This window comes from Aquabacter sp. DMC10 (assembly GCF_056314145.1).
The window spans coordinates 227355-283245 of sequence record NZ_JBQUYX010000005.1; the positions used below are offsets into that span (position 1 = coordinate 227355).

The following is a 55891-nucleotide window of genomic DNA, read 5'->3' on the forward strand; positions in this document are numbered from 1 at the left end:
CGCGATCAGGAACAGGGAGTTGTGCAGCACGAAGTCGGCCGGGGGCACCGCGAGCAGAACGCCCGTCATGCCGCCGATGACGAAGGTGAGCATGAAGGCCACCGTGTACATCATGGGCACCTCGAACCGGATGCGCCCGCGATACATGGTGAACAGCCAGTTGAACATCTTCGCACCCGTCGGGATGGAGATGATCATGGTCGTGATTCCGAAGAAGGAATTCACGCTGGCGCCGGAGCCCATGGTGAAGAAGTGGTGCAGCCACACCAGGTAGGACAGGATGGTGATGACCACCGTGGCGTACACCATCGACGTATAGCCGAACAGGCGCTTGCCGCAGAAGGTGGAGGTGACTTCCGAGAAGATGCCGAAGGCCGGCAGGATCAGGATGTAGACCTCCGGGTGGCCCCAGATCCAGATCAGGTTCACGTACAACATCGGGCTGCCGCCGAAGTCGTTCGTGAAGAAGTTCATGCCGAAATAGCGGTCAAGGGACAGCAGCGCCAGGACGGCGGTCAGGACCGGGAAGGTCGCCACGATGAGCACGTTGGTGCACAGCGAGGTCCAGGTGAAGACCGGCATCTTCATCAGCGTCATGCCGGGGGCGCGCATCTTGATGATGGTACATATGAGATTGATGCCGGACAGGGTGGTTCCCACGCCCGCCACCTGCAGCGCCCAGATGTAATAGTCGACGCCCACATCCGGGCTGTAGGCGATGCCCGACAGCGGCGGATAGGCGAGCCAGCCGGTCTTGGCGAACTCGCCGATGAACAGCGACATCATCACCAGGATCGCGCCACCCGCCGTCATCCAGAAGCTGAAATTGTTCAGGAACGGGAAGGACACGTCGCGGGCGCCGATCTGCAGCGGCACCACATAGTTCATGAAGCCCGTCACCAGAGGCATGGCGACGAAGAAGATCATGATGACGCCGTGGGCGGTGAAGACCTGGTCGTAATGGTGGGCCGGCAGATAGCCGTCATACCCACCAAAGGCCAGAGCCTGCTGGAGGCGCATCATGATTGCGTCGGCGAAGCCGCGCAGCAGCATGATGACGCCGAGCACGATGTACATCACGCCGATCTTCTTATGATCGACGCTGGTGAACCACTCCCGCCACAGGTAGCCCCAGAGGCGGAAATAAGTGAGTGCACCGAGCACGGCGATGCCCCCGAGCGCCACCACGGCGAAGGTGGCGACCAGGATCGGCTCGTGGAACGGCAGGCTCTCCAACGTGAGCCGCCCGAAGATCGGGCTCGTTTCGATGTGGGACACAGACATGGAGGCGCGGTCTCAGGAGTTGGACGGCTTGCGCAGCATCGGAAGGATGTCATCCGACGATGCGTTGAAGGGCGTGAAGCTCTGCTTGGCACCGGCGGCAAGTCCGGCGGCGGTGGACACGGTGGCGGACGGGCCGGTCAGGTCCTCGGGGGCGCAGATGCCCACGACGAAGCTGTTCTTCTCGCCGCCGAGCACGGTGCCGCGGCGGGCATATTTGTCGTAGGTGACCGGCACCACATTGTTGATGCCGGCCATGCCGAGGCCACCCTTGGCGTCGATGGCCATCATGTCGGCCATGCACATCTTGCCCGCTTCGACGCACAGATTGACGATGGCGTTGAAGAGGCCGGGGTCCACCTTGGCGAAGTGCTGGACCGGGACATTCTCGCTCGGCCGCTCCAGCGCCAGATAGGCCTCGCGGGTCAAGTCACCGCCGCCAGCCTTGGCAGCCGCCACCCAGGTATCGAAATCGGCCTGGGGCAGGCCCTTGAAGGCGAAATGCATGCCGGAGAAGCCGGCGCCGGAATAATTGGCCGAGAAGCCGCGATAGGTGCCGGCCTCGTTGATGACCGCGTGCAGCTTCGATTCCATCGCCGGCATGGCGTAGATCTGGCCGGCGAGCGCGGGCACGTAGAAGGAGTTCATCACCGAGGAGGCGCTGATGCGGAAGGTGATGGGCCGGTCCACCGGCGCCACCAGCTCATTGACCGAGGCGACCCCCTGCTCGGGATAGATGAACAGCCACTTCCAATCGAGCGCCACCACCTGCACCTCCAGCGGCTTGGTGCCGGCCGGAATGGGCTTGTCCGGGGCGATGCGCGCCAGCGGGCGATAGGGGTCGAGCAGATGGGTGGCGAGCCAGGTCAGAGAGCCCAGGCAGATGATGATGAGGAGCGGCGCGCCCCAGATCACCAGTTCCAGCTTGGTGGAGTGGTTCCAGTCCGGGTCATAGGGAGCGCTGGTGTTCTGCTGGCGGTAGCGCCAGGCGAACAGCACGGTCAGCACCATCACCGGTATGATGATGAGGAGCATCAGCACCGTCGACACGATGATGAGGTCACGCTGCTGAATGGCGATGTCGCCCGACGGATCGAGCACGACAAAGTTGCACCCGCACAGAAGCGCAACAATCGGGAGCAAAGCGATAAATCGGAAGCGTCTCACCATTTCACCTGTCTTCGGACCATCAGGCAGGAACGTTGCCGTTTCGCAGCACCGCTAGATGCACCGCAACAAACAGGACATTGGACAATTTGTCCAATCCCGTTAAGGGAGCGGGCCTTTCCGCGGCGGTAATATGTTGCAACAATGTTGCATTGCAGTATTGACCAAGATGAAAAAACGTTTCTAAGGCTTTGCCGTAAGGGTCGTTCCTGCCGGCTATGATCTAGATCAAAATTAAACGGGACTATGGAACCGACTCTGATCTAGACTGTTGGCCATCGGCTCTAGACAGCGAGGCGGAAAAAATGGCTCACTCCGCAGGCACCTTGGGAAGAGAAGGCTTTCCCGCTCAGACCAGTGGGCATGGCCGTGTTGATCCCGGCGAGATTGCCATTGGCGTCGTTATCGGACGCACGTCGGAGTTCTTTGACTTCTTCGTGTTCGGCATCGCTTCAGTCATCGTGTTCCCGCGCCTGGTCTTCTCCAATGTGGACCCCCTCACCGGGACACTCTATTCCTTCGCCATATTCGCCCTCGCCTTCATTGCGCGGCCCTTCGGCACCACGTTGTTCATGGCGGTGGACCGCAAATACGGGCGCGGTGCCAAGCTGACATCCGCGATGTTCTTGCTCGGCGTGTCCACGGTGGCCATCGCCTTCCTTCCCAGCCGGGATCAGGTGGGCGCTTTGTCCGTGTGGCTGTTGGCTGCGTTCCGCATCGGCCAGGGCCTCGCCTGGGGCGGCGCTTGGGATGGCCTTGCCTCGCTTCTCGCCGTGAACGCGCCGGAGGATCGCAAGGGCTGGTATGCCATGCTGCCGCAGCTTGGTGCGCCCATCGGCCTTATCGTTGCCGCGGGCCTGTTCGCCTATTTCACCGGCAATCTGCAGGCCGAGGATTTCTACACCTGGGGCTGGCGCTTCCCCTTCTTCGTGGCCTTCGCCATCAATGTGGTGGCGCTGTTCGCCCGCCTGCGCATGGTGGTGACGCCGGAATATCAGGAGCTGTTCGCCCGCGGCGATCTCAGTGCCGCGCCGGTGGCGGAGACCATCAGGTCGGAAGGCCGCAAGATCGCGGTGGGGGCGTTTGCCCCGCTCGCCACCTTCGCCCTGTTCCACATGGTGACGGTGTTCCCGCTCTCCTGGGTCTATCTGTTCGCAGCCGAGCGCCCCACCCGCTTCCTGCTCATCGAATGCGTGGCGGCGGGCTTTGGCCTCCTGGCGGTGATCGCGTCCGGCCGAATCGCCGACCAGGTGGGCCGGCGCACCCTGCTGGGTGGCTCTGCGGTGGCCATCGCAGTGTTCAGCGGGTTCGCGCCCCATCTCCTGGACGCCGGTTTTGCCGGCGAGGCCCTGTTCATGGTGACCGGCTTCATCCTGCTGGGCATTTCGTTCGGCCAGTCGTCTGGCGTGGTGGCGTCCAATTTCACGCGCACCTATCGCTACACGGCCTCGGCCATCACCAATGACCTGGCCTGGCTGTTCGGCGCCGGCTTCGCGCCGCTGGCGGCGCTGCTGCTGTCGTCCAATTTCGGCATCATGGCGTCCGGCGCCTACCTGCTGTCCGGCGCGGTCTGCACCTTGCTGGCGCTGCGCTCCAACAAGCAGTTGCGTCTGGCGGCGGGCGAATAGGCCGCGACGCCTCCCAAAGGAAACGCCCGGGCCGCAAGCCCGGGCGTTTTGATTCGGCTGGGCGTTTCAGCCCACCGGGTCGAGCCCCGGCAGATCCGGGCCCACCGGCACAATGCCGCCGGGGTTGAGCGCCTTGATGGAATAATAGCCGCGCTTGATGTGGTCGATGTTCACCGTCTCGCGCACACCGGGAACGTCCAGGACAGCAAGGAGATAGGCGGAAAGCGCGGGGTAGTCCTTCAGGCGCCGCAGGTTGCACTTGAAGAGACCGTGATAGGCCGCATCGAAGCGCACCAAAGTCACGAACAGGCGAATGTCGGTCTCGGTGAAACGCGTTCCGAAAAGGAAGGGCCCCTGGCCGGTAAGCCGCGCTTCCAGGCGGTCCAGCATGCCGAAGACCTCCCAGAAGGCCTCCGCATAGGCGCCTTGCGTGGTGGCGAAGCCGGCGCGGTAGACGCCATTGTTGAGGGCCGGATAGATGGCCCCGTTGAGGGCGTCGATCTCGCCCTGAAGATCGGCGAGGTAAAGATCGAGATCGGACCGGGCGAGCGCACCGAACCCCGCATTGAGCATGCGGACGATGTCCTCGGATTCGTTGTTGACGATGGTGCCCCGCGCCTTGTCCCAGAGCACGGGAACCGTGGCGCGGCCGGTGTAATGGGGATCGGCCCGGCTATAGAGCTCGTGCATGTAGGTGGCGCCGTTCAGCGTGTCGCGATCGGCGCCGGGATAATCGCCGAAGCGCCAGCCCTGGTCGGTGAGCGCCGGCTCCACCACCGACACCGAGACCACCTCCTCCAGGCCTTTCAGCTTGCGGGCCATGAGCGTGCGGGACGCCCAGGGGCAGATATAGGCCACATAGAGGTGGTAGCGCCCGGCTTCGGCGGCAAAGCCCCCATCCCCGGTTGGCCCCGGAGCGCCATCGGGCGTGACCCAATGGCGGAAGCCGGAGACCTGGCGGACGAAACCGCCTTTCTCGTCGGTGGCCTGAACCGGCTGCCAATCGGTGGTCCATTTGCCATCCACCAACATGCGGGCGCCCTCCTTTTTACGTGCGCGCAGTCGCGCCTTACGCCTGCGCTGCCAACAGCCGCACCGGCGTGCCCCAGGGATCGGTGAGGTCCAGCGTGCCAGACGCCCCCTGCCCCACCCGTTCTGCAATGGCCGCCAGAGGCTGCGGCGCCAGGCGCATCTCGAACCCTGCCAGTCCCGTCACGGGAAAATCGCGCCCCCCCGCCCCCCGGCTGTTCCACACATTGGTGGCCAGGTGGTGGTGATAGCCATCGCGGGCATAGAAGGTTCCGCCGGGATAGTGGCAGGTGACATCAAAGCCCAGGGTGGTGGCGTAGAAATCCTCGGCCGGCGGGAGCGCACCCACCTTCAGATGCACATGGCCGACCTTGGCGCCCTGCGGTGCGCCCCGCCACGCCGCCGTGCCGGCCACGCTGACGAGGTCTTCCAGGTCCAGCGGCTCGGTCGCCATGCGCACTGTGGCGCCGTCCCAGTGCCAGGCGTCGCGCGGACGGTCCGCATAGATTTCGACGCCATTGCCTTCCGGGTCGGAGAGATAGATGGCCTCGCTCACCAGATGGTCGGACGCCCCCACCACCGGGGCGCGGGTGGCGGCCGCATGCTTCACCCAGCGGGCGAGATCGCCCCGTGTGGGCAGGAGGAAGGCGGTGTGAAAAAGCCCCGCCTCCCGCGGCCCGGCCCGTCGGGCAGCGCGGTCCTGACGCAGTTCCAGTAGCACGTCGGAGCCAGCGCCCAGTTCCGCCACCGTGCCGTCGGACCGCAGAAGCTCAAGGCCGAGCACGCTGCGGTAGAAACCGGCCACGGCATCCTGATCATTCACGGTGAGGATGACGCGGCCCATGGACAGGGAGGGCGCCTTGGACAGGGACGGCGCCGTGGACAGGGTGTCAGAGGCGTTGGGCATGGACAGGTCCTCCTGGCCGGCGCCGATCACAGGGATCATCATGGCTGCGGCCTTTCCCGGTCTTCCGGCCGGACCCTAGCATGGTTCGGCCGGAAGGCGCGGGCGGGTGAAAGGGATCAGCGGGCGCGCGATCCGAACGGGGTGGGCTTCAGCGCCAGGGCGCCATCGCCCACCAAGGCCAGGGCGAGGAGGCCGGCGATCCACAGCGCCAGGAATTCCCACCCCCCCTTGGGATTGGTGAAAAAGAAGCCGGCATAAATGTGCACGGTGAAGAGGGCGCCCAGCAGGACCGGGATCACCGCAAGGGCCACAAGGCGCGGCCAGATGCCGAGAATGAGCGCGAGGCCGCCCAGCACTTCCCAGGCGATGGTGACGTAAGCCAGCCAGCCGGGAAGCCCCAGCGAGCCGAAGAAGGCGGCGGTGCCGGCGGGGGTGAAGACGAAGATCTTCAGACCCGCATGGGCCAGAAACAGGAGGCCCAGAATGAGGCGAAGCAGAAGGGCGGCATAGGGAGCGGTGCGGGGATCGGTCATCGGTGCGTCCTGAGGAGAGAAAGCGATGGCCGGAACATGCCCTCCCGCTGGTCCAATGATTATCCGCGCAGCTTGGGTGGGTTTCCTTCCGATCTGGAAGGAATAACGGCATCGGACCTCCAACGGGACCAGAGGCGCCGGCCCTTCATGTTCAATGGAAAACAGCCCTCGGCGGACGTGGGACCCCTCACCAGCCTTGATCCCAAGCCGGCTTTCCCCGGAAGCAATTGGCCAGGAAATCCACCAGGACGCGCACTTTCAGGGCGAGATGGCGGCCGGGCGGATAGAGCGCATAAAGGCCATGGGCGTCCCGCTCGAAGGGCGCGAGGAGGCGCTGCACACGCCCCGCCCGAAGGCTGGGGCCGGCGATGAAGCTTGGCACATTGGCGATGCCGAATCCCCCTTCCGCGGCGGCAAGGCAAGCTTCCCCATTGGAGAACCGCAGCCGCCCGGCGACCCCGATGGTGGTGAGACCGCCGTCCCGCCCCTTGAAGAGCCAGGTGAACGGGTCGGCGAAATTGGTATCGATGAGGCATTCGTGGGCCGCAAGCTGAGACGGCTCCTCCGGCGTGCCATGGGCGGCGAGATAGGCGGGCGCAGCCACCAGCACCACGCGGGCATCGCACAGCTTGCGGGCGATGAGGCTGCTGTCGCCGGGCGAGCCGATGCGGATGGCGGCATCGAACCCCTCGTCCACCAGGTTCACCACCCGGTCGGAGAAGGACACGTCCAGCTGGATGGCGGGAAAGGCGCGGGCGAAATCCAGCAGCACGGGGGCAAGCTGGATGGTGCCGAACGACATGGGCGCGGTGATCCGCAAGCGGCCCGAGGGCGTGCCCGAGGCCTGCCGCACCGAGGCATCGAGCGCGTCGAACTCCTCCAGCAGGGCCTTGACGCGCTCATAATAGGCCTGCCCCACCTCCGTGGGCGACAAGGCGCGTGTGGTGCGCTTGATGAGCTGCACGTTGAGGTCGGCTTCCAGCTTCGACACCAGCTTCGAGGCCTGCCCGCTGCTGGTGCCCAGGCGCCGCGCGCCGCCGGCAAAGCTGCCGGCGTCCAGCACCGCCACGAACATGCGGTCACACTCCAGACGCTCCATACCTTTAGTTCCAATTCGCTACGAAACGGGGCGAATAGGAACGCATTGCATCCGCAATGGAAGTGACATTCCCGTCATTCCCCCCTCAGCCTTCAGGGGGATGGGCCGCCATATCGCTCCAGAATTCCTGGCAGGTCCGCGCCATCCGCAGGCCCAGGTCCAGGGGCGCCATGCGCCGGGTGCCCTGGCGTTCCACATTCTGGGCGGCGATCGCCTCCAACACCGCGAGCCGCTCGCCATATAAGCGCATCTGATCGGTGGCGAGGCGCACCAGTTGCTCGCGGCTCATGAATTCGGAGAAGAAGAGTTGCAGGACGGCCATGTCCCGCATCTCGAAGACTTCGCCAGGGGGCGACAGGAACCAGTCGTCCAGCGCTTTCCGACCGGTCTCGGTGAGGGAATACATCTTGCGATGCCGCCCCCCCTCCTCCTGTTCCTGCGCCAGCAAGCCGAATGCCGCGAGGCGCTCCGGCTCGCCATAGAGCTGGGAATGGGGGAAGGGCCAGAAATAGTTTACGGACCGGCCCGCCGCCCGCTTCAGCTCATAGGGGGTGGAGGGACCGCGCAGGCCGATCAGGCCCATCACCAGATAGGAAACGGGGCTCAGGCGGATGGCGGCGGCATCGCCGGGGGCAGCATGCTTTGACATAGTCCGATTCATACCATACTATTTGGACCATAGAAACGAGACCATCCAGAGAGGATGGCACGGGGGAGGGTATGGCATGAGCGGCGAAAATCGCACGCCCGAAACGGCGCTGTCCTACCGGCCGGCGGATTGCGGCGTCCCGGTGCTTGAGCGCAGCATCGGCGATGCGCTACGGGCGGCGGCGGCCAGCCACGGCGCCCGCGCGGCCTTGATCGAAGGCGTGGAGGGCCCCCGCCGGCGCTGGACCTACGCCCAGCTCCTGGCCGATGCCGAACAGGTGGCGCGCGCGCTCCTGCGACGCTTTCGGCCGGGCGAGCATGTGGCGGTCTTTGCCGCCAACAGCCCGGAATGGGTGCTGCTGGAAATGGGCGCCGCCCTGGCAGGCCTGACCCTCGTGACCGTCAACCCCGCCTTCCTGGCGCAGGAAGTGGCCTATGTGCTCGGCCAATCCCGGGCCAGCGGCGTGGTGGTCCAGCCCGAATATCGCGGCCGCGACCTCCTGGCTGTCGTGGCCGAGGCGAGGTCCGGCCTGCCGCACCTGCGGGAGGTGATTTCCCTCGACGGCTGGTCCGCTTTCCTCGCCTCCGGCGCACCGGACACGGTGCTGCCAGATGTGGCGCCGCTGGATATTGCGCAGATCCAATACACGTCGGGCACCACGGGGTTTCCCAAGGGGGCGTGCCTCACCCATCGCGGGCTCGCCAATAATGGCGCCCTGTTCGCCCGGGCCATCGGGGCGGGGCCAGAGGACGTGTGGGTCAATCCCATGCCCATGTTCCACACCGCCGGGTGCGGGCTCGTGACCCTCGGCGCGCTCCAAACCGGCGGTGTGCACGTCCTCCCTCCGGCTTTCGACCCCGCCCTTCTGCTCGCCCTCTTCGAGGCCGAGCGGGGCACGGTGATGCTGTCCGTGCCCACCATGCTCATCCGCCTGCTGGACCATCCCGATGCCCGCACCCGCGACCTGACCTCCTGGCGTCTCTCCGCGCTGGGCGGGGCACCCGTGCCGCCGGAACTGGCCCGCCGCGCGGCCGACGAGGTGGGCCTCAAGGTCACCATCGGCTTCGGCCAGACCGAGGCGTCCCCCTACATCACCCACACCGTGCCGGACGACCCCAATCCCGACTGGATCGAAACGGTCGGGCGCCCCCTGCCCCAGACCGAGGTGAAGGTGATCGACCCGGCGTCCGGCGAGACCGTGCCGCTCGGCGTGGTCGGGGAAATCTGCGCCCGGGGCTGCGGGGTGATGGCGGGCTATTTCGACAACCCCGGCGCCACCGCTCAGGCGCTGGATGCCGAGGGCTGGCTGCACACGGGCGATCTCGGCAGCCTGGATGCGCAGGGCTACTGCCGCATCCAGGGGCGCCTGAAGGACATGATCATTCGCGGCGGCGAGAACATCTATCCGCGCGAGATCGAGGACGTCCTCTTTACCCATCCCGGCATCGCCAATGTGAGCGTGGTGGGGGTGCCGGATGCCGAATGGGGCGAGCAGGTGGCCGCCTTCATCCAGCCCCGCGCGGGGGTGCCGATCGCCACGGACGAACTGGCCGCCTTCTGCCGCGCGCACCTCGCCCCCTTCAAGGTGCCCCGCATCTGGCGGGTGGTGGCGGCCTTTCCCCAGACCGCTTCGGGGAAGATCCAGAAATTCGCGCTGCGCGAGCAAGTGCTGAAGGAAAAGGAAACGGTTCAGTGACCAGATCGCTCAAGGGACAGACGCTGTTCATCACCGGGGCGAGCCGCGGCATCGGCCGGGCCATCGCCCTGCGGGCCGCCCGCGACGGCGCCAACGTCGCCATCGCCTCCAAGACCGCTGATCCCCATCCCCGCCTTCCCGGCACCATCTTCTCCGTGGCCGAGGAGATCGAGGCGGCTGGCGGCCGGGCCTTGCCGCTGGAAATGGATGTGCGCAACGAGGAGGAGATCGCCAGCGCCGTGAAGCGCGCGGCGGACCATTTCGGCGGCATCGACATTCTCGTCAACAATGCCAGCGCCCTTTATCTGGCCCGCACGCCGGACACGCCCATGAAGCGCTTCGACCTGATGCATCAGGTCAATGTGCGCGGCACCTTCGCCACCACCCAGGCGTGCCACCCCTATCTCAGCCAAGCGCGCAACCCGCACGTCCTGGTGCTCTCCCCGCCGCTCAATCTCATCCCCGCCTGGTTCGCGGACCATTGCGCCTACACCATGTCCAAGTATGGCATGAGCATGTGCGTGCTGGGCATGGCGGAGGAGTTCCGGGCGGCGGGCATCGCCGTCAACGCCTTGTGGCCGGCCACCATGATCGATACCGCCGCCACCAAGATGATCGGCGTCTCCGGCGGCGGATGTCGGACGCCGGACATCATGGCGGACGCCGCCCACGCCATCCTGACCCGCGACGCCCGCATCGCGACCGGACGTTTCTTCCTGGATGAGGAAGCGTTGGCGGATGACGGGATTACGGACTTCACCCCCTATGCGGTGGTGCCCGGCGAGGCGCTGACCAAGGACCTGTTCGTCGCCTGACGGCAAAGCGCGCCGCGCCTGCCAGCGCGCCCCGGAACTTCAGTTTCGACGCCAAGATCCAAACACGAAGAACCAAACACCAAGAACCAAACACCAAGAACCAGAAGCCCACCGGGAGGAAAACATGGACGTCACAGGGAGGCGCGGCCTGGCCGCCGCGCTGAAAGGTCTCTTCATGGCCGGCGCGCTGACCGGCCTCACGGTCGCGCCCGCCGGGGCGCAAATGTCGGACAATGTGGTCCGCATCGGCGTCCTGAACGACCAGTCCGGCCCCCTGTCGGGCTATTCAGGGCCGGGATCGGTCATCGCCGCGCGCATGGCGGTGGAGGATTTCGGCGGCACCGTGAACGGCGTTCCCATTGAGGTGGTGGTGGCGGACCACCGCAATTCCCCCGACATCGCGGTGACCACGGCGCGGGAATGGTTCGACGCCAAGGGGGTCGACGTCATCACCGACCTGACCTCCTCCACCATCGCGCTTGCCGTGCAGGGGCTCGGCCGGGAGCGGGGCAAGGTGATCCTGCATGTGGGCGGGGGCACTGACCGCCTCTATGGCGCGGACTGCTCGCCCACCGGTTTTTTATGGGTCTATGACACCTATTCCTTCGCCCGCGGCATGGGCCTCGCGCTGTCGGGGGGACCCGCGGGAACCTGGTTCTTCATCGCCTCGGACACAGCCTTCGCCAAGGCCATGGAGGCGCAGCTGGGGCCGGTCATCCAGGCCAGCGGCGGACGCATTCTCGGCGCGGTGAAGCATCCGGTCGGCGCCCCCGACTTCTCCTCCTATTTGCTCCAGGCCCAGGCCTCAGGCGCGCGGAACATCGCCCTCCTCAATACCGGCGACGACACCGCCAATGCCATCAAGCAAGCCCGGGAGTTCGGGCTCGACAAAAGCGGCCAGTCGCTGGTGGGCACGGTGATCTATCTTCAAACCATCCAGGCCCTGGGCCTGGAGGCCGCGCAGGGCCTGAAGTTCGTCACCACCTTCTATTGGGACCGCACCGACGCCTCCCGCGCCTTCGCCAAGCGCTTTGGCGAACGCAGCGGCGGGCGCATGCCCTCCCAGGTCCAGGCCGGCATGTATTCGGCGACGCTGGCCTATCTCAAGGCTGTGGCGGCGGCAGGCACCGACGAGGGCAAGGCAGTGGCCGATAAGATCCGCGCCTTGCCGGTGGACGATTTCTTCGCCGAGGGCGCGCGGGTGCGGGCCGATGGGCGGCTGATGAACGATCTGTTCCTGGCGGAGGTGAAGACGCCGGCCCAGTCCAAGGGCCCCTGGGACTTCTACAAGATCAGCACACGCCTGAAGGCGGATGACGTCATTCGTCCGCTCAATGCCGGCGGCTGTCCCTTCGTGGCGAAATGACCGGGAGGGGGGCGAGCCAAGCGGCCCGCCCCCACCCACTTCTAGTCATCACGGCATCAGGGCGATCTGTTCCAGGCCCAGCGTCTCGGGATAGCCGAGCACCAGGTTCATATTCTGGATTGCCTGGCCCGAGGCGCCCTTCACCAGATTGTCGGTGGTGGAGAGCACCACGGCCCGGCCATTGGCCCGATCCGCCACCACGCCGATAAAGGCCATGTTGGAGCCGCGCACGTGGCGCGACTGCGGCACCTGGCCGAAGGGGAGCACATGGACGAAGGGCTCGCCCTTGTAATAGTCCGCCAGCAGAGCATGCAGGTCGGCGGGCTTGGCGCCGGTGGTGCGCACATAGAGCGTGGCATAGATGCCCCGGTTCATGGGCACCAGATGCGGCACGAACATGGGCGCCACCGGGCGGCCGGCGGCCTTGGAATATTCCTGGTCCAGCTCGCCCATATGCCGGTGCGCGCCCACCGAATAGGCATGGATGCCCTCGGAGACTTCAGAGAACAGCATGTTCTCCTTGGCGGCGCGGCCGGCGCCGGACATGCCGGTCTTGCTGTCGATCACGATGGTGTCGGGATCGATGGCGGAGGCCTCCAGCAGCGGCACCGCCGGCAGGATGGCCGTGGTGGTGTGGCAGCCGGGATTGGCCACCAGCCGCGCCTTGCGGATGTCGTCGCGATAGATCTCCACGAGGCCGAACACCGCCTCCTTCTGGAGGTCGAGGGCGGAATGGGGGTGGCCATACCACTTCTCGTACATGCCCGGGTCCTGGAGCCGGAAGTCGGCGGACAGGTCCACCACCTTCACGCCCGGCGCCTGGTCGAACACCTTCTTGATGACTTCTTGCGTGGTGGCGTGCGGCAGCGCGCAGAAGACCAGGTCGACGGAGGAGAAATCCACCTCGTCAATGGTCACGAGCTTGGGCAGGGCGAAGGGCGCGAATTGCGGGAAGACATCGGCCATGGACTGGCCGGCTTTGCGGTCCGCCGTTAGGGCAACGATCTCGACGCGGGGATGGCGCAGCAGCAGTCGGACCAGCTCGGAGCCCGTATAGCCCGAGGCGCCCAGTACTGCGATCCTTGCCTTGCCAGCGTCCGACATGATCTTCTCCCGTCGAGAAAAGGTGTGCTGCGGGAAGGGCTTCCCCTCCCGGCACCGCATCCCCGGCCGGCGCGGCTTCGATAGTGCGCCGGCACGAATGCGGGGAAGGTCTGTACACCGAAGCCGTTACAGGCGAAAGACAGGAGACGACAGCCGGCCCGTTTCCGGTCTGTTCCCCCTTGCCCGCGTATCGTTCATGATGGACGGGGCGATTCGCCTGTAATCAAAGAGTGCCATGTCCGACAGCGACGATCTCTTCGCCTCCCGTCCCGCCGGCGCCGCCAAGGCGCCCGCCTCCGGCCGCGCCAAGACCACCGTGGTCCCGGCCATGGCGAGCGATTATACCGCCGCCCATATCGAGGTGCTGGAAGGCCTGGAGCCGGTCCGGCGCCGGCCCGGCATGTATATCGGCGGCACCGATGCCAAGGCGCTGCACCACCTGTTCGCCGAGGTGATCGACAATTCCATGGATGAGGCGGTGGCCGGGCATGCCACCTTCATCGAGGTGCAGCTGTCCGCCGACGGCACGCTGACCGTCTCCGACAATGGCCGCGGCATTCCCGTGGAGCCGCACCCGAAATTCCCCAAGAAGTCCACCGTCGAGGTCATCATGACCACGCTCCATGCGGGCGGAAAGTTCGACAGCAAGGTCTATGAGACCTCCGGCGGCCTCCATGGCGTCGGCGTTTCCGTGGTCAACGCCCTGTCCGACCTCCTGGAAGTGGAGGTGGCGCGCAACCAGGTGCTCTATCGCCAGACATTTTCGCGCGGCCTGCCGCAGGGCCCGCTGAAGGAAGTGGGCCGCGCGCCCAACCGGCGCGGCACGCGGGTGAAATTCCACCCGGACCCGGAGATTTTCGGCGCCGGCGCCACCTTCGAGCCCGCCCGCGTGTTCCGCATGGCCCGGTCCAAGGCCTATCTCTTCGGCGGCGTGGAAATCCGCTGGTCGTGCGATGCCGCACTTCTCGTGGGCGTCACCGGCGTGCCGGAGAAGACCAGCTTCCGCTTCCCGGGCGGCCTTCGGGACTATCTGGCGGCCGACCTTGAAGGCCAGACGCTGGTCCATTCCGACATCTTCTCGGGCCGCACCCAGAAGACCGGCGGCCATGGGGCCGTGGAATGGGCGGTGGCCTGGGTAGCCGATGCCGACGGCGGCTTCTCCTCTTATTGCAACACCATCCCGACGCCTGATGGCGGCACCCATGAGAATGGTCTCAAGGTCACGCTCCTAAAGGGCCTGAAGGACCATGCGGAGCGCACCGGCCAGGGCAAGCGCGCCGCCATCCTGATCGCGGACGACGTCACCTCCGGCTGCGCCGCCATGCTCTCGGTCTTCGTGCGCGAGCCCGAATTCCAGGGCCAGACCAAGGACCGCCTCGCCACAGCCGAGGCCGCCCGCATCGTCGAGCAGGCGATCCGCGACCCCTTCGACCATTGGCTGGCCGCCAATCCGGTGCAGGCCACCCGCCTCCTCGACCATGTGATCGAGCGGGGCGAGGAGCGGCTGCGGCGCAAGCAGGAGAAGGAAATCTCCCGCAAGACCGCCGTGCGCAAGCTGCGCCTGCCGGGCAAGCTGGCGGATTGCTCCAATACCGAGGCGGCGGGCTCGGAACTCTTCATCGTGGAGGGCGACTCGGCCGGCGGCTCCGCCAAGCAGGCCCGCGACCGCCGCACCCAGGCGGTGCTGCCCTTGCGCGGCAAGATCCTGAACGTGGCGAGCGCGGGCCGCGACAAGCTGGCCCAGAACCAGCAATTGGCCGACCTGCTCCAGGCGCTCGGCTGCGGCACGCTCTCCCATTATCGCGAGGCGGACCTGCGCTACGAGAAGGTCATCATCATGACCGACGCGGACGTGGACGGCGCCCATATCGCCTCGCTCCTGGTCACCTTCTTCTTCCGCCAGATCCCCAAGCTCGTCGAGCAGGGCCATCTCTTCCTGGCAGTGCCGCCGCTCTATCGCATCACGCAGGGCGCCAAGACGCTCTATGCGCGGGATGACGGCCACAAGGACCAGTTGCTCAAGAAGGAATTCTCAAGCCGCGGCAAGGTGGAGATCGGCCGCTTCAAGGGCCTCGGCGAGATGATGCCGGCGCAGTTGAAGGAAACCACCATGGACCCGCGCACCCGCACGCTGCTGCAGGTGAATATCGAGGAAGCCGCCGCCGCCGCCACCGCCGACTTGGTGGAGCGCCTCATGGGCAACAAGCCCGAGGCGCGCTTCGCCTTCATTTCCGAGCATGCCGCCTTCGCCGGCGAGGAATTGCTGGACATCTGAGCCCGCGCGCCGCGCGCCCTCACGGCGCGGGGCGCACCCGCAAGGGCAGCCGGGAGGCGGGCCAGGCCAGCAGGATCAGGCCGATGCCCGATCCCACAAACAGGCCCACCGATCCCACGATGCCGATCACCTGCGCGGCGATGAAAGCACCCGTGGCCTGCCCGGCGAAAAAGCAGGTGGCGTAAAGCGCCACCCCCGCCCCGCGCGCGGTGGGCACCAGCTCGGTCGCCATGATCTGGATGGTGTTGTGCAGCATGTAGAAGCCGAAGCCCAGCAGCAGGAACACCGCGATCACCAAGGGCAGGTTCGGCACCAGCACCGCGGCCATGAGGCACAACCCGGCCACAACCGCCCCGGTGCCCGCCATGCCCGACAGGCCGAGCCGGTTCACCAGCACCCGCACCACCAGCGTGTAGAGCACGCCGCCGAGCCCGAAGGCGCCGATGGCAAAGCCCGCCTCCACCGCATGGCCGAGATCATAGGCGATGAGGTGCGCGGCCACGAAGGGGAAGCAGCCGAAGATGAACCCGCCCTCGATGGCCGCCACGGCAAACAGGCGGATGGACAGGGGATTGGAGAACACCACCAGATAGCCCTTGAGGGCGCCCATGAAGGACAAGGGCTCGCGCGCCTTGGCCTCGGCCAGGAACAAGGTGGCGCCCAGCGCGGCCGTGCCGGTGACCGCGGCGCACGACCAGAACACCGCCCGCCAGCCCAAGGCGCTGGCAATCATGCCGGAGACCACGGCGCCGGCCAATTGGCCGAGCACGATGGCGGACAGGAGACGGCCGAGCGCGATGGGGCGCTCCGCATAGCTCACCCGGTCCCCCACCGTGGCGAGCGCCACCGGGATCACGCCACCGGCCCAGCCGCCCGCCACGATGCGCCCCACCAGAAGCACCTCATGGCTAGGGGCGAGGGCGCACAGCATCAGCGACAGCGTCAGCATGGCCAAGGTGATGCGGATGAGGCGCACCCGCCCGAAGGCGTCGCCGGCCGGACCGAACACCAGTTGCGTCGCCGCATAGGGCAAGGTGAAGGCCGTGGCGAGCAGGGCGGCGCGCTGCAACGTCACCTGCAGATCGGCGGCCACCAGCGTCAGCATGGGGTCCATGGCCCGCATGGAGACCGCGCTGGAAAAGCCCGCAAGGCCGAGAATAAGCAGGAAAGGCATGGGGATGCGCCGGGGATCGCGCCGGGGGAAGACCCCGTTTCCGATGCCCGCCGCCAGGGGTCAAGGCAGCCAGGCACATGGCCGAACCGCGGCGTCAGCGCCCACCGCATGGCTCGGCGCGCGGTAATCATTGACACAGCGCACAAAATTCATACTTTGCAAGCTGTCGTCCGAGCTTTTTCGAGTCCAAGCGCGCCGAACGACGACCCCTCGCCCAGCCCGTACGGCACGGGACGCGCGATTACCGGCGTGCCGCCGCATCCTAGAGATGCAATGTCATTTACCGAACTCGGCCTGAGCGAAAAGGTCCTCGCGGCCGTAAAGGAAACCGGCTACACGCAACCGACGCCCATCCAGGCGCAGGCCATTCCCCATGTGCTCGCGCGCCGCGATGTCCTGGGCCTTGCGCAGACCGGCACCGGCAAGACGGCCGCCTTCACGCTGCCCATGCTCACCCTGCTGGAGCAGGGTCGTGCGCGTGCCCGCATGCCGCGCACCCTCATCCTCGAACCGACGCGCGAACTCGCGGCGCAGGTGGAGGAAAATTTCGTCCGCTACGGTTCCAACCACAAGCTGAACGTGGCCCTGCTGATCGGCGGCGTCTCGTTCGGTGACCAGGACACCAAGCTGGTTCGCGGCGTGGATGTGCTGATTGCCACCCCCGGCCGCCTGCTGGACCATGTGGAGCGGGGGCGCCTGCTGCTCTCGGGCATCGAGATCCTGGTGATCGACGAAGCCGACCGCATGCTCGACATGGGCTTCATCCCGGACATCGAGCGCATCTGCAAGCTGGTGCCCTTCACCCGGCAGACGCTGTTCTTCTCCGCCACCATGCCGCCGGAAATCCAGCGTCTGGTGTCGCAATTCCTGTCCAACCCGGTGCGGGTCGAGGTGTCCAAGCCCGCCTCCACCGCCACCACGGTGACCCAGCTCCTGGTCGCCTCGGGCAGCGAGGATTACGAGAAGCGCGAGACGCTGCGCGAGCTCATCCGCAACGCGGAAGGACTCCAGAACGGCATCGTCTTCTGCAACCGCAAGCGCGACGTGGCGGTGGTGCACCGTTCGCTGCAAAAGCACGGCTTCAACGTGGTCTGCCTCCATGGCGACATGGACCAGCATGCCCGCACCCAGGCCCTCGACCAGTTCCGCAGCGGCGAGGCGACGCTCCTGGTGGCCTCCGACGTGGCCGCTCGCGGCCTCGACATTCCGGCGGTGAGCCACGTCTTCAATTATGACGTGCCCCACCATTCGGAAGACTATGTGCACCGCATCGGCCGCACCGGCCGCGCCGGCCGCACCGGCACGACCATCGCCATCGTCACCCACGACGACGCCAAATCATTGGCGGCCATCGAGAAGCTGATCGGCAATCCCATCCCCTGGCAGGGCGAGCCGCTCGGCGAGGCGCCCCCGCGCGAGCGTCGCGGCGACAAGCGCGGCCGGGACAAGGACCGCCGCAAGGACGGGGAACGGGGTGAACGGACCGAGCGCACCAAGCGCAGCAGCCGTGACAAGCCCCGGGACGAGGCCCGTCCGCCCCGCCGCGAGGAAGCGGAAGTTGCGGCCTCACCCACCCCCGCCCGCGAGCGGACCCGCGAGCGTCCGGTTCGCGAAGCGGACGAGCGGGAAGCCCCGCGCCCCCGCAGCGAGCCCCGTGAGCGCAACGAGACCCGCGAGCGTCCCGAGCCGCGCGAGCGCGCGGAAACCCGGGATCGCAACGAGACCCGCGACCGCTCCGAGGGCAACAAGCGCCCCCGCCGCGAGAACCGGCAGGACAACGAGCCCGCCGACATGTCCCACCTCCCCGCCTTCCTCCTGCGCCCGGTGCGGGTGAAGGCGAGCTGAGCCACACGTCGATTCCGCAGACGAACGAAAGCCAAAGGTCGGGCATTGCCCGGCCTTTTTGATTCAAAGGTGTAGCCGCCAGTTGGTGAGTGGGTGAGGCGCCACCCCGACGTCTGCGGCAATGGCCGCAAAGCCCGACTGCAAATGAGGCTGATTTTTCCTTAAAAACAGAGACTTACCACCAATTCTTAAACGACTTTCTTCACAATAGAACCAACATCTCCCCTTGCCCCCCCGCCAGCCGGTCACCGACGAGGCGCCGGGCGCGGCCACTGAGCGGTCCGCCGAAAAGGTCCGCCACCTCCGGCATCCGGCGGGCGAGGAGGGCCAGGAAAACCAGGTCGTGCTCCCCGGCATCCCCGAAGCCGGCGGAAAGAAGCTCCGGCGGCTGCTCAAGTATGAGCGTGCCGCGCTTCATGCCCACGCCCGCCTCCGGGCCAAGCGCGCCTTTGACCGCCAGCGTGCCGGCGATCATGCGCTGGGCGGCGCCCGCACCGGCCGACCCGGCGATGAGCACCAGCCCGCCCCGCATGCGTTCGCAGGCCTGAGGGCCCACATGCCCCGTCACCCGCACCGTCCCACCGGTCATGCCCCGTCGCTCGCCGGGCAGGGCACCGGCGAGGCGCGCACCCGCGCTCCCGCCGAGATCGATACGCCCACCGGCAAGGCCGGCTCCGAGATCATCGCCCGCATCGCCCAGGATCTTGAGGTGCCCCGCGCTCATGCCGGCCCCGGCCAGCGCGCCAACGGGGCCCTCCACCACCAGATGGCCTCCGGCCATGCCGGCGCCCACATTGTCGAGGCGGGCATTGCCCTCCAGGGTCAAGGTGCCGCCCGGTCCGGCGGAGAGGGCGAAGACGTCCCCCAGCGCCACCGCGCTGGCACCCACGAACACCGCGAGCCGCGCCACCGCCCCGGCATCGAGGCCGGCGAGGCGATCGGGCGTGATGCCGGTCATGTCCACCCGCGCGGGCGGGGCCGCCTTAAGGGCGAGGCGAAAGCCGGCGCCGCTCATGCCAGAAGCTCCCGCAGGTGGAAGTGGAACGGCCCGAGGTTGCCGCCATAATTGCCCGCATCGATGGCAAGGATGCCCGCCTCCTCGCCCAGCGCGCAGACCGCCGCGATGCCCGCCTTCATGCTGGCCGCCACATCGGCCGCGCTGAGCCCGTCAATGACGATCTCCAGCACGCTGCCCACATCCGGCGGCAGGGCCGATGGCACCTGCGCCCGCAAGGTCGGGCAATAGGCGCCATTGGTGGAGGCGATGAGGCCGGGATATTTGGACCCGACCTTGGAGCCCGACCGCACCACACCACCGGGGAAGGGCAGGATGGCGCCGCGCACCTGTCCCATGGCCTCCACCGCATATTCGGCCGCATGGAGCGCCGCCGCGCGGGAGCGGGCGAGGATCAGGAAATTGCCCCCGCCGACGCCATCCGTCACCGATCCCGTGACATCGTCGCACACGAACTCGCCTTCCATCACCGGAATGCGCCAGATGCGCTCGTCCCCCAGGCGCTTCGACACCTGGTGCCCGTCGCCGAAATAGCGCAGCGCCCGGCCCACCGGCACCGATGCGCCACCGGTGAGCCCGGCATAGCAGGCGGTGGTCGGGCAGGTGAGCACGCATTGACCGACCCGACTGGGCACGATCTTCTTCAAATCCTTCAGCGACATGGAGAAGATGAGCACGGAGACGCCCGGCCGCCCGTCCGGCGTCTCGTCGGGGGGCAAGTCCGCCTCGATCCCTGCCTCGCAGCCGCAGCCGATGACGGAGGTGGCAAAGCCGGTCATGGTGTGCGCCGCGATGCGCGCCCAGCGGGCCGTATCAGCGGTGATGATGAGCCGCGTGCCCGCCATGGGGAAGGCCTCGGCGAAGCCGTCGCGGATTTCCACGCCGTTGCGGAACACCGAGCCGCCATTGCTCATGGCGCGCACTCCACGCAGCTTGGCCCCTGCCCGTCCCGGATCTCACCGTCGGCAATGCGGAAATGCTTGGCCTTCAGCCCGATGGCCTCGTCGAACCAGCGGTCCATGCGCTTGTCCATGAGCGGATCATAATCGGGCTTCACCGCAAAGGTGCGCCCTTCCACCAGCGCCACCACCTCGCCATTGCGCACAATCTCCCGCCCATCCTTGAGCACGAGGCGGGGCGCGGTGAACATGGCCTCGCGGTCGGCGCCATCCGCATAGAGCACCACGTCGCCCACCGCGCCGGGCGCCAGGTGGCCGCGATCCTTGAGGCCGAGCGTGCGGGCCGGCGCGGCGCGGGTGACGATGGCGATCTCCTCCAGCGTGTATTCGCGCGTGAGGCTGTCCAGGTTGGTATGAGCGCGCGCCGCCTTGTGCAGGCGGGCGAGCTGGGCGTTGCGGAAATCCCGGTCCATCAAAAGCCGGATGAGGTGGGGATAGGAGGTGAACGGCCCGCCATTGGGATGGTCGGTGGTCAGGAACACCCGCCAGGGGTCCTCGATGAGCAGGAACAGTTCCAGCCCGATGGCCCATTGCAGGGCATTGACGAAGGACTTGTCCCGATAGGCGAAGGGCACCACGCCGCAGGCCGCGTCGCACTCAATATCCATGCCGATCCACTTCTTCGGATCGGCGATGCCATGATTGCGATATTGCGCCATCAGGTCGGCGGAGGCCGTCACCGTCTGGCCAAACATCACCTGCCCCACATCCACGGAAATGTGCGGATTGGCATTCACCGCCGCCGCCAGCTCCGCCGCGCCGGAGGAGAATTTGCGATCCCCCGCCGTGCCATAGGAATGGAACTGCACATGGGTGAGGTGGAGCGGGAAGCCGTCGGTGGCGCCGATGGTGGCAAGGGTGGTGGCGATGTTGCCGGGAATGCCCAGGTTGCAGCCGTGCAGATGGATGGGATGGGGCACGCCCAGTTCCGTCACCGCCCGCTGGAGGGTGGTGAGGATGCGCCGGGGGGTGAGGCCATAGAAGGGGCCCTGCTCGTCCAGGTCCAGCGACCGGCCATTGAACTTGAAGGCCGAGATGCCGCCGGGATTGACGATCTTGATGGCGCAGCACTGGGTGGCCCGCAGCATCCAGGCCACATAATCGTTCACCGCCCCCTGCCCTTCGCCCTGCGCGATCAGGCGCAGCAGGGCGTCGTCATTGCCCAGCACAAGGAAGCCGCCGGTGTCGATATTGGGAATATCCGCCATTTCCAGATGGGCATGGCGCGCATTGGCGCCCACCACCGCCGGCTCGAATACGGCGGTATAGCCCATCTGCGAGTAGCGGCATCCGGTCAGGTGGGTGGTGGGTGCCGCCTGCCCGCCGCCGCAGCCGCAGAAATCGCCGAAGGGCTCGGGAAAAGCGGCGCGGTCATTGGTCATGAGCAGGCGGGCGAGGTTCACCTTGCCGCCGGCAATGTGGCTGTGCAGGTCGATGCCGCCAGCCATGACCACGCAGCCACGGGCGTCATGGACCTGATGGGACGGCAAGGTGGGATCATCGGCCACCACGCGGCCGTCCTCGATCACCACGTCGCGCACCACGTCCACGACCCCGCTGGTGGGATCGAACACGCGCCCGCCAGAGACACGCACCCTCATGGCGCCCTCCCCGCCTGGAGAATGGCCGCCGCCGCTCCGGCCACCGAGGCAAGGCCCGCCGCGCGCAGGCCTTCCAGGGGCAGGCAGACGACGCCATCCATGCGGAACACCTGGCCGCCATGGTCGACGCCGGGCGTGCCCACGGGGATGAAGACCTCCGGCTCGCGGGCAAACTCGGTTTCGGGATGGGCGAGCGCGATCACCGGTCCCCGGTCGAAGGCGGGCGGGGGATCAGGGCGGAAGGCGCTGGTGTGCAGGAGCAGGTCGGCATCCTCCAGCGCGGCGGCGGTGGCATAAAGGCTGGGCGCGTGGCGCGCCTCCCCGCTGCCCACCAGGGTGCGCAGCGGATAGCCGAAGCGCCACAGCATCACCTGGTGTGCCCCCATACAATTGTCCCGCCCGCCCAAGGGGAAGACGGCGGCGCGGGTGGTGGCGTTGAGGGTGGCGACAATGTCCGCCGCCCGGCTCACCACCAGCCCGGCCTCGCCAGACTGGAGGGTGGCCGCATTCCAGGTGAGGACGCCATAGCGGGCCGCCTTGAGAAGCTCCGCCACCTCCAGAAGCGCCGCGCCCAGCGCGCCGGTGAAGGCGCCGCCCAGATCAGTGAGCGAACGGCCGGCCACGAAGGCGCCGAGCGCCGCCAGCGCCTCGGCCAGAAGCCCGTCCGGCACCGCCACCTCGCGCACGTCCTGCCCCGCCAGGAGGTTGCGGGTCGCCGCCTCCGGCCCGTGGCCCAGGAACACGATGGTGCGCCCCTGCGGCAGGAAGAGCGGGCCGGTGCCATCGCTCCGCGGCGCGGGAACCGCCCGCTCGAAGAAGCGGGAAAAAAGGCCCGTGGGATCGGCGCCCACAACCACCAGCACGTCGCAGCGATTGCGCAGTTCAGCGAGGGTGCACGCCACCCACCCCACCCGCTGGAGGGTATCGAGATTGCGGAACAGGCCCTCGGAGGCCGAATGGTCGAGGCTGGCGCCGAAGGCCACGGCGAGATCGCCCAGGCCCCGCAGCCCCGCCACATCCGCGCCAAGGCCGGAAAAGGCGGCGGCGCGGCTGGCTTTCAGATGGGCGGCGGCGGCGGCGGCGGCCTCGGCCAGCGACACCTCCCGCCCGCCGACGCGCGGACCGCCCGGCAGGCCGGGGCCGCGCCGCAGCAGACGCACTGCCTCGGGACAAGCGCGGCGGGCGCGCACCTCGCGGCCCATGACCGCCACTTCCAGATCATCGCAGCCGAGCCCGCAAAAGCCGCAGGCGAGATCGCTGACGATGCGCGGTGCCTGCGCCGGCATGGCCTTGCCCGCCTCAGTCATATTTCACATAGGAAAAGCGCAGGTCGCTCTGCGGCGTGCCTTCCAGCGGAGCGTCCGCCACCAGGCCCGGCTGCCATTGCACGACCTCCTCGATCTTGGCGGCGAGCGCGAAGTCGCGGACGGTGATGCCCTTGGCGTCGTGGGACATGAGGCGCACCTCCACCCAGGCATAGGAGGCAGTGAGATCGGGATGGTGCCAGGCGGCCTCGGCCAGGTGGCCGACCGCATTGATGACCATCAGCGTGCCCTTCCAGCTGTTGGTGCGATAGGTGCGGCGGATCCAGCCGTCCTCATAGCGCCAATGGGGCAGGTGCGCGGACAGGTGCGCTTCGATCTCTTCCGACGAAAATGTGGCTTTGCGGTCCACGGCCATGCGACGTGCCTCCGGTGGTGGAAGTCCGATCAAGACGCCGCGGCGGTTGCCCGCTTGTCGTTGCAGTGCTCCGGCGCCCTGAAGGCCGCCGGGCCATGCGTCTGTTGTTTCAACAAGAGCTAACACGCCCGAGGGCGTGCGAAAAGTGTCAGGCCTTACAGGCCCTTCTGCCGCTTGAAGGCGGTCAGCGTGTTCTGCAGCAGGCAGGCGATGGTCATTGGGCCGACGCCGCCGGGCACGGGGGTGATGAGGCCGGCAATGCCTTGCGCTTCCTCATAGGCCACGTCGCCCACGAGGCGGGTCTTGCCGTCGCCCTTGGGCACGCGGTTGATGCCCACGTCGATGACGGTCGCGCCGGGCTTGATCCAGTCGCCGCGCACCATTTCCGGCCGGCCCACCGCCGCCACCAGGATGTCGGCGGTGCGGCACTCGCCCGGCAGGTCGCGGGTGCGGGAATGGGCGATGGTGACGGTGCAATCCTCCCGCAGCAGAAGCTGGGCGGCGGGCTTGCCGACAATGTTGGAGCGGCCCACCACCACGGCCTTCAGGCCGGCCAGATTGCCCAGATGATGCTTCAGCAGCATCACGCAGCCGAGCGGCGTACAGGGCACGAGGGCATCAAGGCCCACCGCCAGGCGGCCGGCATTGACCACATGGAAGCCGTCCACATCCTTGGCGGGGTCGATGGCGGCGAGCACCTTGTTGGTGTCGATATGGCCGGGCAGCGGCAACTGCACCAGGATGCCATTGACCTCCGGATCGGCGTTCAGACGCTCGACCAAAGCCAGCAGGTCCGCCTCGGCGGTCTCGGCGGGAAGGCGATGCTCGAAGGAGCGCATGCCCACTTCCACGGTCTGCGCCGCCTTGTTGCGGACATAGACGTGGCTCGCGGGGTCCTCGCCCACCAGCACCACGGCGAGGCCGGGCTTCTGGCCGGTCTGGGAGACGAGGCCTTCCACTTCCACCGCGATGCGGCCGCGCAGGCCGGCCGCGAATGCCTTGCCGTCGATGGCTTTGGTCTCGATCACGACTGTCCCCGCAAGAATGAAACGCACATGAGGTTCACGGCGGACTTCTGGCCTGCGGCGCCTGCCCTGGCAAGCCCCGCCGCCGCGTCCCTGACCTGTTGGAAGCGCATTCTTAGAGCGAAGATTGTTTTCGTAAAGAGAAAACTTTTATCCGCGGGGTGGAATATCACCGGCCGCCCAGCCCGCCTTCACCTGCGCCTTGTAGTCCCCGTACCGCCCTTCCGCGATGGCCTGCCGGGCGCCGCGCATAAGATCCTGGTAATAATGGAGATTGGCCCAGGAGAGCAGCATGCCGCCCAGCATCTCCCCGCACCGCACGAGGTGATGGAGATAGGCGCGCGAATAGTCCCTGAGCGCCGGGCAATCGCTTTCCTCGTCCAGCGGGCGCGGATCGGAGGCGTGGCGGGCATTCTTGAGATTGATGCGACCGAAGCGCGTGAAAGCCAAGGCATGGCGGCCTGAACGGGTCGGCATCACGCAATCGAACATGTCGATGCCCCGCGCCACCGCCTCCAGGAGGTCGTCCGGCGTGCCGACCCCCATGAGATAGCGCGGCTTGTGGGTGGGCAGATGGGGCTCCACCGTCTCGATCATGTCCAGCATGATCTCCTGCGGCTCGCCCACGGCAAGGCCGCCGATGGAATAGCCGGGAAAGTCCATGCCGGCCAGCGCCTGCGCCGATTCCACCCGCAGCGCCTTGACCGCCCCGCCCTGGACGATGCCGAACAATGCCCGCCCCTTGGGCTGGCTCTCGAAGGCGCGCTTGCTGCGCTCCGCCCAGCGCAGCGACAGCCGCATGGCGCGGGCGGCCTCCTCGTCGGTGCAGGGCAGGCGCACGCATTCATCCAGCTGCATCTGGATGTCGGCGCACAGGAGCCCCTGGATCTCCACCGCCCGCTCGGGGGTGAGCTGGTGGACCGCGCCATCCACATGGGAGCGGAAGGTGACGCCGCTCTCGTCCAATTTGCGCAGGGCGGACAGGGACATGACCTGGAAGCCACCGGAATCGGTGAGGATCGGCCGGTCCCAGCGCATGAAGCGATGCAGCCCCCCCAATTCCGCCACCCGCTCGGCGCCGGGGCGCAGCATCAAATGGTAGGTGTTGCCCAACAGGATGTCGGCCCCGGTCGCCCGCACCTGCTCGGGATAGAGGCCCTTGACGGTGGCGACCGTCCCCACCGGCATGAAGGCCGGGGTCGCGATCTCGCCGCGCGGCGTGGAAATGACGCCGGTGCGCGCGGTGCCGTCGGTGGCGTTCAGAGTGAAGGCGAAGCGGCCCTCGGCGGGAGTCTGGGTCTGGATCTCGGTCATGGCCACTCAGCGCGCCGGCGCGCGATCGGGAAAGAGCAGGCTAGCATCGCCATAGGAATAGAAGCGATAGCCGGTTTCGATGGCATGGGCATAGGCACGCTTCTGCGTCTCGTGGCCCACGAAGGCCGCCACCAGCATGACGAGGGTGGAGCGCGGCAAATGAAAGTTGGTCATCATCATGTCCACGGCGCGGAAGCCATAGCCGGGGGTGATGAAAATGTCGGTCTCGCCCCTATAGGGATGAAGCGTGCCGTCCGGCGCCGCCGCGCTTTCCAGGAGCCGGGTCGCCGTGGACCCCACCGCCAGGATGCGTCCGCCCGCCGCCCGAACGCCGTTCAGCGTTTCGGCGACCTCAGCGCTCACCTCGCCCCATTCCGAATGCATGTGATGGGCGGACGTGTCTTCCGCCTTCACCGGCAGGAAGGTACCGGGGCCCACATGCAGCGTCACATGATGAAAGGCCGCGCCCGCCGCCCGGATCTGGTCCATGAGCGCAGGGGTGAAATGGAGGCTTGCGGTGGGCGCGGCCACCGAGCCCTCATTGCGGGCGAAGACCGGCTGATAGTCCGTGCGGTCGCGGGCATCCTCCGCCCGCTTGGCGGCGATATAAGGCGGCAGCGGCATGTGCCCGACCTCTTGGAGCGCGGCGTCGAGGTCGGCGCCCGCCACATCGAAGGCCAGCAGCACCTCCCCTTCCGTGCCGCGGCCTGTGACCTCGGCGACCAGCTCCCGCGACGCATCGGGATGGGTGAAGATGATGCGGTCGCCTGCCACAAGGCGCTTGGCGGGGCGCGCGAAAGCGGCCCAGCGGGCTTCGTCGAGGCGCTTCACCAGGGTCGCCTCGATGTGGACGGTGGAGCCGCCCGCCCGCGTGCGGGTGCCGTCGAGGCGGGCGGGAATGACCTTGGTGTCGTTCACCACCACGGCATCGCCGGGACGCAGGAGGGAAGGCAGGTCGGCGATGTGCGCGTCCGTCAGCTCGGCCTCCGCGCCGGGACGCACCACCAGAAGCCGCGCGCTCTCGCGCGGCGTGGCGGGGCGCAAGGCGATCAGCTCGGGAGGCAAATCGAAATCGAAGGCGTCGACGCGCATCAGGCTTTCATCCAGGACGCGCGGCAGTCGGGCCGGCGCAACGGAGCGCCTTCCTAGAGCACGGGCCGAGGGGCTGGCAACGCAAACCCCGTCGATCGTGGTGCCTGTGGTCCGGTTGCGGGCGCCCGGTGCGTCTCAGATCAGCCTCACCCGCCCCGTGCCCAGCTCATAGATGCCCGTCGCCAGCTTCACCTTGCCGGAGGCAATGGCCGCTCCGATGATCTGGCTCTTGCCTGCCACCTGCCTGGCGGTCTGGAGGGCATTGGTGACCACCGCGGCTTCCACCAGGTCGCCCCCTTGCCCCTGGGCGGCGGCCACGGCGGGCAGGATATTGTCGATGAGGCCGGGCAAGTGGCCGGGAAACAGCGCCTTCTGGGTGGCGGCCTTCACCGCTGCGGCCACCGCCCCACAGCCGGTGTGGCCGAGCACCAGCAAAAGCGGCACGCCCAGATAGGCAACCGCATATTCAAGGCTCGCGAGCCCGTCATTATCCACCACGTTCCCGGCCAGGCGCACGACGAAGAGCTCGCCCGGCTCCTGGTCGAAGCACAGTTCAGGCGAGACCCGCGAATCGGAGCAGCCGAGCACGGCCGCAATGGGATACTGGCCCTTGGCGAGCATCTGCCGGCGGGCGGAGAAGTCCCTGTTTTCGGTGGTGTCGGCGACATAGCGGGCATTCCCGGCCATCAGCCGGTCCAGCGCCTCGCCGCCGGGAATGTCGTTGGGCGCCTTCTGCCCGGCGGGCAGGTCCTCGGCCGCCAGGGCCGGGCGCAGCAGACCCGCTCCCGCCAGGGCGGCCGCCCCGAACATGAGGCCGCGCCGCGAAATGCTCCCCGCACAGTCCTGGCACATGTCCGCCCCTCCGCGTTCCGCCCTTGATGGCCAAGGGCTGAGGCTCTTCATAGCCCAGACGCGCGACAGATGGGGCCACCGGTCAGAAAATGGCGACGGCGCCCTGCCAGATGGCCCAGCTCATGGCGGCGGTAATTAGTAGGCCGAGCAAGGTCGCGAAGAAACCAGCGAGGATCACGCCGCCATCCCGCTCCACCAGGCCAAGGCCGAACACGCAGACCGCGAAGCCCGGCGGCAGGTTGCCGAGGAAGGGAATCGGCAGCAGCAGGATGAAGCCCAGCAGCACCACTGTGGCGCCCACGATGCGGCGGGCGGTGGGACCGGCAAAGGTTTCCATGCGCGGCCGTGACCAACGCTCGAACCACATGATGTAGGGGCGCGAACGGGTGACAATGGCTTCCAGCATGGAGCGCGAGAAGGTCTGCCGCGACACCCGTTCAGGCAGCCACAACTCCTGCCGGCCCATGGCCATCTGGAGGCCGATGAGGCCGAGCACGATGCCGCAGATGACGGGGATGCCAGGCGGCATGGGAATGCAGTTGGGAATGCCGAACAGCAGGAAGATGATGCCGAAGGCGCGGTTGCGCAGCGCATTCACCAGATCGCCAATCGCCACCTTCTCGCCCTCCTGGGAAGCCAGGACGGCGGCGAGCAGTTCGGAAGTCCGCGGCGTACGGTGATCCACAGGTGCCTCGATCGATTGAGGCCCACTCATAGCACCTTGAAAGCGGCGGTGTCAGGGCGGGAGGCGATAAGAGGCCCCCTCGCCCTGCCCCAGGGTCAATTCAGGAGGTATAATCCCCCCACTGCCCGCAGCTCGGCTGGCTTGATGAGCTCACAATGGGCGACTTTCACCGAATGCAGCGGCCCGTCCAATTCGCGGCGCCAGAAGGCAAGGAACTTGTTGAGTTCCGGGAATTTGGGGGAGAGGTCGTAATCCTGCCAGATATAGGATTGAAGGAACGCGGGATGGTCAGGCAGGTGGTAGAGGATCTCGGCCGTCACGAGCCCATAGCCGGAAATCTGCTTCACGAAGTCGCCGCAAACCATGTTCGACACCTCCATGCACGCCGGAAACCCCGCCGCCTCAGCAATGCCATGTGGCGGGAACGGATCCATTGTCGGCTGACAATCTTGCGCGAGCCAGACCAAAAAATGGTTTACGCGTGCAAAAACAAGGCGTTAGCAGCGATTGATCGAGACTGCTGACAACAGCTTCGTAGCGTCCTGCGCCGGTGCGCGAGGCCGGACGGACAGCGGGGGCAAGGCCCTGCTAGCACTCCCATCCCCCGAGTGCCAAAAAATCTCCCCGCCCCCCTTGAACCCTCCCGCCGGCCCACTTAGATGGCGGCCAGGCTGCGCTCGAACGTTGGCGCGGCCGGAATGAAGTGCAATCAACGTGTCCAAGCCAATTGGAGGTTCCCCGATGGGTTTCCGTCCTCTGCACGACCGCGTGGTCGTGAAGCGCATCGAAGCTGAGCAGAAGACTGCCGGCGGCATCATCATCCCCGACACCGCCAAGGAAAAGCCCCAGGAGGGCGAGGTGGTCGCCGTGGGTCCGGGCGTGCGCAACGAGAAGGGCGAACTGGTCGCGCTCGACGTGAAGGCTGGCGACCGCGTCCTGTTCGGCAAGTGGTCCGGCACCGAGGTCAAGATCGACGGTCAGGACCTGCTCATCATGAAGGAAAGCGACATCCTCGGCGTCGTCGAGGTCTCCGCTTCCGCCAAGAAGGCGGCGTGAGCCGCTTTTTCACCCTTTCCATCGTCCCAAGCTGAAGGAGCAGGCACATGGCTGCCAAGGACGTGAAATTTTCCGGCGATGCCCGTGAGAAGCTGCTGCGCGGCGTCGACATCCTCGCCAATGCGGTGAAGGTCACGCTGGGCCCCAAGGGCCGCAACGTGGTGATCGAGAAGTCGTTCGGCGCCCCGCGCATCACCAAGGACGGCGTATCCGTCGCCAAGGAGATCGAGCTCGAGGATCGCTTCGAGAATCTCGGCGCCCAGCTGGTTCGCGAAGTCGCTTCCAAGACCAATGACCTGGCCGGCGACGGCACCACCACCGCCACCGTGCTCGCCCAGGCGATCGTGAAGGAAGGCGCCAAGGCGGTTGCCGCCGGCATGAACCCGATGGACCTGAAGCGCGGCATCGACCTCGCGGTGGAAGCCATCGTCAAGGACCTGGCCGCCAAGTCCAAGAAGGTGACCTCCAACGAGGAGATCGCCCAGGTCGGCACCATCTCCGCCAATGGCGATAGCGAGGTGGGCAAGTTCCTCGCCGAGGCCATGCAGAAGGTCGGCAACGAGGGTGTCATCACCGTCGAGGAAGCCAAGACCGCCGTCACCGAGCTGGACGTCGTCGAGGGCATGCAGTTCGACCGCGGCTACCTCTCCCCCTATTTCGTGACCAACGCCGAGAAGATGCGCGTTGAGTTCGAGGACCCCTACATCCTCATCCACGAGAAGAAGCTCGGCGCCCTCCAGGAGCTGCTGCCCGTTCTCGAGGCCGTGGTGCAGTCCGGCAAGGCGCTGGTCATCATCGCCGAGGACGTGGAAGGCGAGGCTCTGGCCACCCTCGTGGTCAACAAGCTGCGCGGTGGCCTGAAGGTCGCGGCCGTGAAGGCTCCCGGCTTCGGCGATCGCCGCAAGGCCATGCTGCAGGACATCGCGATCCTGACCGGCGGCCAGGCCATCTCCGAGGACCTCGGCATCAAGCTCGAGAACGTGAACCTCACCATGCTCGGCCGCGCCCGCAAGGTCGTGATCGAGAAGGAGAACACCACGATCGTCGACGGTGCCGGCGAGAAGGCCGACATCGAGGCCCGCGTCGCCCAGATCAAGGCCCAGATCGAAGAGACCACCTCCGACTACGACCGTGAGAAGCTCCAGGAGCGTCTCGCCAAGCTCGCGGGCGGCGTCGCGGTGATCCGCGTCGGCGGCGCGACCGAGGTCGAGGTCAAGGAGAAGAAGGACCGCGTGGACGACGCCCTGCACGCCACCCGCGCTGCGGTGGAAGAAGGCGTGCTGCCCGGCGGCGGCGTGGCCCTGCTGCGCTCCATCAAGGCGCTGGAAGGCCTCACCGGCACCAACTCGGACCAGAAGACCGGCATCGAGATCGTCCGCCGCGCCATCCAGTCCCCCGCCCGCCAGATCGCCAGCAATGCCGGCGATGACGGCTCGGTGGTGGTCGGCAAGATCCTCGAGAACGCCGACTACGCGTTCGGCTACGACGCCCAGTCCGGCACGTATGTGGACATGGTGAAGGCCGGCATCATCGACCCCACCAAGGTGGTGCGCACCGCGCTCCAGGATGCGGCCTCCATCGCGGCCCTCATCGTGACCACCGAAGCCCTCGTCGCCGACCTGCCCAAGAAGGGCGGCGCAGCGGCCCCCGCCATGCCCGGCGGCGGCATGGGCGGCATGGATTTCTGAGGAAATCCAAGCCGACCAAGGCTTTGAGTACCCAGCCGGCAGCGCCGGCTGGGTGGCGGCATGGACTTCTGAGGAAGTCCATGCCAACCAAGGCTTTGAGTGCCCAGCCGGCAGCGCTGGCTGGGTCATTGCAGGGTCTGAATTCGGAAAGGGCGTCGCGCGAGCGGCGCCCTTTTTGTTTGGGCGGCACAAACGAAAACGGCGGCCCGAAGGCCGCCGCAGAACATGCGAAGCGGGAAAAGGCTCAGCCCTGGTCGACGGGCACCGCCGTGCGCCGGTTCTTCAGATAAGGTGGGCGAGGGATGGACGAATGGGCCGCCCGCAACGCCGCCGACCAGCGCTCGCGCAGATCGTGGAAATAGGGCTCGCCCGGCTCGATGCGGTAGCGCAGCTCGGCTTCCAGCGCGTCGGGGCACAGCACCAGCACGTCGATGGGCAGCCCGACGCCCAGATTCGAGCGCATGGTAGAATCCATGGAGATCAGGCTCGACTTCAAGGCGTCGGCGATGTCCATGTCATAGGTCACGGCGCGGTCGAGCACGGGCTTGCCGTATTTGTGCTCGCCGATCTGGAGGAAAGGCGTGTCGGTGGTGCATTCGATGAAATTGCCCGCCGAATAGACCATGAAAAGCCGCAGCGGCCCGCCGGCGATCTGTCCGCCCAGGAGGAAGGACACATCGAAGCTCACATTGCTCTGTTCCAGCGCCCCGCCATCCAGCGAATGCACCTGGCGGATGGCCCGGCCCACCAATTGGGCCGCCTGGAACATGGTGCGGGCATCACGCAGCATCTGCCGCTCGCCGGCCTCGTGATCCTCAACCCCTTCATGGAGCAGGCTCAGCACCGACTGGGACACCGACAGATTGCCGGCGGAGGCGAGCGCCATCACATAGTGCCCCGCCTCCTCGAAGACATGGAGCTTGCGGAAGGTGGAGATGTTGTCGAGGCCCGCATTGGTGCGGGTATCCGCGACCATGACCAGACCTTCCCGAACCAGAACCCCGCAACAATATGTCATTGTCTTCCCTCGCCTCGACGGACTTATAGCCAGCCTTGGCGGGCCCCCGCAATGCGCCGGAGCCCGTGAGGGGAATATGATTTTCGTGCCCGGCGAAGTGTCGCGCCGCGGCAACGCTCCCGCTGGCGTAGGCTCAATCGCCCTCTGGCACCGCGCCGCGCCGGAAGGGACCCAGCTCCGTAAGATCGGCGCCCGCCTCCTCCACATAGGCGCGCTCGCGCTCCAGATACTGCGCGACGCCCCGCCGCAAGGCGGGATCGGCAATATAGTGCGCCGAATAGGTGGGGGTGGGCAGATAGCCGCGCGCCAGCTTGTGTTCCCCCTGCGCGCCCGCTTCCACCACCGCGAGGCGGTGGGCGATGGCATAGTCCACCGCCTGGTGGTAGCAGACCTCGAAATGGAGGAAGGGATGCTCCTCCACCGCACCCCAATAGCGCCCATAAAGGGTGCTGGCGCCGATGAGATTGAGCGCGCCGGCGATGTAGCGGCCCTCCCGCTTCGCCATCACCAGCAGCACCTGGTGCGCCATGCGCTCCCCCAAGAGCGAGAAGAAGCGGCGGTTGAGATAGGGGCGCCCCCATTTGCGGGAGCCGGTGTCCATGTAGAAGGCGAAGAAGGCGTCCCAAGCGGCTTCTGTGATGTCGCGCCCGGTCAGCCATTCGATGGTGATGCCGGCCGAAAGCGCCTCCCGCCGCTCCCGACGCAGCGCCTTGCGCTTGCGGGAGGCCAGCTCACCCAAGAAATCCTCGTAGGAGCCGTAACCCTTGTTGGTCCAGTGGAATTGCTGGTCCATGCGCTGGAGGAAGCCGAGGCGCGCCAGGTGCTCCCATTCCCCCTTGGTGGCGAAGGTCACATGGGCGGACGAGGCGCGGTGCTGGCGGGTCAGTTCCACCAGGCCGGCGGCGAGCAGCGTGCCCGCCTCCTCTGCGTCCGCCGCATCCCGGACCAGCAGGCGGCGGCCGGTGACGGGCGTGAAGGGGACGGCCACCTGGAGCTTGGGATAATAGCGCCCGCCCGCCTGCTCATAGGCCTCGGCCCACCCCTGGTCGAAGACATATTCCCCGCGCGAATGGGACTTCAAATAGGCCGGCGCCACCGCCCGCACGCCTTGCGGGCCATCCAGAACCAGATGCTGCGGCGCCCAGCCCGTGCGCGCGGAGGCGCTGCCGGACTCCTCCAGTGCCTGAAGGAAGGCGTAGGAGATAAAGGGCTCCGGCGCGGCGGCCCCGCCGGCGGCGCAGGCGTCCCAGGCGTCGGGGGCGATCTGGGCCAGCGAGGAAAGGATGCGCAAGCGGGTCTCGGACATGCGGTCTCGGACGTGCGGGCTTGAACGTGCAGGTTTTGGGCCGGGAGGTCTTGGATCTGGCGCCCCGTGAGCGGAGCCCCATCCTTAGCGTGCAGTGCAGCGTTCGGAAACGGGGCGCCCGCTCACTTCTTCGGGTAGGGCTTCAGGATCAGGATCTCCAGGTCGCTCTGGGGCCAGAAATCCTTGGCCTTCACCTGGAAGGTGGTGGGCCCGATCTTCTTGGCCCCGGTGGCGCAGAAGCTCACGAGGTTCTCCGGCGCGCCCTTGTCGATGGTCAGGGTGAAGTCCTGGATGGGGCCGTACCAATTGGCGCCGGTCTTCAGCACATAGCCGATGAAGGCCTCCGAATAGGCCATGGCGTCGCGCTTCTGCGCCTCGCGGGCGGCCTTCTGGAGAAGGGCGGTCAGCTGCGGTTCGACGCAATACTTCTCCCGCTGGGCCTTGATGAGGTTCACGAAGTCCGGCTCGCCCTTGATCTCGGAGCCCAGGATGGTGCCCACCGACATGCCAACGCTCGGCTTGTAGCGGTGCTCCACCTTCAGGTCCTTCTGGGCTGGAAAGGTCTGCATCCAGTAGAAAGTGGTGCGGAGCGTCCAGAGCGGCGCCAGGTGGCGCTCCATGCCCTTGCCCACGTCATAGTCGTCCCGCCGTACCAGGCCCAGCTCCAGCAATTGCTGCTGCTTGTCCTGCGGCAGGGCGTCGAGCGCCTTTTGGGTTTCCGGCCCGAGCGGATTGAGCGGCACATTCAGCTCGGTGAGCAATTGCGTGCGATCGAGGCCAAAGGCGGTGGCGCGCAATTCCACCTTGGTGTCCACCGGCTTGCCGTCCACCGTGGTGACGAAATCGAGAAAATTGGGCGAAGCGGGGTTGGGCACCGCCACGTCCTGTTCGACCTGGGTGATGTCCGGCATGGGAAAGGCCACGAGGACGGTCGTGTCCTTGTCCGCATTGGAATGGAAGACGTAGGAGACGCGCACCTCCTTTTCGGAGATGAACAGGTCCTCGGAGCGCATCTCCACCTGGTCGTTGGGCACGAAGACAAGCCCGCCCGCCTCCAGGGCTGCGGTGGTGTCGTTGGCGCGGGCGGCGCCGGACAGTGCCAGCAGGAAAGCAAAGCCGGAGGACAGGAGGGCGCGGCGCATGGAGGTCTCGCGTCAGGTGAGGAGGCCGCCCATCGCCCCGGGGGGACGAGCGGCCAACCGAAGGCCTGACCGCGTTTTAGCACATATCGCTGGGGCAATGCGCGCGCCCTGCCCCTCCCGCCTAGGGCCGGAAACCCTCGAAAATCATCTGGTCCGCATGCTTGCCGGCCACCGTGCGCTCGGCGGGGGTGCGGACCGTCCAGGCCAGCACGGGCACGGACAAGGCGCGGGCGAGGCGCACCGGCAAGGCCGGCAGGTCCCCCACCCGATAGGCCACGAACTGAAAACGGGAGGCGCGCCAGTGCAGAAGCAGCGCCTGGGCGAGGCGGTCCTTCAAGGCGGTGGGCGCGCCCTCTTCCTTGAGCGCGGCGCGCTGGGCGACGATGCCGCGGGGCACGCCGGGGGCGAACTCCGCCAGCGCCGCCACCACCTTGGGGTCGAACGACATGAGCGCGCAGGCGCCACGATAGGTGGACGCCAGGCGCGCCGCCCGCCGAGCCAGCCGCAGGTCGCCGGAAAAGTCGCTCTTGATCTCGATGATGACGGGCGTGCGCCCGTTCACCCGGCCGAGCAATTCCGGCAGGGACATCATCCGGTCGGTGGTATCCTTGAACGGAATGCGGCGGAGCGCGTTGCTGTTGAACTGGTCAAGCGCCCCCTCCGCCACCGTCAGCCGCTCAAGGGTAGGGTCATGGAAGACCATCGCCTCCGAGTCGCGGCTGAGCTGGACATCCACCTCCACCGCATAATCGGCATCGATGGCGGCATCGATGGCCGAGGCCGTGTTCTCGATCAGACCCGCCGAACGGTCGTGAAGCCCGCGATGGGCCACCGGGCGGCGGGTCAGGAAGGTCAGGTCGACCATGGGACTGCCTTTGGGGCTCAGGCCACTTCGATGATGGCTTCGACCTCGACCGCCGCATCGAACGGCAGCGCGGCAATGCCGACCGCCGAGCGGGCGTGGCGCCCCTTGTCGCCGAACACTTCGACGAAAAAGTCCGAGCAGCCGTTCACCACCTTGGGCTGGTCGACGAAGTCGGGTGTGGAATTCACAAAGCCCACCAGCTTCACCACCCGCGCCACCTTGTCGAGGTCGCCGATGACGGCCTTCACCTGGGCGAGAATGTTGATGGCGCACAGGCGCGCGGCGGCCCGTCCGGTCTCGATATCGACGCCGCCGCCGAGCTTGCCGGTCATCAGCTTGCCGCTGCCGTCGATGGAGACCTGGCCGGACACCATGAGCAGGTTGCCGGTGCGCACCACCGGCACGTAATTGGCAAGCGGCGCCACCGGGGTGGGCAAGGTGATCCCGAGTTCAGCCAGCTTCTGCTCGACGGTTTGCGACATTCTCGCCTCCAGCCACACCTGAGCGTAGGATACGCCCTCAAATTGCCGCCCTCTCTTGGCCGAAGGGCGGTGGCCGCGCAAGCGGCCTGGGTCACATTGCCAAGTCGCCGCCCGCCCCTCGGGGCGGGAGGCATCCGTGGGTAGGCCGCGCAAGCGGCAAGATTGGGGCTGGCCGGCGCGCCTGTGCGGGCGCCGCGCCCCGCAGAAGGACGGTCCGGCATGACGTTTTTTGCCCGCTTGACCCCAGCCGGCGCCGGTATGGCGGCGGTGATCGCACTCGCGCATCCCGCCTTTGCGGACGCTGGAGCCTTGCTGCCCCATCGGGTGGGCTATGCCCTCTCCCTCGATGCCTCCCGCTCCTCCCAGCAATTGGAGAGCGCCAACGGCCGCTTGGACTATGAGATCAAGGGCAATGCGTGCGAGGGCTACAGCGTCAATATGCGCCAGTCCAATCTGCTGGAGCCGGGCGAAGGCAGCCCGGTGCGCTCCGACATGGCCTCCACCACCTGGGAAGACGGCAAGGGCGAGGCCTATCGCTTCAAGACCGTGAACCGGGTGGGCGGCGAGGTGAAGTCGGACGTGGACGGCATCGTCAACCGCACCGCCACCGGGGCCACCGTGCAATTGACCAAGCCCAAGGCCGAGACGGTGGACCTGAAGGGCGCCATCCTCATGCCCACCGAGCATGTGGAAAAGGTGATCGCCGCCGCGCAGGCCGGGGAAGCCCTCTATGAGGCCCGGGTGTTTGACGGCTCGGAGGACGGCCAGCGGGTCTTCTCGACGCTCGCCGTCATCGGCCGGCCCGCCAAGGACGCCAAGGACCTGCCCCAGGCGGCCGGCACGGCGCTGGCGGGCGTGACCTATTATCCCGTCACCATTTCCTATTTCGACGAGGAGAGCGGCGATTCGACGCCCGAATACACCATGACCATCACGCTCTACGACAATGGAGTGATCGGCCGGGTGAGCATTGATTATGGCGAGTTCGTGCTGCGGGGCGTCATGTCCAATTTCGAGGCACTCCCCGCCGCCGCGCCCTGCCCCCGCTAGGAGGCAGGGATGCGTCATCTTCATCTGACCATTCGCGGGCGCGTCCAGGGCGTCGGCTATCGCGCCTGGTGCGCGCGGGAAGCGGAGGAGCGCGGCCTGTCCGGCTGGGTGCGCAACCGCGCCAGCGGGGCCGTGGAGGCCGTGTTCGCCGGCCCCGAGGCAGCGGTGACGGCCATGGCGCAGGCCTGCCGCTCCGGCCCGCCGGGCGCCCGCGTGGATGACATCCTGGCCCACGACGCCTCCGAAGCGGCGCTCGCGGCGGGTGGCGGAGCCGGCCGGTTCGTGGTTCTGCCCACGCTCTAGCCGGCCTCGCTGAGCGGGGGGAATGCCTGTCCCTTCAAGGACATGGGGCACTCCTGCGGGCAGGTGGGAGGCGTCTCCCCTGCCGGCAACTGTAGCAAGGATGTTACGCTCGCCGCCGGAATGCCGCTGGGGGACCCGCAGGCATGGCCTGCGGCGCATGGCCCGTTTATAGCTCGCATGTGACGCCAGCTTGCGGAGTGCCTTGTGCCACCGAGCGCATCGGCGGAGACGGGTTCGCTCCGCTTCCAACTTCCCCCCGGAGGCTATGCCCACCGGGAAGTCCCCCCGACCCCGCCCTGGTGGGCGGAGCCTTGGGGCGTGACGCTGGTGCTCTTGGTGTGGGGCCTCGTCCATGCCGCCATCGCGGTCTTCATGGAGACGGCGATCAATGTGGATGACGCGGTCGAGAGCTATCTCGTCCAGTCGCTCCAATTCTCCTATGTGCCGCGCAACCCGCCCCTGTTCGACTGGCTGCTCTATGCCATCCAGAGGGTGACGGGACCCGGCCTGCTGTCGTTCGCCATCCTGCGCTATGTGCTGCTGGTGGCCACGGCGCTGGTGGTGTACCGGGTGGCGCGGCGGGCCATTTTCGATCCGCGCCTGCAGGCGCTGGCGGTCTATTCCCTCTCCCTTCTGTGGGTGGTGGGCTATCACAGCCACCGCATCCTCACCCATTCCAACGTGATGATCCTGGCCATCGCCGGCACCATGCTGACGGTGGCGGCGCTGGCCAGCGAGAAGCGCACGGGCCTTTACGCGCTGCTCGGCGCCTGGATCGCGGTGGGCATCCTCGGCAAGTTCGGCTACCTCGCCTTTTTCGGCGTACTGGTGGTCTCCTGCCTGCTGGAAAAGAGCTATCGCCGGGTCCTCCTGGACTGGCGCATGGGCCTGGCGCTGCTGGTGGCCGCCGTACCACTGGCCTTCTATGCCGGCGTGCTGATCGTCCTGAAGCAGGACGTGGTGGCGGCAACGGCCGATGTGGTCGCCGCCAATGCCAAGCCCGACTGGATGAAGGTGCTGGACACCTTCGCCGGCGCCTGGATCGGCTATCTCCTGCCCTTCTTGGCGGTGGCCTGCCTCGTCTTCCTGCCCTTCAACCGGGGTGAGGGCGCGCGCATCCCGAGCCCGGAGCAGCGGGCGCTGCGGCATGTGCTGCGCTCCCTGTTCCTGATCGGCACGGTGGGCACGGCCATCGCGGTGACGGCCGCTGGCTCCGACAGCATCCGCGACCGCTATTTCCACGTCTTCTTCCTGTTCTCCACCGTCTATGTCTTCGCCGAGGCGGAGCGGCTGGGCGGCTGGCAGGACCGGGTAAAGATCTATCTCACCATTCTCTTCCTGGTGGCCATCGGGGTCGGCGTCGCGCGGGCGGCAGTGACCCTGTGGCCGGACCCGCGCCTGTGCGGGCGGTGCGTGGCGGCCGAGCCGCTGGGCAAGATCCGCCCGGTGGTGCTGGCGCAATTGGGCAATCAGCCGACCCTGGTGGCCGCCGACCGCCTCTCCGCCGGACGTCTGCGCGCCGCCGTGCCGGAGGCCCGCGTGGTCATCGTCACCGAGCCCGGCTACCGCCCCCCGCCCCGCCCCGCCACGGGCTGCGGGCAGGTGACCGGCGTGGTGAACGGCTCGGGCGCCCTCGCCCCGCCGCGCATGGAAGGCACCGCCATCGACGTGTGGGCCAAGTGGTGGTCGCCGCTCATGAAGCCACGCCGCGAGAGCTTCTGGCAGATCACGCCGCTGAAGGCCGACGATCCGCTCTGCCGCTGACGGCGCGCCGCCGCGCGCCGTCGACGGGCCTGGCTGACCTCAGGCCAGGGACAGCGTGAGCGGCACGCCGGGCGCGAGGCGCTCCAGCCGGTCGCCAAGGCCCAGCGCCGTGAAGGCACGGGCGAGATCATCCTCGGTCTCGGTGAAGTGCGCCCAGCCCTCATTGTGCACGGCGATGATGCGGGCGCGCGGGAAGGCGTGGGCCGCCTCGATGGCATCGTTCGTGTCCATGGTCAGGTGGAACGAGCCGCGCGTCTTGGCCGAGCCGGTGAACAGCACCACCACCTTGGGATCAAAGCGCCGCGCCACCTCGGCGACACCCTCGTACCAGACCGTGTCGCCGCTCACATAGACCGCGTCACCCTCCCGCTCCCGACCCAGCGCGAAGCCCACCACATCGCCGGCGATGGGCTCGATGCCCACGGGGCCATGGCGTGCCGGCGTGGCGGTGACGATCACACGGCCACCTTCGGGCGTGCGCACCTCATGGCTCTGCCAGGGCGCGAGGCCCACGGCGCGGCCGGTGGGCAGCCCCAGCCGTCCCTCGGCCACCTGTGTGGTGAGGGTCAAAGGCACCTGGTCGAGCAGGGCGCGGCCCGTCAGGTCCAGATTGTCCTTGTGCTGGTCGTGGCTGAGCAGCACCGCGTCCAGAGCCCCCAGCGCATCGGCCGAGATCGCCGGGCTGGTGCGCTTTTCCAGGGTCACGGCGCCCGGATAGGCCTGCGGCGCGTCGAAAGTGGGGTCGGTGAGGAAGCGCAGGCCCCCCAGTTCCACCAGAACCGTGGGACCGCCGATGAGGGTAAAGGTGATGTCATCTGCCATGAGGGCCTCCCGCAAGCATGTGATAAGCGGGATAGGCCCTGGCGGCCTGAGCGGGAATTCGCCAAGTTCTCACAATGACTGATCGAAATCGCACAAGCCTCGACTGGGACGACCTGCGCTATTTCATGGCGCTCTCCCGCCACGGCTCGCTCTCTGCCGCCGCACGCAGCCTTGGCGTCAACCATGCCACCGTCTCCCGCCGCATCGCAGCACTGGAGGGGCAATTGGAAGCGCCGCTGTTCGAGCGCACGGCGGAGGGCTATGCCCTGACCGCCGCCGGCCGGAACACGCTGGCCGCCGCCGCCGCCATGGAGCGGGCGGCCTCCGGCCTCGGGGCGAGCGCCCCCGCCGCCGAAGTGCCGCGGCTCGGCAGGGTGCGGGTCACGGCGACGCCGAGCCTGTCGGAATGTTTCCTGCTGGAGCGCCTGACCGGCTTGCTCGCGGTTCATCCGGGGCTCGATCTCGATCTCATCGCGGATCGGCGCGCCATCAGCCTCGCCCGGCGGGAGGCGGACATTGCGCTGCGCCTCGCCCGCCCGAAGGAAGGCGATTTGCTGGCGCGGCGCCTGACGGGGCTGGCCTTCGGCTTTTATGCGCGACCCGTCTGGCTGGAGCGTCTCGCCGCCGGCGCGCCGCCCTGCTTCGTCACCTTCGACGAGGGCGGCGCCCATCTGCCGGAACCGCTCTGGCTGGCGCGCAGCTTTCCCGGCGCCCGCGCCGTGTTCCGCTCCAACAGCGAAGCGGCGCTCGCCCAGGCCGCCCGCTCGGGCTGCGGCATTGCGTTGCTGCCGCGCTTCATCGGCGCCTTTGATCCCGAGCTGGTGCCCATCGACTTGAAAGTGGCCCCGCCATCGCGCGAACTCTGGCTGCTGCGCCGGCCGGAAGACGAACCGGCGGTGGAGCTGGTGGCCCAATTCCTGGCGGACCTGTTCCGCCGTGAGCGGCGGCGGTTCGAGGGGTCCGTCTTCGCGGGGGCCGACGCGACCTGAGCCCCAAAAGCAAATGGCCGGGCAAGAGCCCGGCCATCGCATCTTGAACCCGGGCCGCGAAGACCCGAACGCCTCACTCAGGCTTGGGCGCCAGGCGCGCGGTGACGATCTTGTCGGGGTCCTTCACCGGCTCGCCGCGCTTGATCTGGTCCACATTCTCCATGCCGGAGATGACCTCGCCCCACACGGTATACTGGCCGTCCAGGAAGCGGGCATCGCCGAAGCAGATGAAGAACTGGCTGTCGCCGGAATCCGGGTTGGCCGCGCGGGCCATGGAGACCGTGCCACGGGTGTGGGGCTGGCGGTTGAACTCGGCCTTCAGCTTCTTGCCCGAGCCGCCCATGCCGGTGCCGGTGGGGTCGCCGGTCTGGGCCATGAAGCCCTCGATGACGCGGTGGAACGGCACGCCGTTATAGAAGCCCTCGGAGACCAGCTCCTTGATGCGGGCCACATGGCCCGGGGCGAGGTCGGGGCGCAGTCCGATGGTCACGTCGCCCTTGGTGGTTTCCAGGATGATTACGTCTTCGGCCATGGATGTCTCCTTGTGCGGCTCGAAAGGGGTGTGAGAGGCGAGGCGGGCCGCTTACTTGGCGTCCGCCGCCACCTGCATCTTCACGATCCGGTCGGGGGTGGCGACGGCGCCATTATTGGCCTGCGACCCCTTCTTGATCTTGTCGACGAACTCCATGCCCGAGACCACCTCGCCCACGACCGTGTACTTGCCATCGAGGAAGGGGGCGGCGTCGAAGCAGATGAAGAACTGGGAATTGGCGCTGTCCGGCGAGGAGGAACGGGCCATGCCCACGGTGCCGCGCTTGAACGGCACGTTGGAGAATTCGGCCGGGAGGTTCGGATACTTGGAGCCGCCCGTGCCGTTGCCATACTGGCCATCGCCCGTCTGGGCCATGAAGCCGTCGATGACCCGGTGGAACGGCACGTTGTTGTAATAGCCCTCGCGCGCCAGCAGCTTCAGGCGCTCGGCATGCTTGGGGGCGATGTCCGGGCGCAGCGCGATGACCACCCGGCCATAGGTCGTGTCCAGATAGAGCGTGTTCTCCGGGTCGAGCTTGGGCTTCGACTGGGCAAGGGCCGGACCTGCGACGGCAGCCGCGAGCGCGAGGCCGAGAACGGAGCGGCGCGCGAGGCGGGCACCGGTGGAAGCGGTCATGGAGAAGTCTCCTCGGATGGCGTCCCCCACGCCTCAGGCGCGGGAGAATTTCACCTTCAGCCGCGCGAGCACGGCCTCGGGAACGAAGGCGGACACGTCACCGCCCATGGCAGCGATCTGCCGGACCAAGGTGGCGGTGATGGGGCGCACGCGGGGGGAAGCGGGCAGGAAAACCGTCTGGATGGTGGGCGAGAGCGTGCCGTTCATGCCGGCCATCTGCATCTCGTAATCCAGGTCGGTGCCATCGCGCAGGCCGCGAATGAGCAGCGTGGCGCCCACTTCCAGCGCGGTGGTGACCACCAGCTTGTCGAAGGTGACCACTTCAAGGGTCGCCCCTTCCTCGGCGGCGACGGGGCCGCAGACGTCGCGGAGCATGTCGAGCCGCTCGGCGGGCGAGAAGACGGGCGTCTTGCCGGGATGGATGCCCACGGCCAGAACCAATTTGTCGGCCAGGCGGCACGCCGAGCGCACCACGTCCAGGTGCCCATTGGTGGGCGGATCGAACGAGCCCGCATAGATGGCGATGCGGGGCGCGTGGGGCGTGGTGTTGGCGTCGCTCATGGGGCGAAAGCGTTATCGCGCCCCGCGCCCACGCGCAATGGGGCGGCGCCGCGCGGCACCGCCCCTTCCGGTCAAAGCATCGGCAATTTCACAGATGGATGCCGCCGGACACCTCGATGCGCTGGCCGTTCACCCAGCGATTCGCCTCGCCCAGGAGGGTCGCGATCATCGGCCCGATGTCATCGGCCACGCCCACCCGGCCCAGCGCCGTCTCGCCGGCGATGACCTGGTTCACGGCTGCATTGTCGCGCACCATGCCGCCGCCGAAATCGGTCTCGATGGCGCCGGGTGCCACGGTGTTGACGCGGATGCCCCGTGCCCCCAGCTCCTTGGCCATATAGCGGGTAAGCACCTCGATGCCGCCCTTCATGGCCGCATAGGCGGCAAAGCCCGGCATGGAGAAACGGGCAAGGCCGCTCGACAGATTGATGATGGAACCGCCATCGGCCAGCAGCGGCACCAGCGCCTGGGTGAGGAAGAAGGTGCCCTTCAGGTGGATGTCGACCAATTGGTCGAACATGGCTTCTGTCGTCTCCATGAAGGGGGCGTAGATGCCGATGCCGGCATTGTTCACCAGATAGTTAAACCGCTCGGCGCCGAATGTTTCGGCCAGCGCGCCGCGCACCGCCTCGGCGAAGGCGGGGAAGGTGGCGGCCCGGCCCACATCCAGCTGGAGGGCATGGCCGGTGCGGCCGAGCGCGGCAATCTCGGCGCGCACCGCTTCCGCCTCATCGGCGCGGGAATGATAGGTAAAGATCACATCCACGCCCCGCGCCGCCAGGGCGAGAACCGTGTTGCGGCCAAGGCCCCGGCTGCCGCCGGTGACGAGGGCGATGGGGGCGGAAGAGCGCGTTGAATTCGTCATGTGGGTCTCTCCTTCAGCGATGAGACAAATGTAACGCCCAGCCCCCAGCCGCTCTTGCCGGATGCTGGCGAAGTCTTGCCCATTTCTCCAAACCCGCTTCCCCCCTGCGCGCGATGGGTTATGGTTTCCCCTGCCCGGCCAGACCCTCGGTCCGCCGGAGGAGACTGCCGCCATGAGTGACGATCTGCGCGCCGCCGCAACCCGATATACCGCCGGCCTGCCGGCGCCCGAGGGGCTGCATCTGGCGGATGTGGAGGGCATCGGCTTTGCCTGCGCCCGCTCGCCCACCCCCTATGTGCACGCCCTCTATCGTCCCCTGCTTTGCCTGGTTCTCCAAGGGGCGAAGGACGTGACCTCGGGCATGGACACCTGGTCCTTCAAGGCCGGGGAGACGCTGATCGTGGGCACGGACCTTGCCGTCTCCGGCCGGGTGCGGCAGGCGAGCCCGACCGAGCCCTATCTGGCGGTGGCCCTCGGCATCGATCTTGCCCTGCTCAAGGACCTGATGGGCGAGATGGCGGCGGTGCCGGCGGCGCAGCGGACGGCGCGGGTGGCGGTGGCGCAGACACAAGCCGCCGTGCAGGACTGCGTCGCCCGGCTGGTGCGCCTCATCGAGACGCCCGATGCCCTCGCGGTGCTGCGCCCCTCCATCCTGCGCGAACTCCATTATTGGCTGCTGCGTGGCCCCCACGGCGCCATGCTCAGCCAATTGAGCCTGCCGGACAGCCATGCGGCGCGCATTTCCCGTGCGGTGGCCGTGCTGCGCGCGGACTATGCCCGGACCTTGCCGGTGGACGAGCTGGCCGAGGTGGCGGGTATGAGCGTGTCGTCCTTCCACGCCCACTTCAAGGCGGTGACCTCGCTTTCGCCGCTCCAGTTCCAGAAGCGGCTGCGCCTGGTGGAGGCGCGGCGGCGGCTGCATGGGGAGGGCCTCGCCATTGCCGAGGCCGCGTTCGACGTGGGCTATGAGAGCGTGTCCCACTTCACCCGCGACTATGCCCGCCTGTTCGGCGCCCCGCCCGGCCGGGACCTAACCACCCGTCCGCACATGGAGGATTTCAGCGGCGTCCGGCCGCCAGCAGGAGCGCGGCGCCTCCCGCCAGGATCACCGCCGACACCCGGTCTGCCATCGCCGTGAAGCGGCCGGTGAGCGCGGTGCGGGCGCGATCCGCCACCACCGCCCACAGCATGTCACCCACCAGGGCGATCACCGCGAAGATGGCGGCCAGCAGCGCGATCTGCGGCACCGGATCGGTGGGGTTGGTGACAAATTGCGGCAGGAAGGCCGCGTGGAACAGCAGCGTCTTGGGATTGGCGAAGGCCACCGCCAGCCCGCGCGAGAAGGCGGCGCGGCCCGTGGGCACGGCTTCCGCCCGCTCCTGCCCCGCCGCCCGCCACTGGGCGATGGCAAGCCAGATGAGATAGGCCGCGCCCATATAGCGCACCAGGTCGAAATGACGGGAGAAGACCTCCACCACCCAAGCCAGCCCCGCCGCCACGAAGGCGAGCTGGAGCACCAGCCCCACATTCACCCCGGTGGCGGTGAGAAGCCCCGCGCGCCGGCCGTGCTTGAGGCTGGTGCCGACGATGAGGGCCACATTGGGCCCCGGCGTCGCGCCCAGCGCCAGGCAGGCCAGCACGAAGATCGCGAGGCTCTCGGCGGAGATCATGCCTCGGCGTCTCCCTCGCCCGCCTCGCCGCCCAGATCTCCCTCCTCGGCGGCGCTGTCCTCGCTGATATGCTCAACGGAGACCACCCGCTCACCCGACGCGGTGTTGAAGACGATGACGCCTTGGCTGGCGCGGCCCACCACGCGGATGCCATCCACCGGGCAGCGGATGAGCTGACCGCCATTGGTGACCAGCATGATCTGGTCCGTGTCCTCCACCGGGAAGGAGGCCACCAGCCGGCCATTGCGCTCGTTCACCGCCATGGCAACGATGCCCTTACCGCCACGGCCGGTGACGCGATACTCGTAGGACGAGGTGCGCTTGCCGTAGCCGTTCTCCGACAGGGTCAGGATGAACTGCTCGCGGGCGCTCATTTCCGCATAGCGCTCGGTGGAGAGGGCGGCATCGGCCACCACTTCCTCGCCGTCGCTCTCGCCGGAGACATCCTCGCCGCCCCGGCGCACCGCATTGGCGGCCTTCAGATAAGAGGAGCGCTCCTCGGCGCTGGCGTCGGAATGGCCGATGACGGCCATGGAGATGACGGTGTCGCCCTCCTCTAGCCGGATGCCGCGTACGCCGACGGAATCGCGGCCCTTGAAGACGCGCACATCGGTGACCGGGAAGCGGATGCAGGCGCCTTCCGCCGTGGTCAGCAGCACATCGTCATTCTCGGTGCACAGCTGGACCGAGGCGATGGACTCGCCCTCCTCCAGCTTCATGGCGATCTTGCCGTTGCGGTTCACCTGGCTGAAATCGGCCAATTCGTTCCGCCGCACCGTGCCGCCCGTGGTGGCGAACAGGATCTGCCAGCGGGCATGCTCCTCCGCATCCTCCGGCAGCGGGACGATGGAGGTGATGCGCTCGTCCGGATCCAGCGGCAGGATGTTGATGAGCGCCTTGCCGCGGGCCTGGGGGGCGGCGGCGGGCAGGCGATAAACCTTGAGCTTGTAGACCTGCCCCTTGGACGAGAAGAACAGCACCGGGGCGTGGGTGGAGGCCACGAACAGGCGGGTGACGAAATCCTCCTCGCGGGTCTGCATGGCCGAGCGGCCCTTGCCGCCCCGGCGCTGTGCCCGGTAGGTGGAGAGCGGCACGCGCTTCACGTAGCCCGCATGGGAGACGGTGACCACCATCTCCTCGCGCTGGATCAGGTCCTCGTCGTCGAGGTCGCCATAGCCTTCCACCAGCTCGGTGCGGCGGGGGGTGCCGAACTCGGCCTTGATAGCCAGCAGCTCCTCACGAACGATGGCCTGGATGCGGGCGCGGCTCGCCAGGATTTCAAGGTAATTGGCGATTTCCACCGCCAGCTTGTCCAACTCGTCGGCAATCTCGTCGCGACCCAGGGCGGTGAGGCGCTGGAGGCGCAGGTCCAGGATGGCGCGGGCCTGCTCGTTGGACAGGCGATAGGTGCCGTCCGCCGAGACCACATGGCGGGGATCGGCGATGAGAGCGATCAGCGACTCGACATCCTTAGCCGGCCAATCGCGCGACATGAGCGCCTCGCGCGCCGCGGCCGGGTCGGGCGCGGTACGAATAAGGCGAATGATTTCATCGATGTTCGCCACGGCGATGGCAAGGCCCACCAGCACATGGGCGCGGTCGCGCGCCTTGCGCAGGAGGAATTTAGTTCGCCGGCTCACCACCTCTTCCCGGAAGGCGATGAAGGCGGTGAGCATGTCATGGATGGTCATCACCGCCGGCTTCCCGCCGGACAGCGCCACCATATTGGCGCCGAAGGACGACTGGAGCGGCGTCATGCGATAGAGGTTGTTGAGCACCACGTCCGCCTGGGCGTCGCGCTTCACCTCGATCACCACCCGCATGCCTTCGCGGTCGGATTCGTCGCGGATCTCGGCGATCCCCTCCAGGCGCTTGTCGCGCACCAGCTCGGCGATCTTCTCGATCATCGAGGCCTTGTTCACCTGGTAGGGGATCTCGGTGATGATGATCGCCTCGCGCTCCTTGCGGATCGTCTCGATCGTCACCTTGGCCCGCACCACCATGGAGCCGCGGCCGGTCAGATAGGCCTGGCGGATGCCGGCGCGGCCGAGAATGAGGCCGCCGGTGGGGAAATCGGGGCCGGGAATATGCTCGATGAGCGCTTCCGGCAGCAAGGTCGGGTCGTCGATGAGCGCCACCGCCCCGTCGATCACCTCGCCCAGATTGTGCGGCGGGATGTTGGTGGCCATGCCCACCGCAATGCCGCCGGCGCCATTCACCAGCAGGTTCGGGAACTTGGCCGGCAGGACGACGGGCTCGTGCTCGCTGCCGTCGTAATTGTCCTGGTAGTCGACGGTTTCCTTGTCCAAATCGTCCAGCAGCGACTGGGTGACTTTTTCCAGGCGCACCTCGGTGTAGCGCATGGCCGCCGGCGGGTCGCCGTCCACCGAGCCGAAATTGCCTTGGCCATCCACCAGCGGCACCCGCATGGAGAAGGGCTGCGCCATGCGCACCAGGGCCTCATAGACCGACTGGTCGCCGTGGGGATGGTATTTACCGATGACGTCGCCGACCACGCGGGCCGACTTACGATAGGACTTGTTCCACTCGTATCCGTTCTCATGCATGGAGAACAGGATGCGGCGATGCACCGGCTTCAGTCCGTCCCGCACGTCCGGAAGAGCGCGCGCGACGATCACGCTCATCGCGTAGTCGAGATAAGACCGCGACAGTTCTTCGGTAATGGATACGGGCCGGATGTCCGAGGGCAGATCACCGCCCTGCTTCGGAGTCTCGTTTTCAGCCAAGAGACAAATCTCACATGATGCACAGCTGTTGCAGCTTTTACCTGATTCAGCCGTGAAACTCCAGCGAAACCGGCGCCTTTCGCGGTTATTTTATCTTGATATTTCAATAGATTAGCCGCGCCGATCCGGCGCTTTCGGGCGACATTGCGGCAAGCTGCCCCTCCGGCCGCGCCAACCGACCCGACGGGCCGGTGCGCGTGGTGCGACAGGACGGTGGCGGAACGGCTTGTCCCGATGCGCCAGGCCACGCGGAGACGGGCTTGGCCGCCCCGCGCGCAGCACCGTTTGCGGGCGGAAAGTTCGGGCCGCAGAGCGGGCCGCGGTACGGTTCCGGGAGGGTCGGGAGGGTCGGGAATGTTCTGGGGCGGGCAGACGGGTCAGATCGCGACGGCCCGCTCAGGGCGGACCGGCCTGGCACCGGCTCCGGGCCCAGGGAGCGGCCTCCCGGGCCATGGGCTCGGTGCTTGCGCGTGGCCGCAGAGTGAAGGCGCCCTGTCCTCCACTCCGAGGGCTTCGAGGGCTTCGAGGGCTTCGAGGGCTTCGAGGGCTTCGCGGCGAGCGGATCGCACGCCAAACCTGCTCAGACAAGGGGAGGCAAGGGGAGGCAAGGCAAGGAAGGCGAGGGGCGGTGAAGCGGGCGGGGTTAGGCTCGCCGAGGTCATGCTGGCGAGGCGAGGCTTCCCGAGGCGCGGTCCGGCGGGAAGCGGCCTCGCCCGCATATGCCGGGCACAGGAGCGCCGGGACACCGCCGCACGCCGTCCGCGCGGTCAGGTGCCGAAGACCACCGCATGCATGATGCGGCCCGGCCAGAAGGTGAAGAGCCCCGCCGCCACCAGCGCGAACAGGAAGAGATGGCGCATTGTGCGCCCGTGCCGGCTCACCTGGTGCCGCCGCGCCGCAAGCACCGCCAGGGGCAGCGCGACGAGCACCCAGACCGAGAGCAGATGAATGGGGCTCCAGGGCCCCCAGACCCGCAATTCGTGGATCAGCAGGGAGGAACCCGCCACCACCCCCATGAGCGCGACCCAGGCCCAGCCCATGAGGCGGTGGCGCGGATCGCCCTTGGACAGGCTCAGCTGCACCGCGCCGAGCCCCAACGCCGCCAGCGCGGCGAAGGCATGCACCTGGATGGCTGGGGAGGCGGACAGGAGTGGCTCCAGCGTCATTTCCCCTCCCCGCGCACACCGATGCGTGCTGCCTTCTCAGAACGGGATTTCGTCGTCCATGTCGTCGGAGGGCCGACCACCGCCACCAAAGCCGCCCCCACCGGACCCGCCACCGGAGGAGCCGCCGCCACGGCGCGCTCCACCGCCGCCGCCGAAGCCACCCCCGCTGCCACCGCCGCCGCCAAAGCTGCCGCCACCCCCGCCGCCGCCAAATCCGCTACCACCGCCGCCGCTCATGGGGCCAGAGGCGCCGAAGTCAGAACCGCCGCCATAATCATCGCCGCCCTCGGACCCGCCGCCGCTGCGGCCGTCCAGAAGGGTGAGTTCGCCGCGATAGGGGCGCAGCACCACTTCGGTGAAATAGCGCTCCTGGCCCTGATTGTCGGTGGCCTTGCGGGTCTCCAGCTGGCCCTCGATATAGACTTTGGAGCCCTTCTTCAGGAACCGCTCGGCCACGCCCACCAGATTCTCGTTGAAAATGGCCACCGAGTGCCATTCCGTGCGCTCGCGCCGCTCGCCCGACGCCTTGTCGCGCCAGGTTTCCGACGTGGCGATGCGCAGATTGCACACCCGCCCGCCATTCTGGAAGGCGCGCACCTCCGGGTCGCGGCCGAGATTGCCGACCAGGATCACCTTGTTGACGCTGCCGGCCATCTTTTTCCTCCGCCGTCCGTTCCCGATTGCATCCGCACGCGCCGGGCGCGAGGCCCGCCTTCGCGGACGCGCATGCACCCTACAGCGCAAAACCCGCCGGGGAAGGCGCGCAAAGCCTTTGTCCACCAAAAAGGCCGCCGGCCCCTTCCCTCTGCGTTCTCTATATGTTCTATAGTTCGCCGAACCGCGTTGCAAGGGGAGAGTCGCAGGGCGCCGGGTGTCTTTTGATCGGATCGTCCGCCGCGCTTTCTCGATCAAAGGGGTGAGCAGGGCGATTCACCGATCGGATCGATTCATCGGATCGCGCTCTAGGGAGGCTTCCTTTCGCACTGCACCCTTGTTCCCGAAGCGCTTGCTCTTAGATAGGACATGCGAGCCATGTCGCTGCGCCTTCCCGTGCCCGTCCGGCCCCTCCCCCCGGTGATCTCCGCCGGGTTGGGGCGCGTAATGGGGCGCGGCGCGGTCGTCGGCCTGCTCTGTCTCCCCCCGGTCCGGCGCCCGGCCTGCGCCACAAGTCCGAGCCCGCATCCATGACCGATCCTGCTTCCGCTTCCCCCTCCTCCCTGCCCGCGTCGCGGGAGCGTCGCGATGCGCGGATGCTGTCCGTGCGCGGGGCGCGGGAGCACAATCTGAAGAACGTGGACCTGGACGTGCCGCGCGACAGCCTCGTCGTGTTCACGGGCCTGTCCGGCTCGGGCAAGTCATCGCTCGCCTTCGACACCATCTATGCGGAAGGCCAAAGGCGCTATGTGGAGAGCCTTTCGGCATATGCCCGCCAGTTCCTGGAGATGATGCAGAAGCCGGACGTGGACCAGATCGACGGCCTGTCCCCCGCCATCTCCATCGAGCAGAAGACCACCTCCAAGAATCCGCGCTCCACGGTGGGCACGGTCACCGAGATCTATGACTATATGCGCCTCCTCTGGGCGCGCACCGGCATCCCCTATTCCCCCGCCACGGGCCTGCCCATCGAGAGCCAGACCGTCTCGCAGATGGTGGACCGCACGCTCGCCTTGCCCGAGGGCACGCGGCTCTATCTGCTGGCGCCCGTGGTGCGCGGGCGCAAGGGCGAGTATCGCAAGGAACTGGCGGAGTTCCTCAAGAAGGGCTTCCAGCGGGTCAAGATCGACGGCACCTTCCACGAGATCGCCGAAGCCCCGGCCCTCGACAAGAAATTCAAGCACGACATCGACGTGGTGGTGGACCGTGTGGTGGTACGCCCGGACATCGCCACCCGCCTTGCCGACAGCTTCGAGACGGCGCTTGGCCTTGCCGATGGCATCGCGGTGCTGGAGTTTGCCGATGAGAAGGACGCCGACGGGTCGCCCCGGCGCATCCTGTTTTCGGAAAAATTCGCCTGCCCGGTCTCCGGCTTCACCATTCCCGAGATCGAGCCGCGGCTCTTCTCCTTCAACAACCCCTTCGGCGCCTGCCCGGCCTGCGACGGCCTCGGCGTGGAGCAGACCATCGATCCCGATCTCGTGGTCCCGGACAAGGCCCGCTCCCTGAAGCAGGGCGCCATCGCCCCCTGGGCCAAGAGCACCTCGCCCTATTATGGGCAGACCCTGGACGCGCTCGCCAAGCATTACGGCTTCAAGCTCACCACGCCCTTTGCCGAGCTGCCGGAAAAGGCCAGGGACGTCATCCTCTATGGCTCCGGCGAGGAGCACATCACCTTCCGCTATGATGACGGCCTGCGCGCTTATGAGACCTCGAAGACCTTCGAGGGCATCGTGCGCAACCTGGACCGGCGCTGGAAGGAGACCGACAGCGACTGGGCGCGGGAGGAAATCTCCAAATATTTCTCCACCGTCCCCTGCGCCGTCTGCACCGGCTATCGCCTCAAGCCCGAGGCGCTGGCGGTGAAGGTGGGCCATCGGCATATTGGCGAAGTGGGCGTGCTCTCCGTGAAGGCGGCGCACGATTGGTTCGAGGCCCTGCCCGCCGCGCTCAATGCCAAGCAGAACGAAATCGCGGTGCGCATCCTCAAGGAGATCCGCGAGCGGCTGCGCTTCCTCATGGATGTGGGGCTGGAATATCTCACCTTGGCCCGCTCCTCCGGCACCCTGTCCGGCGGCGAGAGCCAGCGCATTCGGCTGGCCTCGCAGATCGGCTCTGGCCTGTCGGGCGTGCTCTATGTGCTGGACGAGCCCTCCATCGGCCTGCACCAGCGGGACAATGTGCGGCTGCTCGAAACGCTCAAGCGCCTGCGGGACCTCGGCAATACCGTCATCGTGGTGGAGCATGACGAGGATGCCATCCTCGCCGCCGATTATGTGGTGGATGTGGGCCCCGGCGCCGGCATCCATGGCGGAAAGATCGTGTCCAAGGGCACGCCGGCGGAGATCATGGCGGACCCGGCCTCGCTGACGGGCAAGTATCTCACCGGCGCCCTCGCCGTGGGCGTGCCGGCGCGGCGCAAGCCGAACCCCAAGCGGCAATTGAAGCTCGTCGGCGCGCGGGGCAACAATTTGAAGAACGTCACCGCCGAGGTGCCACTCGGCCTGTTCACCTGCGTCACCGGCGTGTCGGGCGGCGGCAAGTCCACGCTGCTCATCGACACGCTCTACAAGGCGGTGGCGCGGCGGCTGAACAATGCCTCCGAGGCCCCCGCCCCCTTCGACCGCCTGGAAGGGCTGGAGCACCTGGACAAGGTGATCGACATCGACCAATCGCCCATCGGCCGCACCCCGCGCTCCAACCCCGCCACCTATACGGGGGCCTTCACCCCCATTCGGGAATGGTTCGCCGGGCTCCCCGAGGCGAAGGCGCGGGGCTATGGGGCCGGGCGCTTCTCCTTCAATGTGAAGGGCGGGCGGTGCGAGGCCTGCCAGGGCGACGGCGTCATCAAGATCGAGATGCACTTCCTGCCGGATGTCTACGTCACCTGCGATGTCTGCAAGGGCAAGCGCTACAATCGCGAGACGCTGGAAGTCACCTTCAAGGACAAGTCCATCGCCGATGTGCTGGACATGACGGTGGATGAGGGCGCGGCCTTCTTCAAGGCGGTGCCTTCCGTGCGCGAGAAGCTGGAGACGCTGGCGCGGGTGGGGCTCGGCTATATCAAGGTCGGCCAGCAGGCCACCACCCTGTCCGGCGGCGAGGCGCAGCGGGTGAAGCTCGCCAAGGAACTCTCCAAGCGCGCCACCGGCCGCACGCTCTATATCCTGGACGAGCCCACCACCGGCCTGCACTTCCACGACGTGTCCAAGCTCTTGGAAGTGCTGCACGAACTGGTGGAGCAGGGGAACACCATCGCGGTCATCGAGCACAATCTCGATGTCATCAAGACCGCCGACTGGGTGGTGGACCTCGGCCCTGAGGGCGGAGATGGCGGCGGCGAGATCGTCGCCTGCGGCACGCCGGAAGAGATTGCCGCCAATCCCCGCTCCCATACCGGGCGTTTCCTCGCCGAGGTGCTGGCCCGCCGGCCGCACAAGCCGGCGGTGGCGTCGGATGCGGATGAGGTGGCCCCCGTCGCTCGGGGTGGGCGGCGGAAGGTGGCTGGGGGTCAGCCCACGGCCAAGTCGACGGCCAAATCCACCGCAAAGCCGATGGTTAAACCCGCCGCACCCGCGGCTGAAGAGGATGAGGCCGCCGAAGACACCCCCACGCGCGGCGCCACCCGCCGCACCCGCCGCACGGCGGCAGAATAACCGGCTCTGCCGTTCGTCTCTGAGAGGGCCCTCCCCGTGGATGGCCGGGCTTGTCCCGGCCATCCACGGGGAATGTCCGGGAAGGGCTCAACATGGGCACGCGCCCAATGAAAATGCCCGGGACAAGCCCGGGCACTGCGGCGTGAGGGGGGAAGGGCGCGGTTGCTGTCCGCGCCCTCGAAATCCTTCGGAACACCACCAAACAGCGCCCGCCCGAAAGCGGGCGCCCGGACCTGCTCAGGCCAGCGCCTGCTCCAGGTCGGCGATGATGTCGGCCACATCCTCGATGCCCACCGAAATGCGCACCACCTGCGGGCCGGCACCGGCGGCGACCTTGGCCTCGTCGGTCAGCTGGCGATGGGTGGTGGACGCCGGGTGGATGATGAGGGAGCGGGTGTCGCCGATATTGGCGAGGTGGGAGAACAGCTCCACCTTCGACACCAGGTTCACGCCCGCCTCATAGCCGCCCTTCAGGCCGAAGGTGAAGACCGCGCCGGCGCCGTTGGGCAGGTATTTCTGGGCGAGCGCATGGTAGCGGTCGCCCTCAAGGCCGGGATAGCTCACCCATTCCACCGCCGGATGGGTAGAGAGATAGCGCGCCACGGCCAGCGCATTGGCGCTGTGCTGCTTCATGCGCAGGGCCAAGGTCTCGATGCCGGTGAGGATCAGGAAGGCGTTGAAGGGCGAGAGCGCCGGGCCGAGGTCGCGCAGGCCGAGCACCCGGGCGGCAATGGCGAAGGCGAAATTGCCGAAGGTCTCGTGCAGCACGATGCCCTGATATTCGGGCCGGGGCTTCGAGAGGAAGGGATAGCGATCGGTGGCGGACCAGTTGAAGGTGCCCGCGTCCACAATCACGCCGCCGATGGAATTGCCGTGGCCGCCCAGGAACTTGGTGGCGGAATGGATGACGATGTCCGCGCCATGCTCGATGGGCCGCCACAGATAGGGCGAGGCCAAGGTGTTGTCGACGATCAGCGGCACGCCAGCCGCCTTCGCCACCTTGGAGATGGCCGCGATGTCGGTGACCACGCCGCCGGGATTGGCGATGCTCTCCACGAAGATGGCCTTGGTCTTCGGGCTGATGGCGCGCTCGAAGCTGGCGATGTCATCGGGATCGGCCCACACCACGTTCCAGCCGAAGCTCTTGAAGGCGTGGGTGAACTGGTTGATGGAGCCGCCATAGAGCTTGCGGGAGGCGACGAACTCGTCGCCGGGCGTCAGCAGCGTGTGAAAGACCAGGTGCTGGGCCGCATGGCCCGAGGCCACCGCCAGCGCCGCCGTGCCGCCCTCAAGCGCGGCGACGCGCTCTTCGAGCACGGCGTTCGTGGGGTTTCCGAGGCGGGTATAGATGTTGCCGAAGGTCTGGAGGCCGAACAGGGCGGCCGCGTGGTCCACGTCGTCGAACACGAAGGACGTGGTCTGGTAGATGGGGGTCGCGCGGGCGCCGGTGGTGGGATCGGGCTGGGCGCCCGCATGGACGGCGAGCGTGGCGAAGCCGGGATGGCGGTCGGTCATGAAACGTCCTCCTGTTCCCCGGCATCATGCACCGTGCCGGGGTTAAATTCCAGTCAACACATCGATTAAGTGTGCATTACGTAATTTCACGGAGATGTCGCCGCCGAAAGCCCCGCTTGGCTATTGCGGCTTCACCGGCGTGCGGTTCAGGGAGAGGCGCTGCACGCCAGCGCCCAGGCGCTGCGGGCGCTTGGCGGAGATGGTGCGGCTGTTCACCCCGGTCCAGCCAATCTCGCCGGAGAGGCGGCCATATTCAATCTTCGGGCAGCGATCCATCACCACCTTCAGCCCCGCCGCCTCGGCCTTGGCGGCGGCTTCGTCATGCCGCACGCCCTGCTGCATCCAGAACACCTTGGGCAAAGGCGAGAGGGCCAGGGCCTCGTCCAGCACCGCCGGCACGTGGTCCGGCGCGCGGAACACGTCCACCATGTCGATGGCCACCGGCACGTCGGCGAGCGTCGCATAAACGGTACGCCCGGCAATGGCCTTGCCCGCCTGGCCGGGATTGACCGGATAGACCTCGAAGCCCCGCTCCGCCAGATACTTGGTCACGAAGAAGGAGGGCCGGCTGGGATTGGGGCTCGCGCCCACCACGGCCACGGTCTTCACCTGC

The 55891-nt window shown here is 67.4% G+C and carries 50 protein-coding genes (2 of these 50 only partly in view); 14 read left to right on the plus strand and 36 right to left on the minus strand.

What is annotated here, in order from left to right; translation table 11 throughout:
• On the minus strand, positions 1-1284 hold the 5' portion of the coding sequence (gene cyoB / locus ACT54L_RS15605) for a cytochrome o ubiquinol oxidase subunit I (RefSeq protein WP_476086549.1). The gene continues 726 nt to the left of window position 1, outside the view; 1284 of the gene's 2010 nt are visible here — the first part of the coding sequence; the start codon lies at positions 1282-1284; its stop codon lies beyond the left edge, outside the window.
• A 12-nt stretch (positions 1285-1296) separates the two neighbouring features.
• Complete coding sequence (cyoA, locus tag ACT54L_RS15610) at positions 1297-2448, minus strand: ubiquinol oxidase subunit II (RefSeq protein ID WP_476086693.1); 1152 nt, start codon at positions 2446-2448, stop codon at positions 1297-1299.
• Between the two features lie 305 nt (positions 2449-2753).
• Here cyoA and ACT54L_RS15615 point away from each other — a divergent pair, with 305 nt between their 5' ends.
• Positions 2754-4076: an MFS transporter gene (locus tag ACT54L_RS15615; RefSeq protein ID WP_476086550.1), complete on the plus strand. Its 1323-nt coding sequence runs from the start codon at positions 2754-2756 to the stop codon at positions 4074-4076.
• A 66-nt stretch (positions 4077-4142) separates the two neighbouring features.
• Here ACT54L_RS15615 and ACT54L_RS15620 read toward each other — a convergent pair whose 3' ends face one another.
• The 5 genes from ACT54L_RS15620 to ACT54L_RS15640 all read right to left on the minus strand — a co-directional run bounded on the left by ACT54L_RS15620 (position 4143) and on the right by ACT54L_RS15640 (position 8293).
• Positions 4143-5108 carry a glutathione S-transferase family protein gene (locus ACT54L_RS15620; protein WP_476086551.1) on the minus strand — a complete coding sequence of 322 codons (966 nt, stop codon included), beginning with the start codon at positions 5106-5108 and terminating at the stop codon, positions 4143-4145.
• A 37-nt stretch (positions 5109-5145) separates the two neighbouring features.
• Positions 5146-6054, minus strand: a complete 909-nt coding sequence (locus ACT54L_RS15625; RefSeq protein ID WP_476086552.1) for a VOC family protein — start codon at positions 6052-6054, stop codon at positions 5146-5148.
• A 74-nt stretch (positions 6055-6128) separates the two neighbouring features.
• Complete coding sequence (locus ACT54L_RS15630) at positions 6129-6545, minus strand: DoxX family protein (protein ID WP_476086553.1); 417 nt, start codon at positions 6543-6545, stop codon at positions 6129-6131.
• A 187-nt stretch (positions 6546-6732) separates the two neighbouring features.
• Positions 6733-7644: a LysR family transcriptional regulator gene (locus ACT54L_RS15635; protein WP_476086554.1), complete on the minus strand. Its 912-nt coding sequence runs from the start codon at positions 7642-7644 to the stop codon at positions 6733-6735.
• 85 nt (positions 7645-7729) lie between these two features.
• The gene (locus ACT54L_RS15640; protein WP_476086555.1) at positions 7730-8293 is read right to left on the minus strand and encodes a PadR family transcriptional regulator; all 564 of its coding nucleotides are present in this window, start codon (positions 8291-8293) and stop codon (positions 7730-7732) included.
• 76 nt (positions 8294-8369) lie between these two features.
• Between ACT54L_RS15640 and ACT54L_RS15645 the strand changes: the two genes are divergently transcribed.
• From ACT54L_RS15645 to ACT54L_RS15655, 3 genes are all read left to right on the plus strand, one after another.
• Positions 8370-9989 carry an AMP-binding protein gene (locus ACT54L_RS15645; protein ID WP_476086556.1) on the plus strand — a complete coding sequence of 540 codons (1620 nt, stop codon included), beginning with the start codon at positions 8370-8372 and terminating at the stop codon, positions 9987-9989.
• Positions 9986-10804 carry an SDR family oxidoreductase gene (locus tag ACT54L_RS15650; RefSeq protein ID WP_476086557.1) on the plus strand — a complete coding sequence of 273 codons (819 nt, stop codon included), beginning with the start codon at positions 9986-9988 and terminating at the stop codon, positions 10802-10804. Before ACT54L_RS15645 ends, ACT54L_RS15650 begins: the two co-directional genes overlap by 4 nt.
• A gap of 124 nt (positions 10805-10928) precedes the next feature.
• Positions 10929-12170: an ABC transporter substrate-binding protein gene (locus ACT54L_RS15655; RefSeq protein WP_476086558.1), complete on the plus strand. Its 1242-nt coding sequence runs from the start codon at positions 10929-10931 to the stop codon at positions 12168-12170.
• A gap of 48 nt (positions 12171-12218) precedes the next feature.
• Here the strand turns inward: ACT54L_RS15655 and argC are convergent, their stop codons facing one another.
• Entirely contained in the window at positions 12219-13274 is a 1056-nt protein-coding gene (argC, locus tag ACT54L_RS15660) for an N-acetyl-gamma-glutamyl-phosphate reductase (RefSeq protein WP_476086559.1), read from the minus strand.
• Between the two features lie 235 nt (positions 13275-13509).
• Between argC and parE the strand changes: the two genes are divergently transcribed.
• Complete coding sequence (gene parE / locus ACT54L_RS15665; RefSeq protein WP_476086560.1) at positions 13510-15549, plus strand: DNA topoisomerase IV subunit B; 2040 nt, start codon at positions 13510-13512, stop codon at positions 15547-15549.
• A gap of 19 nt (positions 15550-15568) precedes the next feature.
• Here parE and ACT54L_RS15670 read toward each other — a convergent pair whose 3' ends face one another.
• Positions 15569-16723, minus strand: coding sequence for an MFS transporter (locus tag ACT54L_RS15670; protein WP_476086561.1), 1155 nt, complete (start codon positions 16721-16723; stop codon positions 15569-15571).
• Between the two features lie 273 nt (positions 16724-16996).
• On the opposite strand from ACT54L_RS15670, the gene ACT54L_RS15675 reads away from it, so the two are divergent.
• The gene (locus ACT54L_RS15675) at positions 16997-18568 is read left to right on the plus strand and encodes a DEAD/DEAH box helicase (protein ID WP_476086562.1); all 1572 of its coding nucleotides are present in this window, start codon (positions 16997-16999) and stop codon (positions 18566-18568) included.
• A gap of 202 nt (positions 18569-18770) precedes the next feature.
• Here ACT54L_RS15675 and ACT54L_RS15680 read toward each other — a convergent pair whose 3' ends face one another.
• The 11 genes from ACT54L_RS15680 to ACT54L_RS15730 form a co-directional block, all read right to left on the minus strand.
• Positions 18771-19583 carry a formylmethanofuran dehydrogenase subunit C gene (locus tag ACT54L_RS15680; protein WP_476086563.1) on the minus strand — a complete coding sequence of 271 codons (813 nt, stop codon included), beginning with the start codon at positions 19581-19583 and terminating at the stop codon, positions 18771-18773.
• Positions 19580-20497: a formylmethanofuran--tetrahydromethanopterin N-formyltransferase gene (gene fhcD, locus ACT54L_RS15685; RefSeq protein ID WP_476086564.1), complete on the minus strand. Its 918-nt coding sequence runs from the start codon at positions 20495-20497 to the stop codon at positions 19580-19582. The genes ACT54L_RS15680 and fhcD overlap by 4 nt, the downstream gene beginning before the upstream one ends.
• A complete protein-coding gene (locus tag ACT54L_RS15690; protein WP_476086565.1) occupies positions 20494-22143 on the minus strand; it encodes a formylmethanofuran dehydrogenase subunit A in 1650 nt (549 codons plus the stop codon). Before ACT54L_RS15690 ends, fhcD begins: the two co-directional genes overlap by 4 nt.
• Positions 22140-23429 (minus strand): formylmethanofuran dehydrogenase, encoded by a 1290-nt coding sequence (locus ACT54L_RS15695; protein ID WP_476086566.1) that lies wholly within the window; start codon positions 23427-23429, stop codon positions 22140-22142. The genes ACT54L_RS15690 and ACT54L_RS15695 overlap by 4 nt, the downstream gene beginning before the upstream one ends.
• A gap of 13 nt (positions 23430-23442) precedes the next feature.
• A complete protein-coding gene (locus tag ACT54L_RS15700) occupies positions 23443-23823 on the minus strand; it encodes a 4a-hydroxytetrahydrobiopterin dehydratase (RefSeq protein ID WP_476086567.1) in 381 nt (126 codons plus the stop codon).
• A gap of 155 nt (positions 23824-23978) precedes the next feature.
• Positions 23979-24851: a bifunctional methylenetetrahydrofolate dehydrogenase/methenyltetrahydrofolate cyclohydrolase FolD gene (gene folD / locus ACT54L_RS15705; RefSeq protein ID WP_476086568.1), complete on the minus strand. Its 873-nt coding sequence runs from the start codon at positions 24849-24851 to the stop codon at positions 23979-23981.
• 147 nt (positions 24852-24998) lie between these two features.
• Entirely contained in the window at positions 24999-26162 is a 1164-nt protein-coding gene (gene tgt, locus ACT54L_RS15710; protein ID WP_476086569.1) for a tRNA guanosine(34) transglycosylase Tgt, read from the minus strand.
• A 6-nt stretch (positions 26163-26168) separates the two neighbouring features.
• The gene (gene queA, locus ACT54L_RS15715; protein ID WP_476086570.1) at positions 26169-27254 is read right to left on the minus strand and encodes a tRNA preQ1(34) S-adenosylmethionine ribosyltransferase-isomerase QueA; all 1086 of its coding nucleotides are present in this window, start codon (positions 27252-27254) and stop codon (positions 26169-26171) included.
• A 135-nt stretch (positions 27255-27389) separates the two neighbouring features.
• Positions 27390-28106 carry a carbonic anhydrase gene (locus tag ACT54L_RS15720; RefSeq protein ID WP_476086571.1) on the minus strand — a complete coding sequence of 239 codons (717 nt, stop codon included), beginning with the start codon at positions 28104-28106 and terminating at the stop codon, positions 27390-27392.
• A gap of 82 nt (positions 28107-28188) precedes the next feature.
• Positions 28189-28791: an exopolysaccharide biosynthesis protein gene (locus ACT54L_RS15725; protein WP_476086572.1), complete on the minus strand. Its 603-nt coding sequence runs from the start codon at positions 28789-28791 to the stop codon at positions 28189-28191.
• Positions 28792-28886: 95 nt separating this feature from the next.
• Positions 28887-29156, minus strand: a complete 270-nt coding sequence (locus ACT54L_RS15730) for an usg protein (protein WP_476086573.1) — start codon at positions 29154-29156, stop codon at positions 28887-28889.
• A gap of 376 nt (positions 29157-29532) precedes the next feature.
• On the opposite strand from ACT54L_RS15730, the gene groES reads away from it, so the two are divergent.
• Both groES and groL read left to right on the plus strand, forming a co-directional pair.
• Positions 29533-29847 (plus strand): co-chaperone GroES, encoded by a 315-nt coding sequence (gene groES, locus ACT54L_RS15735; protein WP_476086574.1) that lies wholly within the window; start codon positions 29533-29535, stop codon positions 29845-29847.
• Positions 29848-29894: 47 nt separating this feature from the next.
• Positions 29895-31535, plus strand: a complete 1641-nt coding sequence (gene groL, locus ACT54L_RS15740; protein ID WP_476086575.1) for a chaperonin GroEL — start codon at positions 29895-29897, stop codon at positions 31533-31535.
• A 244-nt stretch (positions 31536-31779) separates the two neighbouring features.
• On the opposite strand, the gene ACT54L_RS15745 is transcribed toward groL, so the two are convergent.
• The 5 genes from ACT54L_RS15745 to ACT54L_RS15765 all read right to left on the minus strand — a co-directional run bounded on the left by ACT54L_RS15745 (position 31780) and on the right by ACT54L_RS15765 (position 36348).
• Positions 31780-32553, minus strand: a complete 774-nt coding sequence (locus ACT54L_RS15745; RefSeq protein ID WP_476086576.1) for a proteasome-type protease — start codon at positions 32551-32553, stop codon at positions 31780-31782.
• A gap of 133 nt (positions 32554-32686) precedes the next feature.
• Complete coding sequence (locus ACT54L_RS15750; protein ID WP_476086577.1) at positions 32687-33859, minus strand: GNAT family N-acetyltransferase; 1173 nt, start codon at positions 33857-33859, stop codon at positions 32687-32689.
• A 122-nt stretch (positions 33860-33981) separates the two neighbouring features.
• Positions 33982-35001, minus strand: a complete 1020-nt coding sequence (locus ACT54L_RS15755; protein ID WP_476086578.1) for a DUF4424 domain-containing protein — start codon at positions 34999-35001, stop codon at positions 33982-33984.
• Between the two features lie 121 nt (positions 35002-35122).
• Positions 35123-35866 carry a glycerophosphodiester phosphodiesterase family protein gene (locus ACT54L_RS15760; RefSeq protein ID WP_476086579.1) on the minus strand — a complete coding sequence of 248 codons (744 nt, stop codon included), beginning with the start codon at positions 35864-35866 and terminating at the stop codon, positions 35123-35125.
• 17 nt (positions 35867-35883) lie between these two features.
• Positions 35884-36348: a RidA family protein gene (locus ACT54L_RS15765; RefSeq protein WP_476086580.1), complete on the minus strand. Its 465-nt coding sequence runs from the start codon at positions 36346-36348 to the stop codon at positions 35884-35886.
• Between the two features lie 219 nt (positions 36349-36567).
• On the opposite strand from ACT54L_RS15765, the gene ACT54L_RS15770 reads away from it, so the two are divergent.
• The 3 genes from ACT54L_RS15770 to ACT54L_RS15780 all read left to right on the plus strand — a co-directional run bounded on the left by ACT54L_RS15770 (position 36568) and on the right by ACT54L_RS15780 (position 39465).
• Positions 36568-37398, plus strand: a complete 831-nt coding sequence (locus tag ACT54L_RS15770) for a cell envelope integrity EipB family protein (RefSeq protein ID WP_476086581.1) — start codon at positions 36568-36570, stop codon at positions 37396-37398.
• A 9-nt stretch (positions 37399-37407) separates the two neighbouring features.
• A complete protein-coding gene (locus tag ACT54L_RS15775; RefSeq protein WP_476086582.1) occupies positions 37408-37701 on the plus strand; it encodes an acylphosphatase in 294 nt (97 codons plus the stop codon).
• Positions 37702-38019: 318 nt separating this feature from the next.
• Complete coding sequence (locus ACT54L_RS15780; RefSeq protein ID WP_476086583.1) at positions 38020-39465, plus strand: ArnT family glycosyltransferase; 1446 nt, start codon at positions 38020-38022, stop codon at positions 39463-39465.
• Between the two features lie 39 nt (positions 39466-39504).
• Here the strand turns inward: ACT54L_RS15780 and ACT54L_RS15785 are convergent, their stop codons facing one another.
• Positions 39505-40287, minus strand: a complete 783-nt coding sequence (locus ACT54L_RS15785; RefSeq protein WP_476086584.1) for an MBL fold metallo-hydrolase — start codon at positions 40285-40287, stop codon at positions 39505-39507.
• Between the two features lie 74 nt (positions 40288-40361).
• Between ACT54L_RS15785 and ACT54L_RS15790 the strand changes: the two genes are divergently transcribed.
• Positions 40362-41276, plus strand: coding sequence for a LysR family transcriptional regulator (locus tag ACT54L_RS15790; RefSeq protein ID WP_476086585.1), 915 nt, complete (start codon positions 40362-40364; stop codon positions 41274-41276).
• A 73-nt stretch (positions 41277-41349) separates the two neighbouring features.
• Here ACT54L_RS15790 and ACT54L_RS15795 read toward each other — a convergent pair whose 3' ends face one another.
• From ACT54L_RS15795 to ACT54L_RS15810, 4 genes are all read right to left on the minus strand, one after another.
• On the minus strand, positions 41350-41808 hold the full coding sequence (locus ACT54L_RS15795) for a peptidylprolyl isomerase (protein WP_476086586.1): 459 nt from the start codon (positions 41806-41808) through the stop codon (positions 41350-41352).
• A gap of 51 nt (positions 41809-41859) precedes the next feature.
• Complete coding sequence (locus ACT54L_RS15800) at positions 41860-42444, minus strand: peptidylprolyl isomerase (protein ID WP_476086587.1); 585 nt, start codon at positions 42442-42444, stop codon at positions 41860-41862.
• A gap of 33 nt (positions 42445-42477) precedes the next feature.
• The gene (coaD, locus tag ACT54L_RS15805; RefSeq protein ID WP_476086588.1) at positions 42478-43005 is read right to left on the minus strand and encodes a pantetheine-phosphate adenylyltransferase; all 528 of its coding nucleotides are present in this window, start codon (positions 43003-43005) and stop codon (positions 42478-42480) included.
• A gap of 88 nt (positions 43006-43093) precedes the next feature.
• Positions 43094-43870, minus strand: coding sequence for an SDR family NAD(P)-dependent oxidoreductase (locus tag ACT54L_RS15810; protein WP_476086589.1), 777 nt, complete (start codon positions 43868-43870; stop codon positions 43094-43096).
• A 172-nt stretch (positions 43871-44042) separates the two neighbouring features.
• On the opposite strand from ACT54L_RS15810, the gene ACT54L_RS15815 reads away from it, so the two are divergent.
• Positions 44043-45008 (plus strand): AraC family transcriptional regulator, encoded by a 966-nt coding sequence (locus tag ACT54L_RS15815; protein WP_476086590.1) that lies wholly within the window; start codon positions 44043-44045, stop codon positions 45006-45008.
• On the opposite strand, the gene ACT54L_RS15820 is transcribed toward ACT54L_RS15815, so the two are convergent.
• The 4 genes from ACT54L_RS15820 to ssb all read right to left on the minus strand — a co-directional run bounded on the left by ACT54L_RS15820 (position 44929) and on the right by ssb (position 50107).
• Positions 44929-45540: a LysE family translocator gene (locus ACT54L_RS15820; protein WP_476086591.1), complete on the minus strand. Its 612-nt coding sequence runs from the start codon at positions 45538-45540 to the stop codon at positions 44929-44931. The two genes, ACT54L_RS15815 and ACT54L_RS15820, sit on opposite strands and share 80 nt — an antisense overlap.
• A complete protein-coding gene (gene gyrA / locus ACT54L_RS15825; RefSeq protein ID WP_476086592.1) occupies positions 45537-48185 on the minus strand; it encodes a DNA gyrase subunit A in 2649 nt (882 codons plus the stop codon). Before gyrA ends, ACT54L_RS15820 begins: the two co-directional genes overlap by 4 nt.
• Before the next feature lie 869 nt (positions 48186-49054).
• Positions 49055-49453 carry a DUF2306 domain-containing protein gene (locus tag ACT54L_RS15830; RefSeq protein ID WP_476086593.1) on the minus strand — a complete coding sequence of 133 codons (399 nt, stop codon included), beginning with the start codon at positions 49451-49453 and terminating at the stop codon, positions 49055-49057.
• A gap of 36 nt (positions 49454-49489) precedes the next feature.
• Positions 49490-50107, minus strand: coding sequence for a single-stranded DNA-binding protein (gene ssb, locus ACT54L_RS15835; protein ID WP_476086594.1), 618 nt, complete (start codon positions 50105-50107; stop codon positions 49490-49492).
• 596 nt (positions 50108-50703) lie between these two features.
• Here ssb and uvrA point away from each other — a divergent pair.
• Positions 50704-53763, plus strand: a complete 3060-nt coding sequence (gene uvrA / locus ACT54L_RS15840) for an excinuclease ABC subunit UvrA (protein ID WP_476086694.1) — start codon at positions 50704-50706, stop codon at positions 53761-53763.
• A 237-nt stretch (positions 53764-54000) separates the two neighbouring features.
• Here the strand turns inward: uvrA and ACT54L_RS15845 are convergent, their stop codons facing one another.
• Complete coding sequence (locus tag ACT54L_RS15845; protein ID WP_476086595.1) at positions 54001-55278, minus strand: O-acetylhomoserine aminocarboxypropyltransferase; 1278 nt, start codon at positions 55276-55278, stop codon at positions 54001-54003.
• A gap of 120 nt (positions 55279-55398) precedes the next feature.
• Positions 55399-55891 carry the 3' portion of a CoA-binding protein gene (locus tag ACT54L_RS15850; protein ID WP_476086596.1) on the minus strand. 47 nt of this gene lie beyond the right edge of the window, so only the last 493 of its 540 coding nucleotides appear in the window; the start codon falls outside the window, past its right edge — the gene reads right to left on this strand; the stop codon is at positions 55399-55401.

What these genes read in the sequence shown, in the direction of transcription:
- ACT54L_RS15615 (WP_476086550.1), top strand. Translation starts at nt 2,754, where the DNA reads ATGGCTCACTCCGCAGGCACCTTGGGAAGAGAAGGCTTTCCCGCTCAG.
- ACT54L_RS15620 (WP_476086551.1), bottom strand. Translation starts at nt 5,108, where the DNA reads ATGTTGGTGGATGGCAAATGGACCACCGATTGGCAGCCGGTTCAGGCC.
- ACT54L_RS15625 (WP_476086552.1), bottom strand. Translation starts at nt 6,054, where the DNA reads ATGATGATCCCTGTGATCGGCGCCGGCCAGGAGGACCTGTCCATGCCC.
- ACT54L_RS15630 (WP_476086553.1), bottom strand. Translation starts at nt 6,545, where the DNA reads ATGACCGATCCCCGCACCGCTCCCTATGCCGCCCTTCTGCTTCGCCTC.
- ACT54L_RS15635 (WP_476086554.1), bottom strand. Translation starts at nt 7,644, where the DNA reads ATGGAGCGTCTGGAGTGTGACCGCATGTTCGTGGCGGTGCTGGACGCC.
- ACT54L_RS15640 (WP_476086555.1), bottom strand. Translation starts at nt 8,293, where the DNA reads ATGTCAAAGCATGCTGCCCCCGGCGATGCCGCCGCCATCCGCCTGAGC.
- ACT54L_RS15645 (WP_476086556.1), top strand. Translation starts at nt 8,370, where the DNA reads ATGAGCGGCGAAAATCGCACGCCCGAAACGGCGCTGTCCTACCGGCCG.
- ACT54L_RS15655 (WP_476086558.1), top strand. Translation starts at nt 10,929, where the DNA reads ATGGACGTCACAGGGAGGCGCGGCCTGGCCGCCGCGCTGAAAGGTCTC.
- argC (WP_476086559.1), bottom strand. Translation starts at nt 13,274, where the DNA reads ATGTCGGACGCTGGCAAGGCAAGGATCGCAGTACTGGGCGCCTCGGGC.
- parE (WP_476086560.1), top strand. Translation starts at nt 13,510, where the DNA reads ATGTCCGACAGCGACGATCTCTTCGCCTCCCGTCCCGCCGGCGCCGCC.
- ACT54L_RS15670 (WP_476086561.1), bottom strand. Translation starts at nt 16,723, where the DNA reads ATGCCTTTCCTGCTTATTCTCGGCCTTGCGGGCTTTTCCAGCGCGGTC.
- ACT54L_RS15675 (WP_476086562.1), top strand. Translation starts at nt 16,997, where the DNA reads ATGTCATTTACCGAACTCGGCCTGAGCGAAAAGGTCCTCGCGGCCGTA.
- ACT54L_RS15680 (WP_476086563.1), bottom strand. Translation starts at nt 19,583, where the DNA reads ATGAGCGGCGCCGGCTTTCGCCTCGCCCTTAAGGCGGCCCCGCCCGCG.
- fhcD (WP_476086564.1), bottom strand. Translation starts at nt 20,497, where the DNA reads ATGAGCAATGGCGGCTCGGTGTTCCGCAACGGCGTGGAAATCCGCGAC.
- ACT54L_RS15690 (WP_476086565.1), bottom strand. Translation starts at nt 22,143, where the DNA reads ATGAGGGTGCGTGTCTCTGGCGGGCGCGTGTTCGATCCCACCAGCGGG.
- ACT54L_RS15695 (WP_476086566.1), bottom strand. Translation starts at nt 23,429, where the DNA reads ATGCCGGCGCAGGCACCGCGCATCGTCAGCGATCTCGCCTGCGGCTTT.
- ACT54L_RS15700 (WP_476086567.1), bottom strand. Translation starts at nt 23,823, where the DNA reads ATGGCCGTGGACCGCAAAGCCACATTTTCGTCGGAAGAGATCGAAGCG.
- tgt (WP_476086569.1), bottom strand. Translation starts at nt 26,162, where the DNA reads ATGACCGAGATCCAGACCCAGACTCCCGCCGAGGGCCGCTTCGCCTTC.
- queA (WP_476086570.1), bottom strand. Translation starts at nt 27,254, where the DNA reads ATGCGCGTCGACGCCTTCGATTTCGATTTGCCTCCCGAGCTGATCGCC.
- ACT54L_RS15720 (WP_476086571.1), bottom strand. Translation starts at nt 28,106, where the DNA reads ATGTGCCAGGACTGTGCGGGGAGCATTTCGCGGCGCGGCCTCATGTTC.
- ACT54L_RS15730 (WP_476086573.1), bottom strand. Translation starts at nt 29,156, where the DNA reads ATGGTTTGCGGCGACTTCGTGAAGCAGATTTCCGGCTATGGGCTCGTG.
- groES (WP_476086574.1), top strand. Translation starts at nt 29,533, where the DNA reads ATGGGTTTCCGTCCTCTGCACGACCGCGTGGTCGTGAAGCGCATCGAA.
- groL (WP_476086575.1), top strand. Translation starts at nt 29,895, where the DNA reads ATGGCTGCCAAGGACGTGAAATTTTCCGGCGATGCCCGTGAGAAGCTG.
- ACT54L_RS15745 (WP_476086576.1), bottom strand. Translation starts at nt 32,553, where the DNA reads ATGACATATTGTTGCGGGGTTCTGGTTCGGGAAGGTCTGGTCATGGTC.
- ACT54L_RS15750 (WP_476086577.1), bottom strand. Translation starts at nt 33,859, where the DNA reads ATGTCCGAGACCCGCTTGCGCATCCTTTCCTCGCTGGCCCAGATCGCC.
- ACT54L_RS15755 (WP_476086578.1), bottom strand. Translation starts at nt 35,001, where the DNA reads ATGCGCCGCGCCCTCCTGTCCTCCGGCTTTGCTTTCCTGCTGGCACTG.
- ACT54L_RS15760 (WP_476086579.1), bottom strand. Translation starts at nt 35,866, where the DNA reads ATGGTCGACCTGACCTTCCTGACCCGCCGCCCGGTGGCCCATCGCGGG.
- ACT54L_RS15765 (WP_476086580.1), bottom strand. Translation starts at nt 36,348, where the DNA reads ATGTCGCAAACCGTCGAGCAGAAGCTGGCTGAACTCGGGATCACCTTG.
- ACT54L_RS15770 (WP_476086581.1), top strand. Translation starts at nt 36,568, where the DNA reads ATGACGTTTTTTGCCCGCTTGACCCCAGCCGGCGCCGGTATGGCGGCG.
- ACT54L_RS15775 (WP_476086582.1), top strand. Translation starts at nt 37,408, where the DNA reads ATGCGTCATCTTCATCTGACCATTCGCGGGCGCGTCCAGGGCGTCGGC.
- ACT54L_RS15785 (WP_476086584.1), bottom strand. Translation starts at nt 40,287, where the DNA reads ATGGCAGATGACATCACCTTTACCCTCATCGGCGGTCCCACGGTTCTG.
- ACT54L_RS15790 (WP_476086585.1), top strand. Translation starts at nt 40,362, where the DNA reads ATGACTGATCGAAATCGCACAAGCCTCGACTGGGACGACCTGCGCTAT.
- ACT54L_RS15795 (WP_476086586.1), bottom strand. Translation starts at nt 41,808, where the DNA reads ATGGCCGAAGACGTAATCATCCTGGAAACCACCAAGGGCGACGTGACC.
- ACT54L_RS15800 (WP_476086587.1), bottom strand. Translation starts at nt 42,444, where the DNA reads ATGACCGCTTCCACCGGTGCCCGCCTCGCGCGCCGCTCCGTTCTCGGC.
- coaD (WP_476086588.1), bottom strand. Translation starts at nt 43,005, where the DNA reads ATGAGCGACGCCAACACCACGCCCCACGCGCCCCGCATCGCCATCTAT.
- ACT54L_RS15810 (WP_476086589.1), bottom strand. Translation starts at nt 43,870, where the DNA reads ATGACGAATTCAACGCGCTCTTCCGCCCCCATCGCCCTCGTCACCGGC.
- ACT54L_RS15815 (WP_476086590.1), top strand. Translation starts at nt 44,043, where the DNA reads ATGAGTGACGATCTGCGCGCCGCCGCAACCCGATATACCGCCGGCCTG.
- ACT54L_RS15820 (WP_476086591.1), bottom strand. Translation starts at nt 45,540, where the DNA reads ATGATCTCCGCCGAGAGCCTCGCGATCTTCGTGCTGGCCTGCCTGGCG.
- gyrA (WP_476086592.1), bottom strand. Translation starts at nt 48,185, where the DNA reads ATGAGCGTGATCGTCGCGCGCGCTCTTCCGGACGTGCGGGACGGACTG.
- ACT54L_RS15830 (WP_476086593.1), bottom strand. Translation starts at nt 49,453, where the DNA reads ATGACGCTGGAGCCACTCCTGTCCGCCTCCCCAGCCATCCAGGTGCAT.
- ssb (WP_476086594.1), bottom strand. Translation starts at nt 50,107, where the DNA reads ATGGCCGGCAGCGTCAACAAGGTGATCCTGGTCGGCAATCTCGGCCGC.
- uvrA (WP_476086694.1), top strand. Translation starts at nt 50,704, where the DNA reads ATGCTGTCCGTGCGCGGGGCGCGGGAGCACAATCTGAAGAACGTGGAC.
- ACT54L_RS15845 (WP_476086595.1), bottom strand. Translation starts at nt 55,278, where the DNA reads ATGACCGACCGCCATCCCGGCTTCGCCACGCTCGCCGTCCATGCGGGC.